We start from the raw sequence: 48,529 nt of genomic DNA on the forward strand, positions 1-48,529 counted from the left end.
TCAAGGGGCTGTACGTGACGGCCGCGACGCGACTGGTGAGCAGCCACCCGGTGCCCGGCGGCCGCTTCGGGGCGGCCGCCGCGCTGGCCGCCCGCCGGGCCGGTGCCCGGGTGCTGCTGCTGGACCGGTCCGACTTCCCGAGGGACAAGGCCTGCGGGGACGGCATCGCGGCGCACGCGCTGGACGTCCTCGCCGGGCTGGGGGTGACCGATGCGGTGGCCGGGTACGCCCCGCTGCCCGCGCTGCGCCTGGTCGGTCCGGGCGGCCCGGCGGTGGCCCGGGCGCTGCCCCGGCCCGCGTACACGGTGCCCCGCGAGGTGTTCGACGCCCGGCTGGTCGCGGCGGCGGTGGCCGCCGGCGCCGTGCTGTGCCGGCACACCGTCCGCCGGGTCGAGCCGCGCCACGACCGGGTGGTGCTGGACGGGGAACTGGCCGCGCGGGCGGTGGTCGGCGCGGACGGGGCCGGGTCGATCGTCCGCCGCGCGCTCGGCCACCCGCCGAACCCGGACCGCCACCTCGCACTCGCCATCCGGGGGTACGCCCCGGCGCTGCCCGGCCCGCCCGAACAGTTCATCGTCACCTCGGGGCCGCGCTGGCCGGCGTACGCCTGGTCCTTCCCGATCGGCGACGGTCGCGCGAACGTCGGGTACGGGGAGGTGCTGCGGGGCGAACCGCTGAGCCGCGCGCACCTGCTGGACCGGCTCGCCGCGTTGCTGCCGGCGACCGACCCGGCCACGGTCACCGGGCTGCGCGCCCACCACCTGCCGCTGTCGACGCACCGGCCGTCGCCCGGTCGGGGTCGGGTGGTGCTGGCCGGCGACGCGCTCTCCCTGATCAACCCGTTCACCGGCGAGGGGATCTTCTACGCGCTGCTCTCCGGGGCGCTGGCCGGCGCGGCCGCCGCGGCGGCACCGGACCGGGCGGCCGACCGGTACGCCCAGGCGCTGCGCCGACGGCTCGGTACGCACCTGCGGCACAGCTCGGTCGCCGCCTGGCTGGCCCGGCACCGGCGGGTGGTCGACGCCGCCGTCCGGGCGGCCCGCCGCGACGACCGGGTCTACCGCAGCGTCGTCGAGTTGGGGCTCGGTGACGGCCGGCTGGACGCCCGCACCCTCGCCATGATCGGCATCGGTCTCTCGGCGCGTAGTTAACCTCCGAGGTCACCATCGGCCGGGCGGGTCGCTACCCTGCAAGGTGATGACTCTGCGGAACCTTCTCTACTCCGTGTACGAGCGCCGGCTGACGGCGTCGCTCGCGGGCAAGCCGGTGCCCCGGCACGTCGGCGTCATGTGCGACGGCAACCGCAGGTGGGCGCGGGAGATGGGCCTCGTCGATCCCAACGACGGGCACCGGATGGGCGCCGAGCGGATCAAGGAGCTGCTGCGCTGGTGCGACGCCGCCGGTGTGGGCCACGTCACGCTCTGGCTGCTCTCCACCGACAACCTCTCCCGGCCGGCGGAGGAGCTGGATCCGCTGCTTCAGATCATCGAGGACCTGACCACCGAGCTGGCCGAGGAGGGCAACCCCTGGCGGCTGCGGATGGTCGGCGCGCTCGACGTGCTGCCTTCGCACCACGCGCAGGCCCTCAAGGCCGCCGAGGAGCGCACCCGGGACTGCGCCGGTGGCGCCCAGGTCAACATCGCCGTCGGGTACGGCGGCCGGCGCGAGATCGCCGACGCGGTGCGCTCCCTGCTGCTGGAGCACGCCGCCACCGGCGGCACCATCGAGGAGCTGGCCGGCGCGCTGGACGTCGACCACATCTCCGAGCACCTCTACACCAAGGGCCTGCCGGACCCGGATCTGATCATCCGGACCAGCGGTGAGCAGCGCCTCTCCGGCTTCATGCTCTGGCAGTCGGCCCATTCGGAGTTCTACTTCTGCGAACTCAACTGGCCCGACTTCCGCCGCGTCGACTTCCTCCGCGCCCTGCGCTCCTACGCCAACCGCCAGCGCCGCTTCGGCGCCTGACGGGCTCGCCCGCGCCCACGGCGGCGGTCGGTCAGGTCAGGTGGGGCAGCGCCCTGGTGAGGAAGTCGCCGAGGGCGGCCGGTGAGTCGAGGGTGAGGTCGGCGGCGTCGGCCACCTCGTGACCGGTCTCCGGGTTGGCCACGGCCACGCAGACGCCGAAGAAGTCCGGGTCGGCGGCGGCGCGGGCCCGCAGCGCGGCGAAGGCCTTGATGTCGGAGACGTCGTCGCCGAAGTACCAGGCGCCACCGGCGTCGCGAACGATCTCGCCGATGACCAGGCCCTTGTCCCGGTCGACCGGGGGCTTGAGCTCCAGCACCATCCGGCCGGCCTGCACCTTCAGCCCCAGCCGCTCGGCCTGCGCGCGTCCCCACTGCTCGACCTGCGGCCCCAGCCCCGGCGCGGTACGCCAGTGCAGGGCGACGCTCAACCGCTTGAACTCGACCAGCGTGCCGGCCGGCAGTTCGGCCCGGGCCAGGTCGGCCAGCTCCGCCATGGTCGGCACCCAGGGCAGGGCGGCCGGCTCGGTCACCGTCTCGCCCCCGGAATGGCTGTGCTCCAGCCCGTACAGCCCGTACAGGTCGATGCCGGCGAGGCCACCGAGGTGGTCGCGGAGGAAGTCGACCGGGCGGGCGGAGACGATCGCCACCCGCTGCACCACCGGGGCGAGCGCCTCCAGCGCGGCGAGGACCTTGGGCGCGGGCTGGACGGCGGTGGGGTCGTCGTCGACCGGCGCCAAGGTGCCGTCGAAGTCGAAGAAGAGCACCGTGTGGGCCGCCCGTGCGGCGGTGGCCCGCCAGGCGTGTTCGGCGTCCAACGGAGTCTTCGGCTGCTGGTTGCCCAGATTCAACGGCGGCACGCGCGACAGCGTACCCCGGCGGCGGCGGCTCATTCGTGGCCGCGAGATGACGCCTTCTCGCCTCCGGCGGTGGGCGATTTCGCAGGTGGTCGGTCAGCGTTCGGCGGCTCCCCGGCGCGGGCGCCCGAACGGCACCACGTCGGCCTGCTGGCCGTGGCTGAGCAGGTAACCCTCGACGAATCCGGTGTTCCGGTCGCCGGCCTGCGTCTCGATCTCGTTGAGTCGGGCGACCAGGAACTCGGTCAGTGCGCTGACCCGGTCGTTGAGCCGCTCGTGCAGCTCGGCGACCACGGCCAGCACCACCGCGGTGCCGGCGGTGGTGAGCGCGAGGAGGTTGACGACCAGTGGCATCTGCTCGCCCTCGACCGCGCCTATCGCGACGTTTGCGGTCACGAACGATGTCATCGACACCGCCGCGACCACGACTGCCCACCATTTCAGGGTCATGGACAGACCCCTCCTTCTGTCCCGCAGGGCTGGGTTCGGCCTTGTCCCGTCCCCCCGCCGATGACGAGCCCAAGCAGTACGAATACGGACGCTAGCGCGCCCGTTCCTGGCCCGTAGCGAAACGAAGAGGTCTGACCAGGCGTTCTTTCGCCATCTGAGGAACTACCCGGCCTGTTCGTCTCGTTTTCGGACGTCGGCCGGCAGCGTCGGGCGATAAGCGAGATAACGAATGGTTTCTCGAATGTGGAACTTCTCCGCTTCCGAGACGGCGGGATCGACCAGCCGGCGCAGCAGGGCCTCCACGTCCGGGTCCATCGGCGGTGGCGTCGCCGCGGTGCGGGGCGCGGCGGCCCGGTCCCAGCCCAGCGCGGCGAAGGCGGCGGCGGGGTTGAGCCCGAGCCCCTCGCAGAAGGCGACCACCCGCTCCACCTCCGGGTCGCTGGCCCAGTCGCCGCGGACCCACCGGTTGATGGTCTGCCGGGAGACGCCGGTGCGGCGGGAGACCTCGGTGCCCGTCCAGGCCCGCATCGCCCGGGCGTCGTCGAGCGCCCGGCGGACGAAACTGGCGAAGGCGATCTTCCGGGCGGGGGCGGTCTCGGTCACCCCGTGACGGTACGGCCGGACGGCCGTGGTGGGGAGTCCGTGGGTATGGGTGTCACGCGAACGGGACGACTCTCTCCGGGCGCGTGTTAACGATCCAGGGGCCTTTCCGAGGGGTGTCACCTGGGCAGAATAGAAGGACTTAGGTTCGGCGGTAACCGGACGAAAAGCTGATACTGTCACGCTCGTGGGACAATCTACGGTGTGTCACGTGCATGAGACGATCAGTGCTCACATGCGTCACGCCCCCAGCGCGCGGGAGGTGCGGTGACCGAGCTCGCGACCCGTGCCCAGGCCTTCGGCCTGATCGCGGAGGGGGTGGCCGCGGGACTGAGCGCGCCCTGGCGCCTCTACCTCGCCCGAGGGTGCCGCTACCTGTCCCTGAGCGTGGGGGACCGGGACGAGTGGGACGCCTGGCGTACCCATCTCGGTTGTCCGGAGCTCAGCGTCCGGGTCTACGACGCCGGCGGCGAGATCCGCCGCTCCTCGGTCGCCGAGATCCTCCTGGACGGGTGCCGGATCAGCGTCGAGCTGGTGGAGGAGGTCAGCACCGACGACCTGGAGCGGCTCCTGGTCGTCGACCCCACCACGATCGAGCCGGAGGACCGGTGACCGGGCCGGCGCGGCGCGGCGGAGCCGCCGGATGAGCCCGTTCCTCGCGGTCTTCCTCGTCCTCGTCCTCGGCGCCACCAGTTACGCGGCGGGCCGGCTGCACGGCCAGCTCAGCTACCGGATCGGCTATCGCTTCGGCTACCGGCAGGGCTACTTCGACGGCGACCGGGGGGCGTGGAACCGGCGACGCCGCGACGCCCAGGCCGCGATCGCCTCGGCCCTGGCCGGGCCGGTGAGCGGGCCACCGGCGGTGACCACCGCGACGGTCACCACCACCGCGGTCGCCCGCCAGGGCACCACGTACACCGGCTCCTCCTTTACCGCCCCGGTCCCCCCGGTCACCGGCCGGCACCCGACCGGGACCCTCGTCCGGCGGCAGGGCTGACGACCCACGCCGGCACCGACCCGGTGCGTCGTCCGCGGCGGGCACGCACCGTCGGGGCCACGTCAGACCGGTGACGGTGGCCCCACCGGCCGGGATGCGCGCAGGGGGCATGCATCCCGGCCGGTCCGCCGCCGACGTTCACGTCCCGGTCGAGGGAGATCCACCTCCACCTCTAGCCGAGGTGGCCCGGCGCCGCTAGCGTCTAGGCATGGCACGGGGTTCTCCCGGGCCAGCCGGTCCGCCCGGAACTGCGACCTCGCGCACGGGGTTCCGCATCCGACCCCGTGTCCCCGGGCACCGGAGGAGGCGGAACACGGGTGGCGGGTGCCCATCCGTCGGAGCAGGCCTGTGACGACTCGCCGTACGCCCGCCGGTGCCGACCAGACCCCGGCCGCGACTGCCACGACCCGCCGAGCCACCCGGAGCCGCCGTACGACGGCCGCCGCCCCGGCCGGCACCGAGGAGCCCCGACCAGCCGGCCAGGCGTTCGTCCTGGACACCTCGGTGCTCCTGTCCGACCCGGCGGCGTTCCACCGCTTCGCCGAGCACGAGGTGGTCCTGCCCCTGGTGGTCATCTCCGAACTGGAGGGCAAGCGCCACCACCCCGAACTGGGCTGGTTCGCCCGGCAGTCCCTGCGCATGCTGGACGAGCTGCGGGTGCGGCACGGGCGGCTGGACCGCCCGGTGCCCGCCAACGACGCCGGCGGCACGCTGCGGGTGGAGCTCAACCACTCGGACGACGGCGTGCTGCCGCCGGGCTTCCGCAGCGAGTCCAACGACGCCCGGATCCTCTCCGTGGCGTTGAACCTGGCCGCCGAGGGCCGGGAGGTGACCCTGGTCAGCAAGGACATGCCGCTGCGGGTCAAGGCCGCCTCGGTCGGGCTGCGGGCCGACGAGTACCGGCACGGCCAGGCCAGCGACCCCACCTGGACGGGCATGGCCGAGCTGGAGCTGGGCGAGGAGGAGATCGGCCGGCTCTACGCCGGTGAGACCCTCGACCTGGACGCCGCGGCGGGCCTGCCCTGCCACACCGGCCTGGTGCTGCACTCGGCCCGCGGCTCGGCGCTGGGCCGGGTGCTGCCCGACAAGACCGTCCGGCTGGTGCGGGGTGACCGGGAGGCGTTCGGCCTGCACGGTCGCTCGGCCGAGCAGCGCGTCGCGCTGGACCTGCTGCTGGACGAGTCGATCGGCATCGTCTCGATGGGCGGGCGGGCCGGCACCGGCAAGTCCGCGCTGGCGCTCTGCGCCGGCCTGGAGGCGGTAATGGAACGCCGCCGGCACAAGAAGGTGATCGTCTTCCGCCCGCTGTACGCCGTCGGCGGCCAGGAGCTGGGCTACCTGCCCGGCTCGGAGTCGGAGAAGATGTCGCCCTGGGCGCAGGCGGTCTTCGACACCCTCGGCGCGGTCGTGCACGAGAACGTGCTGGAGGAGGTCACCTCGCGGGGGATCCTGGAGGTCCTGCCGCTGACCCACATCCGGGGCCGGAGCCTGCACGACGCCTTCGTGATCGTCGACGAGGCGCAGTCGCTGGAGCGGGGCGTGCTGCTCACCGTGCTGTCCCGGATCGGTCAGGGGTCCCGGGTGGTGCTCACCCACGACGTCGCTCAGCGGGACAACCTGCGGGTGGGCCGGCACGACGGTGTGACGGCGGTGATCGAGGCGCTGAAGGGTCACCCGCTCTTCGCGCACGTCACGCTGAGCCGTTCGGAGCGGTCGCCGATCGCCGCGATGGTGACTGATCTGCTGGAGGACATCCCGCAGTAGTCGTCTCGGGCGTCCGTTGCGCTCACTTCCGTCCACATTCATCTTGTGGCGCAGGTCACAAATGGGTCTGTTGGTTTCCCATCAGTCTCACTGTGCGCGATGGTGTCCAACGAGCGCCCGCGCCCCGACAAGATCGTCGAGTATCGTTCGTCCCACCCCAAGGACGAGCCACGGCGAGAGTCGGTGCGTCGGATGCGACCGGCTCCGGTCGGGGCGCTCGCGGCACGACCGCGTCCGGAGACGGCCGGCCCGCGCCGCGTCCTTGCCCCCGACGAAGGGACCACTTCGTGAGTCGGCTGTGGAGCCGGTTCGGCGCCCGTACGGCCGCCGTCGCACTGCTCTCCGTGGGCGTTGCCGGCGGCTTCTACCTGGGCGAAGACCGGGAAACCCAGCAACAGGGCCTGACCGCGCAGGTCGGCCTCCAGGTCGACCAGGCCGAGTACGACTACCAGCGCGAGCGGCAGGCCGACCACCAGCGCAGCTCGGCCAAGCAGCGGGCCGCCGAGTACCAGGCGAAGCTGCGGGCCGCCGCGGCCGCCAAGGAGGCGGCCGAGCGGGCCCGCGAGGCCGAGGCCGCCGCGGCGTCCCGGAAGAAGGCGCGGGAGGCGGCGGCCAAGGAGGCCGAGGCCAAGACCCAGCCGTTCACCGGTCCGATCCCCGCGTCCTGCAACGAGTTCAGCGGCAACCGCGAGATCGGCTGCGCGCTGCTGCTCGACGCCGGCTTCAAGATCGACCAGATGCCGTGCCTGGACAAGCTCTGGACGAAGGAGAGCGGCTGGAACCACAAGGCCAGCAACCCCTCCTCCGGGGCGTACGGCATCCCGCAGGCCCTGCCGGGCAGCAAGATGGACAGCGTCGCCGACGACTGGCGGACCAACCCGGCCACCCAGATCAAGTGGGGCCTGGGCTACATCAAGGGCCGCTACGGCGACCCCTGCGGCGCCTGGGCGCACAGCCAGAGCGTCGGCTGGTACTGATCGTCGCGAACGAGGGCGGGGCGGGTGGGCGACCACCCGCCCCGCCCTCGTCGTGCTCTGGGCCGGCACGCCGCCCAGGTGGCGGTCGGCCACGAATGCTGATACCCCTGTCAGGGTGACCCTGCACCCACCGGGCGGCGACCCGACCCGGTTCGGCACCGACGCGTTCTACGCCGCCCTCGGCCGGGCCTTCGTCGCCATGTGCGCGGTCGTGCCGTTCCTCTTCCTCATCGAGGCCCTCGACCAGGGGCTCGACTTCGGCCTCGACGTGGCCGCGGGGATCATCCCGCACCGCATCCAGGGCCTGGACGGGGTCTTCTTCTCGCCGTTCCTGCACCACGGCTTCGAGCACCTCTACAGCAACAGCATCCCGCTGATCCTGCTCGGCACCTTCGTGCTCGCCGCCGGCACCCGGCGCTTCCTCTGGTCCACCCTGATCATCGTGCTGGTCAGCGGGCTCGGCGTCTGGTTCACCGGCGCGCCCAACTCGGTGGTCGTCGGCGCCAGCGGGGTGATCTTCGGCTACCTCGGCATCCTGCTGACCCGGGGCCTGGTGGAGCGCAGCTGGTGGAACCTGGCGGTGGTGCTGCTGGTCGGCCTGCTCTACGGCTGGCAGCTGCTCGGCATCCTCCCCACCGACGAGCGGATCTCCTGGCAGGGGCACCTGTTCGGGCTGCTCGGCGGGGTGGTCGCGGCGATCCTGTTCCGGCGCCGCCGGCCCGAGCCGGGCGGGCCGTACCACTCGGAGTCGACCCTCACCATGCCCTGAGCCGGGCGACCCGCCACCGCGCCGCCGGAGATCGGGACATGCTTGCCCGGCGGGGGCGGCGGGCCTACCGTCGGCAGCAGCACGCGTTGATCCGCCAGCGGAAAGCGACGGTACGCCCATGCGCGAGGTCGATGTCGCGGTGATCGGGGCCGGCCCGACGGGCCTGTTCGCCGCGTACTACGCCGGGTTCCGGGGGCTGTCCGTGGCGGTCGTCGACGCGCTGCCCGAGCCGGGCGGGCAGATCACCGCGATGTACCCGGAGAAGCTGATCCTGGACGTCGCCGGCTTCCCCGCCGTCAAGGGACGGGACCTGGTGGCGAACCTGGTCGCCCAGGTTGCGCCGTTCCACCCGGAGTACCTGCTCGGCACCCGGGCGGAGAAGCTCGCCCACGTCGACGGCCGGCCGGTGCTCGGGCTCGCGGGCGGTGACCAGCTGCGCTGCGGCGCGGTGGTGATCACCGGTGGACTGGGCAGTTTCACCCCGCGCCCGCTGCCGGTGGCGGAGAGCTTCGTGGGCGGCGGGATCGTCTACTTCGTACCCGAGCCGACGGCGCTGGCCGACCGGGACGTGCTGATCGTCGGCGGCGGCGACTCGGCCTTCGACTGGGCGTTGACCCTGCAACCGCTGGCCCGCTCGGTGACGCTGGTGCACCGGCGGGAGAAGTTCCGGGCGCACGCGTCGACGGTCTCCCGGGTGCTGGCCCTGCCGGTGCGGGTGATCGTCAACGCCGAGCTGACCAGGCTGCACGGGGACGCGACGGTGACCGCCGCCGAGATCACCGTGCGCGGCGGCGACGCGGAGACGCTGCCGGTCGACACGGTGGTGGCGGCGCTGGGCTTCACCGCCGATCTGGGACCGCTGGCCGAGTGGGGGCTGCGGCTGGACCGCCGGCACATCGTGGTGGACAGCGCGATGGCGACCAACCTGCCGCGCGTCTTCGCCGCCGGAGACATCACCGAGTACCCGGGCAAGGTGCGGCTGATCGCCACCGGCTTCGGCGAGGCGGCCACCGCGGTCAACAACGCCGCCGTCGCCATCGACCCGAGCGCCCACCTCTTCCCGGGCCACTCCTCCGACGCCGGCTGAGGCGACCGTCAGCGGGGCAGGCCGATGAGGTCGGCCATCAGCCCGGTCTGGTGGTCGAAGTACGCGTCCCGGTGCGGGAGCGTCCGGTTGATCCGGCCGAACAGCTCGAAGCTGATCAGGCCGAAGAGCTGGGTCCAGCCGGCCATGCCCCGGGACAGCAGCGACTCCGGCAGGCCGGGGAAGAGCCCGGCGGCGATCTCGGCCAGGTCGGCGCGCAGCGGTTCGGGCAGCTCGTCGTCGGGGGCGGCCAGCCGTCCGTCGACCAGCCCGTCGCGCAGGATGCCGACCAGGGTCACCGGCGGGCGCTGGGCCGGCAGGACGGTGTCGTCGGGTGCGGCGTATCCGGGCACCGGGCTGCCGTAGAGCAGGGCGTACTCGGCGGGGTGGGCGAGGGCCCAGTCCCGGGCCGCCCGGCACACCGCGTGCCAGCGGCCGCGCAGGTCCTGCCGGTCGACGCCGGCGTCGGCCGACTCCACCGCGTCGCCGAGCGCGTCGTACGCCTCCAGGATCAGCGCGGTGAGCAGGTCGTCGCGGCTCGGGAAGTAGCGGTAGATCGCGGAGGACACCATGCCCATGTCCCGGGCGACCGCCCGCAGCGAGAGGTTGGCGCCGTCGGTGGCGAGGTGGCGGCGGGCCACTGCCTTGATCTCGTCGAGCATCTCGGCGCGGACCCGGGCGCGGATCGAGGAAGCGGGCATGGGTCCACTCTGCCACGAACTGGAGCGGCAATCAAAAAAGAGAGCACTGCTCTTGACGACTCGGTGGGTGGGCGGGCATGCTGGTGTTGGCAAGTGAGAGCAGTGCTCTCGGTTCGTATCTCCGCTTCGAAAGGCGTTCCCATGTCCCTGCACGTGATCGTCGGCTCCGGTCCGGTCGGCACGGCCACCGCCCGTCTCCTCGCCGAGCGGGGTGAGCGCGTCCGGGTGGTGACCCGCCGGGGCAGCGGGCCGGAGCATCCCGCCGTCGAGCGGGTCGCCGCCGACGCCGCCGCCGCCGACCGCCTCACCGCGCTGACCGAGGGCGCGGACGCCCTGTACAACTGCGCGAACCCGGCGTACCACCGGTGGCCGACCGACTGGCCGCCGCTGGCCGGCGCGCTGCTCACCGCCGCCGAGCGGACCGGCGCGGTGCTCGCCACGGTCGGCAACCTCTACGGGTACGGGCCGGTCGACGGCCCGATGACCGAGCAGACCCCGCTCGCCGCCACCGGCACCAAGGGCCGGGTGCGCAACCGGATGTGGACCGAGGCGCTCGCCGCCCACCGGGCCGGCCGGGCCCGGGTCACCGAGGTGCGCGGCTCCGACTACCTCGGTGCCGGCGGCACGTCCCTGCCGATGCTGGTGCTGCCCCGGGTGCTCGACGGGCGGCGGGTCTTCCTCCCGGTTGACTGGGACGCCCCGCACACCTGGACGTACATCCCGGACGTCGCCCGTACCCTCGTCGTCGCCGCCGGCGACGCGCGGGCCTGGGGCCGGGCCTGGCACGTGCCCAGCGCACCCGCCGCCGGCATGCGCGAGCTGGCCACCCGCGCGGCGGCGCTGGTCGGCGCGCCCGCGCCGAAGCTGACCCGGATGCCCTACCCGGTGCTCTGGCTCGGCGGCCTGGCCGACCCGCTCGCGCGCGAGCTGCGCGAGACCGCCTACCAGTTCGACCGGCCGTATCTGATGGACTCCACCGCCACCACCGCCACCCTCGGCATCGACGCGACGCCGCTGGACCGGGCGATCGAGGAGACGGTCACGGCCCTGCGCCGCTGACCCGCCGGCACCCGCCGCGAGCCCGGCCCGGGCTCAGCGGCGGGGCGCCGGGCCGAGCGCGGCCACCAGCACCGCCACCAGGGTCAGCGCGGCGCCCGCCAGGGTCGCCGGCCCCGGGTGCGAGGCTGCGGTCGGCAGGACCAGGTCCAGCAGTACGGCCCCGACGATCTGCCCCGCGATGGTGGCCAGCCCGAGCAGCAGCACCCCGGTGAAGCGGACGATCGCCGCCGCGATCGCGATGAACACGATGCCGATCGGCCCGCCCAGGTAGAGCCACGGCTCGGCGGGCAGGGCGCCGGCCGGCCAGCCCCGGACCGCGCCGTCGACAGCGAAGGTGACCAGCAGGGCGATCGTGCCGACAGTGAAGTTGACCAGCGTGGCCGCCAGGGCGCTGCCCGAGGCGACCCGGACCCGACCGTTGACCGCCTGCTGCCAGGCGATGCCGACCCCGGCCAGCAGCGGCAACAGGGCCAGCATCAGGGCTCCCGGGTCGCCCAGCCGGTCGCCCACCGCCAGCAGGACGGCGAGCACGGTCAGCGCCGCACCGGCCCGCCGGCTCGGCGTCACCGGCTGCCGGCCGGCCGGGCCCACCCCGGCCCGGTCCACCGCCAGACTGCTCGCGGACTGGCCGGCGACCACCGCCACCGTGAAGACGGCCACCCCGAGCGTGCCGATGGTGAGCCCCTGGGTGGCGACCAGGAACGCCCCGCACAACCCGCCCAGGCACTGCCACGGGCGCAGCGAGCCGTCCCGCAGCGCCGCGCTCAGGTCGCGCAGTCCCCGCCGCCCACCCGAGGTGGCGGGGACCAGCACCAGCAGCACCAGCAGGCCCAGCCCGAACGAGACCACCGCGGCGGCGATCCCGTCGGCCAGGCGTACGCCCAGTTCGCCGTTGATCCGGGACTGCACGGCCACCGCGACCCCCGAGGCGGTCGCCAGCCCGGTCGCGACGATCCGCCGGGACGCCGGGACGGTCGGACGGACCGCCGTCCCGGCCGTACTCACTCCTGCTCGGCCAGCGGCCGGCCGTCGAAGTCGACCGCCGAGTAGAGGGCCAGCTTCTCCAGCCGGTGGTACGAGTCGATCACCCGGATCGTGCCGCTCTTGGAGCGCATCACGATCGACTGGGTGTACGCCCCGCCGGCCCGGTAGCGCACGCCGCGCAGCAGGTCGCCGGAGGTGACACCGGTGGCCACGAAGAAGCAGTTGTCGCCGGTGACCAGGTCGTCGGTGCTGAGCACCCGGTCCAGGTCGTGCCCGGCGGCCAGCGCCTTCTCCCGCTCCTCGGCGTCGCGCGGCCAGAGCTTGGCCTGCATCGCACCGCCCATGCACTTGAGCGCGCAGGCCGAGATGATCCCCTCCGGCGTGCCGCCGATGCCCATCAGCACGTCGACGTCGGACTCGCCCCGGGCGGCCGCGATCGAGCCCGCGATGTCGCCGTCGGAGATGAACCGGATGCCCGCCCCGGTACGCCGGATCTGCTTGACCAGGTCGTCGTGGCGGGAGCGGTCCAGCACGCAGACCGTCACCTCGGAGACGTCGGTGCCCTTGACCTTGGCGATCCGGCGCAGGTTGTCGGCCACCCCGGCGTTGATGTCCACCACGTCGGCGTACATCGGACCGACGGCGAGCTTCTCCATGTAGAAGACCGCGCTCGGGTCGAACATCGCGCCGCGCTCGGAGACCGCGAGCACCGCCAGCGCGTTCGGCATGCCCTTGCTCATCAGCGTGGTGCCGTCGACCGGGTCCACCGCGACGTCCACCTCGGGTCCGGTGCCGTCGCCCACCTCTTCCCCGTTGAAGAGCATCGGCGCGTTGTCCTTCTCGCCCTCGCCGATCACCACCACCCCGCGCATCGGGATCGAGTTGATCAGCTTGCGCATCGCGTCGACGGCTGCCCCGTCGCCGCCCTCCTTGTCGCCCCGGCCGACCCACCGGCCGGCGGCCATCGCCGCTGCCTCGGTGACCCGGACCAGGTCGAGGGCAAGGTTGCGGTCGAGATCCTGGGGGATCCGCGTCCTGGTGTTCGTCGTCATGACGGCTTCCTCCTCGCGACGTTGCGGGGTGGACCGGCAGAGTGCTGCGGTCGCCGCTGCCGGCTTTGTCGCTGATCCTCACACGATGACAGGTCCGGTGTCGGGGCGGGGCGGTGGTGGGCGGGATCGGTCACCCGCGCGGCTGCGAGAATGGACGGGTGGACCCCGCACAGCCTGCCGACCGCGTACCCGCCGACCAGACCCCGCCCGACGGCCAGCCGCCGGTGACCCCGACCGGGGCGACCGACGCGGTGGCCGGGTCCGGCCCGTCGAAGGGACCGGCCGGCGGCGGCTCGGCGACCGGGGCCGGCACCGAGGCGGCGCTGGTCGAGACGCCCGCCGGCGCCGGCGGCGGCGACCCGGCGCTGGTCGAGCCGACGCCCGACGCCGCCGCAGTGGACGCCGACGTGCCGCCGGCGCGGCCGGCCGCCGGCCGGCCCGCCAGCAAGGAGAAGTCCCGCTCCGAGCGGTCGCCGAAGGACATGGCGCTCTCGCTGCTGGTGCTCCTCGTCCCGATCGCCCTGCTGGTCGCCTTCTACCGGGGTTTCCTCGGCGGCGAGCAGCCGACCGTGATCGACGCCGCGCCCGCCTACGAGCAGGCCCGCGCGGCGAACGCCTTCCCGGTCAGCGAGCCGGCGGGGCTGGGCTCCGGCTGGCGTACGGTCAGCGCCAGCTACCGCACCGTCGAGGGTGGTGCCAACCTGCGTGTCGGCTATCTCACTCCGGAGGGGCGGGGCGTCCAGCTCGTGCAGAGCAACGTGCCGCCGGAGAAGCTGCTGCCCGCCGAGCTGACCGCCGAGGGGCAGCCCCAGGGGCCCACCGACCTGGGCGGGCGCAACTGGCAGCGGTACACCGGCCGGGGCAACGATCAGGCCCTGGTGCTGCTCGAACCGAACCGCACGATCCTGGTGATCGGCGACGCCCGGGAGAACGAGCTGCGGCAGCTCGCCGGCTCGTTGCGCTGACGCCGCCGGGCCTGGGCGGGCCGGTGCGGAAGCCCCCGGCGAAGCAGGTCGTCGAGGCGTCCGACCAGGTCTACGAGATGTTCAAGGACTGACGCCGCCGGGGTAAGGCGCGGCGTGGTCCGTCGCCCCCACCCGAGGAGTGGTGTTCCATCAGGTGGACCGGACAGGGATTGCCGAACGCGGCGTCAGGGAACAGAAGGTACGCGACCTCGCCGGCTCGCTCCGTCGGCCGGACGGGACTCGTGCGGCGGGGCAGGTGCAAGGCCTCGACGCCACGCCTCCGGCGCCCCCGCGGGCCGGACGACCCACTTGAGAGGTTCACGTGACCATTCGGCGCTTCAGCGCGGCGGTCTTCGCCGCGACGCTGCTCACTCCTGGGCTTGCCGCCTGCAACAGCACCGGGACCGGCGAGGCGGGGGCCTCCGCGTCCCCCACGGTCTCCGGCAGCGCCTCGCCGGGCGCCTCCGGCGCGGTCAACGGCGACGCCAGGCAGGCCCTGCTCAACTCCACCAACGAGATCAGGAACGGGAACTTCCGGTTCACCATGTCCGGTGCCGGTTCGAGCGCCGAGGGGCAGGTGCACGAGCCGAGCCAGAGCGCCGAGATGCGCGTCCTGATCGGTGACGCGTCCTCGGACCTGTCGATGAAGCTCGACCTGATCCACGCCAAGCCGGACAGCTGGGTGAAGCTGGAGCTGGGCGGCAAGTCCGCCAGCAGCATCCCGGGCGCGCAGAAGCTCAACCTCGGCAAGTACCAGCACCTCGACCAGACCCGGATTAAGGGCAACAAGGCGCTGGGCTTCGACTTCGACAAGATCGACCCGGCCGGCAGCGAGGTGCTGACCCAGGGCATCACCGAGGTACGGCAGACCGGCGAGGGCACCTACGCCGGCACGCTCGACGTGTCGAAGGCCGCCGAGGCCGGCTCGGTGGACCAGTCCGTGATCACCGCGCTCGGCCCGCAGGCCAAGTCGGTGCCGTTCACGGCGAAGCTGGACCCGCAGGGCCGGCTCAGCGAGATGGTGGTCCAGATCCCGGCCGCCGGCCAGAACGCCGCGCAGGACATCAAGGTCACCTACTCGGACTACGGCAACGCCGCCGCCGCGCAGAAGCCGCCGGCCGACCAGGTGGTCGAGGCGCCCAAGGAGTTCTACAACCTGTTCAACTGAGCCGTCGGCTGCGGTGGCGGGGCGGCTGTCGGCCGTCCCGCCGCTGCTGTCCACCGCCCGGGTCGGGCGGGCGTCAGGAGTCGGCGGCCTGCCGGGCGGCGTCGATGCGGGCCCGGGCGCCGTCCAGCCAGCGCTGGCAGACGTCGGCCAGCTTCTCGCCGCGCTCCCACAACGCCAGCGACTCCTCCAGCGAGGTGCCGCCGGCCTCCAGCTTCTCGACCACCTGGGCCAGCTCGGCGCGAGCCTGCTCGTAGCTGAGCCGCTCGTCCTTCGTCTCGTCGGTCATCGCACCCATCCCACCACACTCCTCAGCCGTCGACGGTCGCGGTCAGCTCGCCGTCGGCGAGGCGTACCCGCAGGGGGTCGCCCTTGGCCACCTCGGCGGCGGCGCGGACGACGTGGCCGTCGGCGCGCTGCACGATCGCGTACCCGCGATCGAGGGTGGCCGCGGGGGAGAGCGCGCGCAACCGGGCCAGGGTGTGCCGCAGGTCGTCGTCGGCGGCGCCGAGCCGGTGGTCCAGGCAGCGGCCGGTCCGGTCCCGCAGCGCGCTCACCTCGGCGGCCCGCTGGTCGACCATCACCTGCGGGCGGGCCAGCACCGGTCGGGAACGGAGCAGGGCGAGCCGGTGCGACTCCCGGTCGACCAGGTTGCGGACCGCGCGTTCCAGCCGGGACCGGGCCTGACCGATGAGGCGGACCTCCTCGGTGAGGTCGGGCACGACCCGCTTGGCCGCGTCGGTCGGCGTGGACGCGCGGACGTCGGCGACGTAGTCGACCAGCGGTGCGTCCGTCTCGTGGCCGATCGCGCTGACCACCGGGGTGCGGCAGGCGAAGACCGCCCGGCACAGCGCCTCGTCGGAGAAGGGCAGCAGGTCCTCGATGCCGCCGCCGCCCCGGGCCAGGATGATCACGTCGATGCTCGGGTCGGCGTCGAGCACCTTCAACGCGTCGACGATCTGCGGCACCGCGCTCGGCCCCTGCACCGCCACGTTGACCGTGCGGAACTCCACCGCCGGCCAGCGCCGCCGGGCGTTGGTCAGCACGTCCCGCTCGGCGGCCGAGGCGCGCCCGGTGATCAGCCCGACCCGCTGCGGCAGGAACGGCGGGCGGCGCTTGCGGGACCGGTCGAAGAGCCCCTCCGCCGCGAGCAGCTTCTTGAGCTTCTCCAGCCGGGCCAGCAGCTCGCCGAGCCCCACCTGGCGGATCTCGTCGGCGCGCAGGCTCAGCGTGCCGCGGGCCGCGTAGAACTCCGGCTTGGCGTGCAGCACCACCCGGGCGCCCTCGCGCAGCTCCGGCGCGCCGGAGTCGAGGACGTCCCGGTTGGTGGTGACGGTCAGACTGAGGTCGGCGGACGGGTCACGCAGGGTGAGGAAGACGGTGCTGGCGCCGGGGCGCCGGCTGATCTGCGCCACCTGGCCGTCCACCCAGACCCAGCCGAGCTTGGCGATCCAGGCGCCGACCTTCTGGCTGACCACCCGGACCGGCCAGGGCTCCTCGGGGGTGCTGCGCGGGGCGTCGGTCACCCGCCCACCCTACGGTCAGCCCCCGACGACCTGCGGCAGCCCCGACAGCGCGCGCCGCTCGCCGGGGCGGGCGGTGAGCACCCGGGAGTCCAGCTCGGCGGTGCTGACACCGGGGGGGAGACCACCTCCCGGAGCACCTCGTGCACCCCGGCCAGGATGGCGCCGGGCCGGGCCATCAGCGCGATCTCGTCGGGGGTCTTCTGGATCACCGTGGCGCGCGTCCTTTCGTACCCGAAATGTGGGTTTCGGACGGTGGCCGGTGGCCGCGCGCGCTGCCGGTCCGCCCATTCTGCCGGTCCCTGGCCACGGCTGTGGTGAGGGTCGCAGCCGCTGCCGGCGGAAAACCCGGCACGTACGATGGTCGGGTGACCCAGGCTGAGACGACCCCCCGGACCGGCAAGCGCGTGCTCCTGGCCAAGCCCCGCGGCTACTGCGCGGGCGTCGACCGGGCGGTGCAGACCGTGGAGGAGGCGCTCAAGCTCTACGGCGCCCCGATCTACGTGCGCAAGCAGATCGTGCACAACAAGCACGTGGTGCGGACGTTGGAGGCCCAGGGCGCGATCTTCGTCGAGGAGAACGAGGAGGTGCCGGAGGGCGCCACCGTCATCTTCTCCGCGCACGGCGTCGCCCCGGAGGTCTACGAGCAGGCGAAGGTGCGCTCGCTGAAGGCGATCGACGCGACCTGCCCGCTGGTGACCAAGGTGCACCAGGAGGCGAAGCGGTTCGCCGCCGAGGACTACGACATCCTGCTGATCGGCCACGAGGGGCACGAGGAGGTCATCGGCACCGCCGGCGAGGCCCCCGCGCACATCCAACTGGTGGACGGCCCCGAAGGCGTCGACAAGGTCACCGTGCGGGACCCGAACAAGGTCGTCTGGCTCTCCCAGACCACCCTGTCGGTGGACGAGACGCTGGAGACGGTCGCCCGGCTCAAGTCCCGGCTGCCGCTGCTCCAGTCGCCGCCCAGCGACGACATCTGCTACGCCACCTCCAACCGGCAGCACGTGGTCAAGGAGATCGCCCCCGAGTGCGACGTGGTGATCGTCGTCGGCTCGCGCAACTCCTCCAACTCGGTGCGCCTGGTCGAGGTCGCCCTGGACGCCGGCGCCCGCGCCGGGCACCTGGTCGACTTCGCGCACGAGATCGACGACGCCTGGCTGGCCGGTGCCGGCACGGTCGGCGTCACGTCCGGCGCGAGCGTGCCGGACGAGTTGGTGCAGGACGTGCTGACCCACCTCGCCGCGCGGGGCTTCACCGACGTCGAGGAGATCACCACCGCCAACGAGCGGCTGACCTTCTCGCTGCCGCAGGAGCTCAAGCGCGACATGAAGGCCGCCGCCGCGCGGGCCTGACCGGGAACGGATCGCCCGCCGGTCACGTCCCAGTGGGCATGAAGACTCCTCGGATGGTCCTCGCCGCCCTGGTCGCCTGCGCGGCGCTGACCGCCTGCGGCGGCCAGGACGGCGACGACCGGACGGGCACCCCCAGCCCCTCGGAAGGATTGCCGGTGACCAGCGCGCCCAGCAGCGGCCCGGCGCAGCCGGGCGACCCGACCGCCGTCCCGCCGACCGCTCCGCCCCCGACCGCGCTGCCGCCGACCAAGCGGCCGCCGGCCGGCCCCAGCGTGCCGCCCGGCCCCGGCGCCACCACCATCACCGGCACCGTCCAGGCCGGGGTGGAGCCGAACTGCCTGCTGGTCGAGGGGTACCAGCTCATCGGCGGCCCCCGGGACGTGCTCACCGTCGGCGCCCGGGTCACCGTCACCGGTCAGCCCAAGCCCGACATGATGACCACCTGCCAGCAGGGCACCCCCTTCGTCGTCGAGTCCGCCCGCCGCTCCTGAGACCAGCGCCGATCTCCACTGAGGTAAGACGGGTTACGCCCCTGTCCCGCGCGCTTTGCTCTGCTGCCTCCCGGCAACGGCGAAGCGCTCCCAGTGTTGCCCCCGCCGCAGCAGAGCAAAGGGGGGCGAAGGGAGGAGCCCGCCCCCGGGGATCGGGGACGGGCTCCTCTGGTGCTCGGCGGTCCGGGGACCGCCGTCAGGCGGTGCTCAGTTCACCGCGCCGATCGCGACCGAGCCACGGCCGACGACCGCGCCCTCGGTGGTGGTGACGGCCAGGTCGCCGTAGAGCTCCCGGCCGGCGGCCGGGGCGGACAGGGCGGTCACCGTACCGGTCAGGGTGGCGGTGTCGCCGTTGTCCAGCGGCAGCGGGGTGGCCGGGGCGGCCAGCGTGCCCAGCGACGGGGCCGAGAACGAGTCCCGGTAGTCGTAGGCGGTGCTGGTGCCCGGACCGTCGACGGCGTACCCGTCCACCACGACCCGGTAGGTGCCGGCGACCGGGTTGGTCAGGGTGACCGCCTCCTCCGAGTCACCGTCGGCCGAGATGCCCACCCGGGTGGCCCCCCGGAAGACCGACAGGTCCAGGTCGGCGCCGAGGTTGGCGGTGTTGCCGATCCGGGCGGTGAAGCTGCTCGCCCCGGCCGGCACCGTCACGGTGTACTCCTGCTGCGCGCCCTCGGCAATGGTCGGCCGCTCGGCGTGCACGCTGGACAGCGGGCCACCCTTGCCGGTCACCGCGACCGGGCCGAAGGTGTTGGTCAGGTCCCAGGTCACCTCGGTGGGGGTGCCGGCGGTGACCGACGGCAGCTCCACCACGGCCGGCTCGACCTTGACACCCTGCACCCGCGCCTGGAGCTGGTACGGGTTGTTCAGCGCCGGCGAGGTGCGCCGGGCCTCGACCTCGATCTCCCAGATGCCCGGGATCGGGTTCTGGTAGTCCCGCTCCTGCGGCTTGCAGACCGCGGCGTCGGAGAAGTTGGTGTAGCAGGCGGTGCTGGCGGTGCTCTCCACCGGGACGCCGTACGGGTTGATGGCGATGAACCGCGTCTGCGAGCCGGTGGCGATGCCGGAGAGGTTGACCTGGAGCGCGCCCGCCCCGGCCGGCACCGTCACGAAGTACGAGGTGAAGCTGTTCCGCTCGACCGAGCCCTCGGCCGACCAGGAGTACGCCGGCTTCTTCACGTCGTTGCCGACGACCACCACGGTGGAGACCTCGAAGTCGACCACCGAGGTGGCCGGGTCGTCGATGGTCATCAGCGCGCCGTGCGCCCCGTCGGTGCGGGGCTTGGCGACCACGTTGACGGTGACCGTCTTGTTCAGCGGCAGCACCACCGACCGCGGCGCGGTGAAGGTGCCGTCGTTGCCGCGCAGCGTGACGCCGTGCCGGATGCTGCCGGCCGGCCCGCTGGTGCGGGTGATCTTGACCTTGTACGTCCGGGTCTGGTCGACCTTCTGGCCGCCCTGGCCGGCGGCGCACCGGTTGTAGACGCCGGTGCCCCGGTTCGGGTTCGGCACGAAGCGCCCGGTGCCCGCGTCGTAGCGGGTCAGGTTCTTCGAGAGCTCGGTGCAGACCGGCGCGTCGGAGGCGTACGAGCGGGTCTCGACGCCGTCGGCGAGCAGGTCCCAGGCGCCGGGCACGTTGAGCATGCCGTAGCCCTGCGCGTAGGTGGCGACACCGGCGATCGGCTGGGCCGAGGTGAAGATGGCCCGGCGCAGCGCGGCCGGGGTGACGCCCTGGTCGTTCGCCTTGGCGGCGGAGAGCAGCAGCGCGGCGGCGCCGGCGGCCTGCGGGGAGGCCATCGAGGTGCCGTTGAGCATCTGGTAGCCCGGCGGCAGCGGGTAGCCGGCCTCGGGGACCGGGTTGCCCGCCTGCCAGGTCGGCGCGGTGGAGATCGCCGAGCCGGGGGCCGCGATGTTCGGCTTGAAGCCGCCGTCCTCACGCGGGCCGCGCGAGGAGAAGTTGAACAGCGCATTGTCCTTGCGGACCACCGAGCCGTAGTTGGCCAACCAGGTCTGCTTGCTGATGCTGGCCGCGACGCTGACCACGTTGGACGCCACCGACGGGTCGCCGATGGTGTTCAGGCCCGGACCGGAGTTGCCGGCCGAGATGAACAGCTGCACGCCGTAGGTGCTGATCAGGTCGTTGTAGAGCTGGGCGCGGGCGTTGGAGCCGTCGTTCAGCGCCGGCAGGCCGCCGATCGACATGTTGACCACGTCGACCTTGCGGTTGATCACCAGGTCGGCCATGCCGGTGGTGAGCGCCGCGGCGGTGCAGCCGCCGCCCCAGGAGCAAGCCCGGGCGGAGACCAGCTTGGCGCCGGGCGCCGCGCCGTCGAGGGCGGTGTTGCCGAGCATGTCGTTGGCGGCGGTGATGCCGGCGACGTGCGTGCCGTGGGTGGCCTCGATGATGCCGATGTTGACGTAGTCGACCAGGCCGGGGCCGCCCACCGGCGCGGTGTCGACGTCCTCGCGGTACTCGACCACGAACGGGATCTGCTCGCGGACCGCGGTGGCCGGGTTGTCGGTGCCGAAGTGCCCGACCTGGAACTTCTCCTTGTACGGGCGCATCAGCTCGTCGTCGGTGAAGTTGCGGTTCTGGTTGACGTCCACCCAGATGTCGTGGCTGGTGGTGTCGTAGAGGACACCCCACGAGTCGGTGGTGTCGCCGTCGCGGTTGACGTCGCCGGCCGGGTCGCTGCCCACCGTGATCGACTCCCGGAAGGTGGCGAACCGGTAGCTGCCGGCCGGGGCCGTCCAGGCGGTGGTGCCGATGGTGAAGGTCGGGCCGGTCACCTCGGTGATCATCGCCCGCCAGGTGGCGTCCTCGAGCGGGTCGGTCGAGGTGACCCAGTCGACGATCTTGCGCTCGCCGGTGGTGGTCTTCTGCAGCGCCGGCTGATCCAGGTCCACACCGGAGTCCATGATGCCGATGGTGACCCCGCGCCCGTCCCACTCGGGGTGGGCGGCCTTGAAGGCCTCCGCGCCGGTCTCGTTGGTCGGCATGTACGGGTTGACCGCGCCGGTGCCGGCGCCCGGCCCGGCCAGGGTCTCGCCCTGCTCGGCGGCGGTTGCGCCGTTCGGCGCGGACTCCGGGGTCGGGTCTGGGAGCTGGATGGTCTCGTCGAGGTCGACCGCGGCGACGCCCGGCAGCGTGGCGGCCTTCAGCACCTTTGCGGTGGGCACCTTGGCCAGCACGTAGCCGATCGAGTCGAAGCGCTGGCTGACCGTGCCGCCGAGGTCCTTCATCGCGGCGGCGACGTCCTTCGCCTCACCCTTCTCGGTGGCGACGATCAGGGTCACGGTCGGCGCGTGCTTCGCCTCGGCCTCGGCGAGCAGCTTGGCGTCGTGCGAGCCGAGCGCCTCGACGGCGTTGGCCGGGGCGTCCGGGGTGGTGGCGGGCGCGGCGCTCGCGGTGGCGGCGCCGCCCGCGCCGGCCATGGCGCCGGCGGCCACGACCGAGGCGAAGAGCCCGGCGGAGGTACGCCGGCTCAGGTTGCGGGGTTTGCTCACGTTCTCTTTCCTCCAGAGAACAGGGCCCTGAGATGACAGGGCACGCGTGAGCGAATCCTTTGTGCTGCGTTGTGGCGGTGTCACTACCGAACGCTGCCTTGTGACCTCTTCGTGACATGCACAGCTGCGCACTGTCACATCCAGGACGCTAGCTGGACCGGTCCAGGGTGGACGTGCCGTCCAACAGCTCCGGAGCCTGCGGCTGCCGGGGCGCGACCTCCACCTGGGCCGGGGCCGCCAACTCCTGGTCGGAGACGCCCAGCTCGGCCAGCTTGCGGGCGCTGACCAGCACCCGCGCCTCCAGCGAGCCCACCGCGCGGTTGTAGGCCGTGACCGCCCCACCCAACGAGGTGCCCAGCTTGCCGACGTGGTCGCCCAGGGTGGACAGTCGCCCGTAGAGCTCGCGGGCCAGCGAGTGGACGGCGACCGCGTTGCGGGCCAGCGCCTCCTGCCGCCAGGAGTAGGCGACCGTGCGCAGCAGGGCCACCAGGGTGGCCGGGGTCGCCAGCACCACGTCGCGGGCGAAGGCGTGCTCCAGCAGCGTCGGGTCGCGCTGCAACGCCACGTCCAGGAACGGGTCGGCCGGCACGAAGAGCACCACGAACTCCGGTGTCGAGTCGAACGCCGCCCAGTACGACTTCGCGGCCAGCGCGTCGACATGCGCCCGCAGGTGCCGCGCGTGCGCGTCGAGGTGGGTGTCCCGCCCCCGCTCGTCGCGCGCCTCCATCGCGGTGAGGTAGGCGTCGAAGGGCGCCTTGGCGTCCACCACCACCGTCCGCCCGCCGTGCAGCCGGACCACCAGGTCGGGGCGGACCCCCTGGTGGTCGGTGGCGGCGGTGACCTGCTCGTTGAAGTCGCAGTGCTCCAGCATGCCGGCGGCCTCGACGATCCGGCGCAGCTGGTGCTCGCCCCAGCGACCCCGCACCTGCGGCGCCCGCAGCGCCGCCACCAGCTGCTTGGTCTCGGTGCGCAGCTCGCCGGAGACCGTGCTCATGGCGCGGACCTGCTCGCGCAGCTCGGCGTAGGCGTCGACCCGGTCGCGCTCCAGCTCGCCCACCCGCTGCTCGTAGCGGCGCAGGGTGTCGTGCAGCGGGGCCACCGCCCGGGCCACCGCCTCCTGCGACTGGGCGGTCGCCTCGTAGCTCAGCGCCCGCATCGACTGCTCCAGCCGCCCCTCGCCCTCCCGGTTGGCCGCCAGGGTGGCCTCCAGGCGGGCGATCTCGGCGGCCGACCAGGCCCGGGCGGCGTACCAGCCCGCCGCGCCGCCCCCGGCCAGGCAGACGACCACCACGGCCAGCGTCGAGAAGTCCATCACCAGAGCTTGCCAAACGGGTACGACCCATCGTCTGCGGGTACGTTCAGCGGCATGGAACTTCTGCTCGTGGCGATTCTCGTGGCCCTCCTGGTCGGCGGGTTCGTCTGGTGGCGGCGGGAGCAGGCCGCCCGCGAGGCGCGCAGCCTCGCCGACGTGCGCGCCGACGCCCAGCGCTGGTACGAACGCCTCGGCGGCCAGGTGATGAACCTGCACGGCGACGCCCCGGCCGTCCGCCAGGCGCTGGTCGACGCGGCGGAGCGCTACAACGCCGCCGGCAGCCAGCTGGAGCAGGCCGGGACGGTCCAGCAGCACCGGCTGGCCCGGGAGACCGCGCTGGAGGGGCTGGCGTACGCCCGGGCGGCGCGGGTGGCGCTCGGCCTGGACCCGGGGCCGGAGCTGCCCCCGCTGGCCGCCGCGCAGGGTACCGGCGAGTTGACCAAGGAACGCCAGGTGCAGGTGCAGGGGCAGACGTTCAAGGCCGGCCCGCAGCCGGGCCAGGACACCCCCTACTACTACCCGGGCGGGCGCTACCAGGGGCGGCCGGTGCCGGCCGGCTGGTACTCCACTCCGTGGTGGAAGACCGCGCTGGGCGCGGGCGCCGGTGTGCTCGGCGGGCTGCTGATCGCCGACGCGCTCTTCTCGCCGGCCTTCGCCGACCCGGGCTACGGCTACGAGGCCGGCTACCAGGAGGGCTTCGGTGACGGCGCCGACCACGGCGACCAGGGCGCCGCCGGGGACCAGGGCGCGGACTACGGCGACCAGGGCGATGTCGGCGGCGCGGACCAGGCGGCCGACTTCGGCGGCGGGGACTTCGGTGGTGGTGACTTCGGGGGCGGGGACCTCGGCGGCGGCGGCGACTGGTGACCGCCGGCTGAACGGCACGCGAAAAGGCCCCGGTCGGCGTGACCGGGGCCTTTTCGTCGCATTCGTCAGCCGGTGTTGCGCACCCGTCAGCCGGTGTTGCGCATCCCGGCGGCGATGCCGTTGACCGTGGTGAGCAGGGCCCGCTCCAACGCCGTACCGTCGCTCGGTGCGCGGCGGCCGCCCGGCGCGGTCGCCACCGCGCGCCCGGCGGCCCCGGAGTCCCGGTACTGCCGCAGCAACGCCACCTGGAGGTGGTGCAGCGGCTCCAGGTAGGTGTCCCGGACCGCGAGGGTGCGCTGGAGCACCGGCGAGTTCTCCAGCAGCGCGGGTGCGGCGGTCACCGCCAGCACCTCCTGCTTGGTCAGCTCGTACTCCTGCTCGATCTTGTCGAAGATCGGGTGCAGCTTCTTCGGGACCAGGGTCTCCACGTAGCGGCGGGCGATACTCAGGTCGGTCTTGGTGAGCATCATCTCGACGTTCGACAGGAACGTGCGGAAGAAGTGCCAGTTGCGGTTCATCTCGGCGAGCACGTCCTCCAGCCCGGCCGCCCGCGCCGCCGCCAGCCCGGAGCCGACCCCGAACCAGCCCGGCACGATCTGCCGGGTCTGCGTCCAGCCGAACACCCACGGGATGGCCCGCAGCCCGCCCAGCCCCGCCCCGGTGTTCGGCCGCTTCGCCGGCCGTGAGCCGATGTTGAGCGCGCCGAGCAGCTCGGTGGGGGTGGAGGCCCAGAAGTACGCCGGCAGGTCCGGGTCCTCGACCAGCCCCCGGTACGAGCGGAACGCCGACTCGGAGACCACGTCCATCGTTGCGTCCCAGCGCTCCAGCATCTCGGCCGGCTGGCGGGGCGCGGTGTGCAGCAGCGTCGCCTGGAGCACCGCCGCCACGGTCAGCTCCAGGTTCTCCCGGGCCAGCGCCGGCAGCGTGTACTTGTCGGAGATGACCTCGCCCTGCTCGGTCACCTTGATCGCGCCGTCCAGGGTGCCGTACGGCTGGGCCAGGATCGCCTCGTGGGTCGGCCCGCCGCCGCGCCCGACCGTGCCGCCCCGGCCGTGGAAGAGCCGCAGGTGCACGCCGTGCCGGGCGGCCACGTCCCGCAGCGCCCGCTGCGCCCGGTGGATCGACCACTGGCTGGTGGTGATGCCGGCCTCCTTGTTGGAGTCGGAGTAGCCCAGCATCACCTCCTGCACGTCGCCGCGGGCCGCGACCAGCGCCCGGTACGCGGGCAGCGACAGCAGCTCGTCGAGCAGCTCACCGCCGGCGTTCAGCTCGGACGGGGTCTCCAGCAGCGGCACGAAGCCGATCCGGGCCCGGCCGCTGTGCACGTCGATCAGCCCGGCCTCGCGCCCCAGCACCACGGCGGCGAGCACGTCGTCGACGCCGAGGGTCATCGAGATGATGTACGACTCGATCACGTCGGCGCCGAACCGGTCCTGCGCCTCGCGGATCGCGCCGAACACGTCGAACGTCTTCTGCGCGTTCTCGGTCAGCGGGGTGTCCAGCGTCGACAGCGGCCGGCGGCCGGCCAGCTCGTCGGCGAGGAGCTTGGTCCGCTCCAGCCGGGTCAGCGACGGGTAGTCCGACACCTCGCCGACCGCCGCGTAGAGCTGGGCCAGCACCGCGTGGTGCGCCTCGGCGTGCTCGCGGACGTCCATGGTGGCCAGGTGCAGGCCGAACGCGGAGACCGTACGGATGGCGGAGGCGAGCCGGCCGACGGCGGTGAGCTGCCCGGAGTTGCGCGCCAGCGAGGCGCGCAGCAGCTCCAGGTCGGCGATCAGCTCGGCCGAGCCGCGGTAGTCCCGCCCCGGCACGTGCGGGGTGCCCCGGCGCAGCCGCTCGCGGGTGTTGGCCAGCTTCGCCTTCACGCACCGCGCCTTGAGCCGGTACGGCTCCTCGGCGTTGACCCGGCGGAACCGGGGCGCCACCTCGGGCAGCGCGTCCAGGTCGGCGGCGAGGCTGGCGGAGAGGTCCAGCGACACCGCCCGCAGCCGCCGGGAGACGGAGACCTCGTTGATGAGCTGGTCCATCGCCTTCTCGGTGGCGCTGATGCCGTGCTCGTGCTGGATGTGGAGCACCTCGCGGGTGACCGTCGGGGTGACGAACGGGTTGCCGTCCCGGTCGCCGCCGATCCAGGTGCCGAAGGTCAGCGGGCGGGCCGTCGGCGAGGTCTCCACGCCGAGGGTGCGCAGGGTGTCGGCGAGGTCGTCGAGCACCTGCGGGGCGGCCTCGGCGTACAGGTCGCGCAGGTAGTAGATGGCGTTGCGGGCCTCGTCGGTCGGATCCGGCCGGTCCAGCCGCAGCTCGTCGGTCTGCCACATCAGGTCCAGCAGCTCGGCCAGGCGCCGGTTGGCCGGGCCCTCGTCGCTGGCGCCGTAGAGGATGGCGTTGGTGGTCTCGGTGTCCAGTTCGTCGGCGATGGCGCGCAGCTTGGACAGGATCGAGCGGCGGGCCGCCTCGGTGGGGTGGGCGGTGAAGACCGGGCGTACCGCGAGCCGGCGGGCCGCCGCGGCGATCTCCTCGGCCGGCACGCCCCGCTCGGCGATCATCTTGGCCGCCTGGTCCAGCCACCCGCCGTGCGCCGCCCGGCGGCGGCGCAGGTCCCGGGCGCGGTGCACCTGTTCGGTGATGTTGGCCAGGTGGAAGTAGGTGGAGAAGGCGCGGGCCAGCTTGGTGCCGGTGGTGACGTCCAGCCCGCCGAGCCGCTGCGCGGCGGCGGGGGCGTCCGAGCGGACCTGGGCGCGGATCTCCTCGACCAGGTCGAGCAGGGGGCGGCCCTCCTGGCGGGCCAGGGTCTGGCCGAGCAGAGTGCCGAGGCGGCGGATGTCGGCCCGCAGGGCGGCGTCGGGGCCGTCGTGGTCGTGCTGGTCGGTCACCATGCGCTCCTTACGTGAGTACGAAGGACAGCGCTGTCCGACTCCGTCGATCGTATCCGTGGGGACCCGCCGGTAAGGAGGGGGCCCGCAATGTCACCTTCCCCACGATCTCCGCCGGGTTCACCCGTCCGGCCTGGTGTCCAGCTGCCGGCCCGGCCGTCGAGCGGCCCGGGCGCCGACCAGCAGGGCCGCCGTGCGGGGTAACCACTCGCGGGTCCGCAGCTCCGGCTCCACCTCCACGTCGCCAGCCTAGGGCCCCGCTTGCCGGGGTTCGCGGCGTTTCCCCCGTCCCTGCCTGGCGAGGGCCCGCCACCTGATCGGGGTCGGCCACACGACCGGAAAACCCGTTGGCCACGCTCGGTAGCGTCCGGACATGACCTTCCCGACCTACCCGCGCAAGCCCCGCCCCGGCGACCGGGTCGCGGTCGTCTCACCCTCCGCCGGCCTGCCGGGTCTCTTCCCCCACGTGTACGAGCTGGGCCTGCGCCGGCTGCGCGAGGAGTTCGGCCTGGAGCCGGTGGAGTATCCGACGACCCGGACGATGGGCGCCGACCCGAGGGACCGGGCCCGGGACCTCACCGCCGCCTTCGCCGACCCGACGATCACCGCCGTGCTGGCCACCGTGGGCGGCGACGACCTGATCACGGTCACCCCGCACCTGGACGACGCGGTGCTGCGGGCCAACCCGAAGCCGTACTTCGGCTACTCGGACAACACCAACATCCTCAACCACCTCTACCGGCTGGGCGTCGTGGCGTACCACGGCGGGTCGGTGCTGGTGCACCTCGGCCGGTCCGGCCGGCCGCACCCGCTCACCCTCGACTCGTTGCGCGCCGCCCTGTTCACCTCCGACTGGTACGACCTCACGCCCGCGCCGGAGTGGGGCGACGAGCCGCGCGACTGGCGCGACCCGGCCACCCTGGCGGAGGAGCCGGTGATGTTCCCCGGCACCGGCTGGCACTGGCAGGGCCCGTCGACCGTGGTCCAGGGGCGCACCTGGGGCGGCAACCTGGAGATCCTGCACTGGCTGATGGCCGCCGACCGGGTCCCCGCCGCCGCGGAACTGGCCGGCTCGGTGCTGGTGCTCGAAACCTCGGAGGAGCTGCCGAGCGCCCAGGAGGTGTTCCGGATCGTGCGGAACATGGGGGAGCGGGGGCTGCTCGCGGCCTTCCCCGCCGTCGTCGTCGGCCGCCCCAAGGCGTGGGACTTCGACAGCCCCCGGTCGGTCGCGGATCGGCTGGCGTGGGCCGAGGCGCAGCGGGAGGCGGTCAGCCGGGCGCTGGCCCCGTACCGCCCCGACGCGGTGGCGGTCTTCGACGTCGACCTGGGCCACACCGACCCGCAGCTGATCATCCCGTACGGCGGGGAGATCCGGGTGGACGCCGTCGAGCGCCGGATCTCGGTCCGGTACTGAGCAGCGGTGGGCCGCCCGGTCCCAGCCCTGCTCGCTGTTCCTCGGTGCCCGCGTCCGGTGGGCGCCGAGGAGTCGGGTCAGCCGACGACGGCGAAGGCGCGGACCGGGAAGGTGCCCATGCCGGCCACCATGGGCGGAGCGGCGGTGAAGCGGAACCCGTCCGGGGGCAGGGCGTCCAGGCCGGTCAGGTGCTCCACGATCGGGATGCCGGCGGCCAGCAGCGCGCTGTGCGCCGGGCGCTCGCCCCCGGAGGTCGGGCTCATGTCGTCGATGTTGACCGAGTCGACGCCGACCAGCGCGGCGCCCGCCTCGACCAGAGCGCGGGCCCCGTCGCCGGTGAGGTACGGGGCGTCCGGCGCGCCGTACCGGTCGGTGCCGAAGTGCGCGGACCAGCCGGTGTGCAGCAGCACCGCGCGCCCGGCGACGTCGTACGGCGCCACCAGCAGCCGGTCCACCGCGCGCGTGCCGGCCGGCACCCGGACCACCAGGCCGGGCAGGTCGGCGAGCCGGTCCAGCGGGACGCCGGTGAGGTCGGCGCCCTCGGACCAGCGGTGCGCGGGAGTGTCCAGGTACGTCCCGGTGTTGGCGATCATGTCGATCCGGCCCACCTGGAACTCGGTGCCGGGGGCGTAGGTCGCCCGGGACGCCTCGCGGGTCAGCCACTCGCTGATCCGGGGGGCCGGCCAGCCGGGCAGGGTGGTCATGCCGTCGGCGATCACGTGACTCAGCTCGACCAGGCGTCGACCCGGGTCACCGGGATCGGCGGTGACGCCCCGGCCGCCCTTGTGCGGCTCCTCGATGATCGTCCGGCCGGTGATCCGTACGTCGGCGACCATCAGCAGCCCGAGGTGCCGGACGAAGAGTGCGGCCAGCGCCTCGTCGTCGATCTCCCGCCCCGGGATGTCCAGCCGGAACCCGTCGGTCCGCAGCCCGCCCCCGTTGGCGAAGGTTACCTCCGCGTCGAACTGCGCCCGATACTGCTCTCCCATCCACCCACCCGACCACGCCCACCCACCCCAGTCAAGATCCACCGACCCCGCCGCCCGTGCAAGATCCGCGCACTTTCGGAGAACTCGTGGCCTCCGGCGCGGAAACAGCCCCGCTTTCCGTGAATCTGCGCCCGTGAATCTGCGGGTGGAGGGGCGCGGGTGGTGGAGGTGCCGCGCCTGGGGGGTCGCGGCACCTCCACGTCGGGCGGGTCCCTGCGGGGCCGCCCGTTCCCGGCGGGGGCTGCGGGCCTCCCCGAACAGGTCCGCGCACCCCCTCCGGCCGCCTCGTCGGGCGGCTCGGTCCGGGTTGACGTGGTCCATCCTCGGGGCGGGGCAGGTCCGCGGTCTTGAAGATTCTTGCTCGAATGGCCCGCCGGGGTCGGTCAGGCCGCCTCGGCGGCGGTGAGCAGCCGGCGCAGCCGGGCCGGCGGGTGGCCCACCTGTTCCCGGACCACCCGGGTCAGGTGCGCCTGGTCGGCGAAGCCGTGGTCGGCGGCGACCGTGCCCAGCGGCTGCCCGTCGTCGTCGGCCAGCACGTCGAGCACCGCGCGGACCCGCAGCCGGTTGCGGTACGCGGTGAGGCTCTGCCCGGTGACCCGCTGGAACACCCGGCTCAGGTGGTGCGGCGAGCAGCCCACCCGCTCGGCCACCTCGGTCAGCCCCAGCCGGAAGTCGGAGCCGGCGAGCACCTCCCGGGCCCGGTCGGCCAGCCGGCGGTGCGCGGCCAGGGTGGCGGGACGCCGGCCGATGGCCCGTTCGATCTCCGCGCCGGGCTCGCCGGCGCCGATCGGGCTGACGCTGAGCAGCCGGCCGACGAAGCGGTGCATCCGCTCGGTGAACTCGAACCGGTCCATGCCCCGCGCGCAGCGGGCCACCAGCATCCGGTGTTCCAGGTCGAGGCGTTCGTCCACGCTGCCGTCCCAGCCGCGCCGGTCCAGCCACTGCGCGGCGTCCGGCCGGTCGGCCAGCAGCTCCGGTGACAGCTCCAGGCAGGTGTAGACGTCGCCGTCGCCGAGCGGGTGGCTGACGTGCATCTCGTCGCCGGGCCGGCTGAACAGCACCGAGGTGGCGTCGGCGAAGGTGAGCTGGCCGTTGAGCCGGCGCAGCGAGGCCCCGGAGCGGCCGAGGAACACCCGGTGGCCCAGGTTGGGCAGCGGCCCGTGCCAGCCGGGATCGTCGACGAGGCAGCGCACCTGGTAGAGCAGGGCACCCCCGGTGACGCCCAGCACCCGCCACCGGCCCGAGGTGGTCCGTGCCCGGGGATCACCGCCGACCTGGTCCGGCATCGTTCCTCCCGTCGCCCGCGGCCGCCGCGGATCCGGTACCGGCCCGGCCGCCACGGCTCCAGCCCGGATTGTCTCCCGAGCGGGATAGTCTCGACAGGTGCACCCCCCGTCCGGCTGGACGCGGGGCCGTCGTCGTGCGTCGATTTCCTGGAAGTGATCACAGATGCTCACCGGACTCTTCTCCGCCGCCCTGGCCGACCCCGGGCTGGCCCGGGCGCGTGACCTGGCGCGCTCCGGTGCCGCCCAGGTCGACGGCCTCGACCTCACCGCCCCGGCGGCGCTGCGCCCGTTCGCCGTCGCCGCCGTCGCGGCCGATCCGGTCGACGCCGGCGCCGGCCGGCCCGTGCTCGCCGTGACCGCCACCACCCGGGAGGCCGACGACCTGGCCTCGGCGCTGGGCAGTCTGCTCCCGCCCGAGCAGGTGGCGGTCTTCCCGTCCTGGGAGACGCTGCCGCACGAGCGGCTCTCGCCCCGCTCCGACACTGTCGGCCGCCGCCTGGCCGTGCTGCGCCGGCTGGCGCACCCGCAGTCGGCCGACGCGCACGGCCGTACCGGCCCGCTGCGGGTGGTCGTGGCGCCGGTGCGGTCGCTGCTGCAACCGCAGCTCAAGGGGCTCGGCGATCTCGAACCGGTGCAGCTCACCGCCGGCGACGAGGCCGACCTGGAGGAGGTGGCCCGCCGGCTCACCGACATGGCGTACGCGCGGGTCGACCTGGTCACCAAGCGCGGCGAGTTCGCGGTGCGCGGCGGCATCCTGGACGTCTTCCCGCCCACCGACGAGCACCCCTCCCGGGTCGAGTTCTGGGGCGACGAGGTGGAGGAGATCCGCACCTTCGCCGTCGCCGACCAGCGCACGATCGAGCAGGTTCCGCAGCTCTGGGCGCCGCCCTGCCGGGAGCTGCTGCTCACCCCGTCGGTGCGGGAGCGGGCCGCCGCCCTGGCCCAGGAGCACCCGGAGCTGGCCGAGATCCTCGACAAGCTGGCCGAGGGCATCCCGGTCGAGGGGATGGAGTCGCTGGCGCCCGCGCTGATCGGCGCCGACTCGATGGAACTGCTGCTGGACTGCATGCCGGCCGGCACCCACGTACTGCTCTGCGATCCGGAGCGGATCCGCACCCGGGCGCACGACCTGGTCCGTACCTCCGACGAGTTCCTCCAGGCCAGTTGGGCCGCGGCCGCCGTCGGCGGCCAGGCCCCGGTCGACCTCGGCGCCGCCGCCTTCCGGACCCTGGCCGAGGTACGCGCGGCGGCCCGCACGCTGCGCCAGCCCTGGTGGACCCTCGCCCCGTTCGGCCTGGTCGACGACCTTCATTCGGTCCGGAGCGCCGGCTACCGGCGCGGAGGCCGAATTATGGTCGAGGCGGAGGCCGCCCCGGCCCGGCAGCCCTGGGAGGACGAGCCGACCGAGGTCGACGTCACGCCCGACGACGCGATCGCGGTGAGCCTGGCGGCGCAGCCCGCCCCGCTCTACCACGGCGAGACCTCCCGGGTGGTCGACGACCTCAAGCGCTGGGCCGGCGAGGGCTGGTCGATCGCGCTGGTCTTCGAGGGGCACGGCCCCGCCCAGCGGGCCGTCGAGGTGCTCCGCGACGCCGGTCTGGGCGCCCGGCTGGTCGAGGAGGTGCCGGCCGCGCCCGCCCCCGGCGAGGTGCTGGTGAGCTGTGGCTGCCTGACCGCCGGCTTCGTCGACGAGGCGTCCCGGTTCGTGCTGCTCACCGGTAACGACGTCACCGGCGGCCGGGGCGCCTCGACGCGCGACATGCGCAAGATGCCGAGCCGCCGCCGCAACACCATCGACCCGCTGGAGCTCAAGGCCGGCGACCACGTGGTGCACGAGCAGCACGGCATCGGCCGGTACGTCGAGCTGGTGCAGCGCACCGTCAACGGCGCCTCCCGGGAATACCTGGTCATCGAGTACGCGCCGAGCAAGCGCGGCCAGCCCGGCGACCGGCTCTTCGTCCCCACCGACCAGCTCGACCAGCTCAGCCGCTACGTCGGCGGCGAGCAGCCCACCCTGCACAAGATGGGCGGCTCGGACTGGCAGAAGTCCAAGGCCCGCGCCCGTAAGGCGGTCAAGGAGATCGCCGCGCAGCTGATCCAGCTCTACGCCGCGCGCAAGGCGTCCAAGGGGCACCAGTTCGCCCCCGACACCCCGTGGCAGCGGGAGCTGGAGGACGCCTTCCCCTGGCAGGAGACGCCGGACCAGCTCGCCGCGATCGAAGAGGTCAAGCGGGACATGGAGCAGACCGTCCCGATGGACCGGCTGATCTGCGGCGACGTCGGCTACGGCAAGACCGAGATCGCCGTCCGGGCCGCCTTCAAGGCGGTGCAGGACGGCAAGCAGGTGGCCGTGCTGGTGCCCACCACGCTGCTGGTGCAGCAGCACTACAACACCTTCGCCGAGCGGATGAGCCAGTTCCCGGTGACCATCCGGCAGCTGTCCCGCTTCCAGACGCCGAAGGAGTCCGAGCGGACGTTGGAGATGATCGCCGACGGCACCGTCGACATCGTCATCGGCACCCACCGGCTGCTCCAGACGGCGACCCGGTTCAAGCAGCTCGGCATGGTGATCATCGACGAGGAGCAGCGGTTCGGCGTCGAGCACAAGGAGCACCTGAAGACGCTGCGCGCCTCGGTGGACGTGCTCAGCATGTCGGCCACCCCGATCCCGCGGACGCTGGAGATGGCGATCACCGGCATCCGGGAGATGTCCACCATCGCCACCCCGCCGGAGGAGCGGCACCCGGTGCTCACCTTCGTCGGGGCGTACGACGACCGGCAGGTGGCCGCCTCCATCCACCGTGAGCTGCTCCGCGACGGGCAGGTCTTCTACCTGCACAACCGGGTCGAGTCGATCGACAAGGCGGCCCGGCGCATCCGCGAGCTGGTGCCCGAGGCGCGGGTCGCGGTGGCGCACGGCCAGATGGGCGAGGACGCCCTGGAGAAGGTGATGGTCGGCTTCTGGGAGAAGGAGTTCGACGTCCTGGTCTGCACCACGATCGTGGAGTCCGGCATCGACATCCCGAACGCCAACACCCTGATCGTGGAGCGGGCCGACCTGCTCGGCCTGGCCCAGCTGCACCAGATCCGGGGCCGGGTCGGCCGCGGCCGGGAGCGGGCGTACGCGTACTTCCTCTACCCTCCGGAGAAGCCGCTGACCGAGCACGCCCACGAGCGGCTGGCCACCATCGCCCAGCACACCGAGCTGGGCGCCGGCATGTACGTGGCGATGAAGGACCTGGAGATCCGGGGCGCCGGCAACCTGCTCGGCGGCGAGCAGTCCGGCCACATCGAGGGCGTCGGCTTCGACCTGTACGTCCGGATGGTCGGCGAGGCGGTGTCGGCGTTCAAGGGCGAGCGCCAGGAGGAGGAGGCCGACGTCAAGATCGACCTTCCGATCGACGCGCACCTGCCGCACGACTACGTCGGGGTGGAGCGGCTGCGGCTGGAGATGTACCGCAAGCTGGCCGAGGCCCGCGACGAGGAGCGGCTGCGCGAGGTGGTCGCCGAGATGACCGACCGGTACGGCGAGCCGCCCGTCCCGGTGCAGAACCTGGTCGCGGTGGCCCGGTTCCGCCTGCTGGCCCGCCGGTACGGCCTGACCGACGTGTCGATGCAGGGCAAGCACCTCCGGTTCGGCCCGTTGCCGCTGCCGGACTCCAAGCAGCTGCGGCTCAAGCGCTACCACCCGGACTCGGTCTACAAGCAGGCCACCGACCAGGTCAGCGTGCCTCGGCCGAGCACCCGCCGGATCGGCGGCGAACCGCTGCGCGACCAGGCGCTGCTGGAGTGGTGCGCGCAGCTCCTCTCCGACGTCCTGGGCGAGCCGGCGGCGCTGGCCGGGGCGTCGGCGTGAGGGGGCGCGCCCGCGGTGGGCGGCGTCACACCGTCGTAACGGGCATGAGAGAGTGACCGGCATGCGTGCACGCCGTCTCATCGCCGCCGCCAGCGTCGCGGCTCTCGGTGTCCTCTCCCTCGCCGCCTGCGGGAAGTCCTCGCCCGACGTGGCCGCGTACGTCGGTGACCGGACCTACTCCGTCGACCGGGTGGACGCGATCTACGACGACGCCCAGGCGAAGTACGCGGAGGCGATCCGCCAGAGCGCGACGCAGGCCGGCGCCACCCCCGACGCCGAGCAGCTCCGCTCCCGGGTGACCCGGCAGGACGTGGTGAACCTGCTGGTCAGCATCGACCTGGGCAAGCGGGTCGTGGCCGAGCAGGGCCTCCAGGTGCCGGACCAGGTCACCCCGGAGCAGCTCGCGCAGCAGCTCCAGATGCCGCCGCAGGCCGAGTTCGCCAAGCTCTGGGGCGAGTGGGCCGACATCTCCATGGTGCTCAGCCAGAAGCTGCCGCCGGCCGAGCTCAGCGACGCCTCGGTGATGGCCGTCTACCACGCGATCGAGGAGACCGGCGGGATCCAGGCCGGGCTCTCGGTGGGCGAGGTGCGGCAGCTCTTCGGCGAGGGCGGCTTCGTCCGTACCGCGTCGGCGCTCGGCGCGGCGCTGGAGGAGCAGGCCGACAAGGTGGACCTGTCGGTCAACCCGCGCTTCCGGCCGCTCGGCGTCCCGTCCTGGGTCAACAAGGGCCAGGAGCTCGTCTTCTACGCCCTGCCGTACGTCGACGCCAGCGGCCCGGTGACCGACATCTCGACCCCCGAGCCGGTCACCACCCCGGCGGAGCAGGCCGGGTCGGCGTCGGTGGCCCCCTGAGCATGTCCACACGGATCGTCCTGCTGGTCACCTCGCCCCGGCTGCCGGCCGGCCTGCTGACCTCGGCCGCCTGGGACGTCGTACGCTCCGCGCCGGTGCTGACCGGCGGGGAGAGCGCGCTGACCACGGCGGTGCGGGCGGCGGGTGCAGAGGTGACGGTGGTCGAGGCCGGCGCGACGCAGGCGCTGCTCGACGCGGTGGCGGCGCACGGCACGGCGGTCTGGCTGGCCGGTCCCGCCGGTGACGAGGCGCTCGCCCGGGAGCTGGGCCTGCGGCTGGCCCGCCAGCCGGGGCTGGCCGAGCTGGAGCTGATGTACGGCTCGTGGGACCCGCCCGGCGCGCGGCTGCTCGACGCGGTCGAGGTGATGGACCGGCTCGCCTCGCCCGGCGGTGACCCGTGGAAGCGCTCGCAGACCCATCGCAGCCTCGCCGGCTTCCTGCTGGAGGAGTGCTACGAGGCGTACGACGCGATCAGCGCCGACGACACCGACGCGCTCCGCGAGGAGCTGGGCGACGTGCTGCTCCAGGTGCTGCTGCACGCCCGGCTGGCCGAGGAACTGCCCGAGGGTGAGCGGTGGAGCGTCGACGACGTGGCCGGCGGCCTGGTGGACAAGATGGTCCGCCGCAACCCGCACGTCTTCGCCGGCGCGGAGGCGGGCACGCTGGAGGAGATCGAGGCGAGCTGGGAGCGGATCAAGCAGGCGGAGAAGGCCCGCGCCTCGGTGCTGGACGGCATCGCGCTGAGCCAACCCGCCCTCGCGCTGGCCGCCAAGATCCTGGACCGCGCCGGCCGGATCGGTCTCGCCGTTCCGCCCCCGCTGGCCGACACCCAGGTCGACCCGGAGGCGCGACTCGGTGCGAGCCTCCTGGCCACCGTGGCGGCGGCCCGCGAGGCCGGCATCGACCCCGAGGCGGCGCTGCGCCGCGCCACCTTGGCCTATGCGGACGCCGTCCGCGCGGCCGAACGTGCCACTCGCGACTGACCCCGCACGTCGCCGCTGCACGATAGAAGCCGGGTAAGCCGAGAGGCCTCCGCACGGTTTCTGTGAGCGGCGGGGGGTGCAATTCCCCCGCCGACTCTCCCAATCATTCGCTGCGTGCGGTCTCCGGGCCGGTGATGCGCTCCAGCAACGGCAGGGTGGAGGCGATGATGCCGAGGCAGGCCACCAGGCCGATGATCACGATCGCGTAGAATCCGACGCCTGGAGCGGTGAGCGTGTAGTCCATCTGCGCCTTGAGGAACAGCTGTGCGGCGAGGAAGCCCATGCCGATCGCGACTACGGCGACGGCGAGCATCGGTACGGCGCTTTCCAGGAGGACCACGCGACGCAGGATCCGCACCGGCGCGCCACTGAGGCGGAGCAGGCTGAACGGGCGCTTTCGCTCGCTGAGGCCGCCGACCACGCTGACCGCGAGGCTGCAGCCGGCGAGTGCGAGGCTGGCGACGATGATGACGTTGGCCAGCTGTTTCCAGCCGCGCAGCGTGTTGGCGAAGTCCGACTCGAAGTCGCCGGGCACGTTGGGGGCCACCCAGAATTCCGTCGGGTAGGCAACCTCGAGGACGGTGCGCGAGCGTTCCAGCGCGGCGACCGAAGCGTCGGTGCCGACGACGATCGACGCCACCGGCAACCGCTGGAGTTCGCCGACTGTGACGGATGCGGCGGGCCAGACCCTCGTGGACGATGCCGGTTGCTTGAAGGGCATGAGGCTCATCGGCACCTCGGCAACGGTGGCGCCGTCGGCGCACCGGCCGTACGCCGCCGGCAGATCGGTGCACGCGACCACCCACCCATCGTGGTCGTTGCCGCGGACCGGGTTCTCGCGGACCACCGTCGCGCTGCGCACGCCAGGGATCGCGCGCAGGTCGGTCAGCACCGTGTCGGGCACCGACGGCGGGTTCTCGGTGAAGACGGTGGACATCGTGCCGGCGCCGGTCGATCCGATCGGCGCCGGGCCGCGGTTGGCGACGATCGTGTTGATCACGCCGACGGCCACGCTCGTGACGAAGAGGGCGAGCATGATGCCGCTGATCGCCCGGAAGCCGGCCTTCGGGTTGTCGGCGAGGCGCCGCGCGGCGATGAGCGTGGCGGGCCGGCTGGCGCGCCGCGCCATGACCCGGGCGCCGATCATGGTCAGCCAGGGACCGGCGAGGATCAGGCCGGCCATGATCAGCAGCAACCCGGGCAGGAAGATGGCGGTCTGGCCGTCCGACGTGGGGGGCCGGTAGACGAGGGCGAATACCAGCACGGCGACGCCGAGCACGAGCGGGATCAGCCGGTACGCGCGAGGCGGACGCGGGGTGACCCGCCGGGTGACGCCGAGCGGGGAGATCCGGACGCGCCGGAGCGAGACCCGCGCCGCCAGCGCCGCGCTGGCCGGAACGCCGAGCGCGACCACCAGGATGTCCAGCACTCCCAGCGACATGTCATTGGTGAAGAACCGCATGCCGGTGAACGGAATCGCGGCGAGCTGGCCGCGGAACGCGAAGAACAGCACGAAGCCGAGGGCGGTGCCGGCGACGGCCGCCGAGGCCGCCTCGACCGCCGCGATCAGCGAGATCTGTTTCGGTGTCGCGCCGACCAGGCGCATCGCGGCGAACCGCTCCTCCCGGCGGGCGGCGCTGAGCCGGGTGGCGGTGCCGATGAAGATCAGCACCGGAAACAGCAGTCCACCGGCTATCACGCCCATGATGAGGTTCACCATGGTCTCGGGGAGCGCGGGAGTGTTGTCGCCGACGCTGGAGATCTGCCGTGCCTGAGGCAGCTTCGCGACCGTGTCGGGGGTGCTGCCGACGATGACGAGCAGGGTGTCCGGCGATGCCAGCGCCGCCCGACCGATCGTGCCGAGGTTCCGTCCGGGGTAGCGGTCGCTGAGCTGGTCGGCGGGGTTGGCGGCGAGCAGTTGCTGCATCGACGGCGAGGCGTAGTACTCGCCCGGCCCGGGCGTCTTCGGAATGCCGATCGGGGTGAGCGCGCTGGGTCCGGTCGCGGCGACGTCGATGCGGATGATCTGCTCGCCGTGGAAGTAGTCGTCCCGTGTCGACCACCACAGCGGATCTGCGGTGCCGCCCGTGGACGCGGTGGGGTACAGCGATGCGTACCGCGTGAGCTGCGCGTTGACGGCGTTGACGCCGGCGAGGGTGGCCAGCAGCAGCCCGGCGCCCACGGCGACCGCGGCGGCGATGATGACGAGGCGGGTGAGCGCCTCCCGGCCGCCGGCCACAGCGAGGCGAAGCCCGAAGCCGATCATGACGCGATCCGATCCGGCGCGTTCACGCGCCCGTCGCGGACGATGACCTCGCGGTCGGCGTACGCGGCGACCCGTGGTTCGTGGGTCACCAGGATGACCGTGGTGCCCTGCTCGCGGGCCGCGGCGACCAGCAGGTCCATGACCTGCTCACCGGTGAGCGAGTCGAGCGCACCGGTCGGCTCGTCGGCGAAGAGGACCTTCGGCCCGGCGACCAGGCCGCGGGCGAGGGCGACGCGCTGCGCCTGGCCACCGGACAGTTCCCCCGACCGGCGCTGTTCCATGCCGTCCAGGCCGAGCCGCTCGAACCAGCCGTACGCCTTCCGCAGCGCCTCCGTCCGGCGGACCCCGCTGAGCAGCAACGGCAGGGCGACGTTCTCCGCTGCGGTGAGCTCCGGGACGAGTTGACCGAACTGGAACACGAACCCGAAGCGGTCCCGGCGCAGCCCGCTGCGCTCGGCCTCGGTCATGGAGTCGACCCGGGCCCCATCGAACAGGACCTCGCCGGAGTCGGGAACGAGGATGCCGGCCAGGCAATGCAGCAGCGTCGACTTGCCCGAGCCGCTGGGCCCCATGATGGCGAGGATCTCGCCCGAGTCCACGGCGATGCTGGCGCCCCGCAGCGCGGGAGTCCTGCCGAACGAGAACACCACGTTCCGCGCTTCGACCGCGATGGTCATGGCCGTACCTCCTTCTTGAGGGCGTCCAGCCGGGCGGCGGTCATCTCGATCCACCGCAGGTCCGCCTCCAGGTGGTACAGGCCGTGATCGGCCAGCAGCGCGTCGACGAGGCTGCCGTTGCGCTTGATTTCGGTGAGCTCGCGCATCCGCTGCAGGTGTGCGCTGCGCTGGGTGTCGAGGTATTCGCCGGCGGGGCGGTCCAGCATCAGCGCGAGCACGACCTTGGCGAACAGCACCGTCTGCAGATGCGGCTCCGGCTCGACCGGCTGGGTAAGCCACTGCTCGACCTCAGTCGCGCCCAGGTCGGTGATGACGTAGCGCTTGCGGTCGGGCCCGTCGCCCGGGCCAACCTCGCTGATCACCACCTTGCCGTCGCGGGCCAGTCGGCTGAGTGTCGAATAGACCTGGCCGAACGGCAGCGGCTTACCGCGGCCGAAGTACGCGTCGTATTCGCGCTTCAGGTCGTAACCATGGCTGGGCTCCCGTTCGAGCAGGCCGAGGAGGGTGATGGGAACGCTCATGCCAGCAGACTACACCGAGGGTATACACCGCGTATATAGCCTCGAATCGTTCATGGTCGTGCACCGCCTGACGACGCCCGGCAACGTCGGAACCAACGTTGGAGCGCACCGGCAGAGGGAACAGGTCCTTGCGTGCGGGGATACCCCCGGACCGGGCCACCTGCTTCGGCGGGGGTAACGGACGGGCAGGCGTCGGTAGGGTCGGGGGATGGAATCCTTTGTGCCGCTGGCCGAGCGGATCGTCGAGGCCGTGCTGGAGAGCCGTCCCGGGCTCGCCACGTCCACCGGTGACCACCGGTACGACGACCGGCTCCCGGATCTGTCGGCGGACGCGGTCGCGGCCGACCAGGGGATGCTCAAGGAGGCAGCGGACGCGCTCTCCGAACTCGACCCGGATTCGCTGGACGTCGAGGAGCAGGTCGACCACGCGCTGCTCAGCGCCCTGGTCGACCGGGAGCTGTTCGAGCTGGGCGAGATCCGCGGGTACGAGTGGGACCCGCTGCGGCACAACCCGGGGCCGCTGCTGCACGCGGTGCTCGCCCGCCCGTACGCCCCGGTCGAGGAGCGCCTCACTTACCTGGCCGGGCGGCTGTCGGCCGTACCCGATGCCCTGGCGACCGCGCGCGCGACGCTGCGCGACATGCCCCGGATCCACGCCGAGACGGCGGTCGGGCAGTTCACCGGCACGGCAGCGCTGATCCGCGACGAGGTGCCGCTGCTGCTGGGGCAGGCGCCCGCCATGTTCGACCGGGTGGAGCCGGCCGCCACCGGAGCGATCGCGGCGCTGGAGGAGTTCGTGGCGTGGCTGCGCATCGGCCTCGAGGCCGACGCCGGGCCGGGGCGCGACCCCCGGCTGGGGCGGCGGCGCTGGGAGGCGCGGCTGTGGCACACCCTCGACACCGAGCTGGGCGCCGCCGAGGTGCAGCGCCGCGCCTGGGCCAACCTGGACCGGGTCACCGAGGAGATCCGCGCCGCGGCCGTCGAGCTGGTCGGCGGCCCGGCCGACGACGACACGGTACGCCGGGCGCTGGACCTGCTCGCCGCCGAGCACCCCGACAACCACTCCATCGTGGACCTCGCCTCGACCACCCTGGACGAGGCGGTCGACTTCGTCCGGGGCCGTGACCTGGTCACCCTGGTCGACGACCCGTGCGTGATCCAGGAGATGCCCGAGTTCGCCCGGGGCGTGGCCGTCGCCTACTGCGACTCGCCCGGCCCGCTGGAGACGGCGGCGCTGCCCACCTTCTACTGCATCTCGCCCACCCCGGCGGACTGGCCCGCGCACCGGGTGGAGTCGTTCTACCGCGAGTACAACGACCACATGATCCGCAACCTGACCGTGCACGAGGCGATGCCCGGCCACTTCCTCCAGCTCGCGCACGCCCGCCGGTACGCCGGCCCGACCCGGGTCCGCCCGCTGACCGAGTCCGGCGTGTTCATCGAAGGCTGGGCGGTCTACACCGAGGAGCTGATGGCCGGCCTCGGCTTCGGTGGCCTGCCGGTGCGGTTGCAGCAGCTCAAGATGCAGCTGCGGATGACCATCAACGCGCTGCTGGACCAGTTGGTGCACTGCGAGGACCTGCCCGAGGCGGAGGCGATGGCGCTGATGACCGGGCGCGGCTTCCAGGAGGAGGGCGAGGCGGCCGGCAAGTGGCGGCGGGCGCTGCTGACCTCCACCCAGCTCTCCACGTACTTCGTGGGCTACAGCGAGATCGCCGACATCGCCGCGGCGCGCCCCGCCGGGGTGTCGGTGCGCGACTGGCACGACGCGATGCTCGCGCACGACTGCCCGCCGCCGCGCCACCTGCGCACCCTGCTCGGCGTCTGACCCGGCTCAGCGCCGCCCGACGGTCACCGCCGCGTCGATCAGCCAGCGCGAGATGGAGTACGCCGGTGGCAGCTCCGCCGGCAGCGCGTCCACCGGGAACCAGCGCGCCTCGGTCAGCTCCCGCCCGTCCACCACCGGTTCGGCGGACGGGTCGGCAACGGTGGCGGTGAACCCGGTCAGCAGCGTCCCCGGCCCGGACATCGCCCACGGCTGGCTGCCGAAGTAGGCCACCCGGTCGACGGCCAGCCCGACCTCCTCGTCGACCTCCCGGCGTACCGCCGCCTCCAGCGTCTCGCCGGCCTCGACGAACCCGGCGACCAGCGCCCACAGCTCCGTCGGCCCGTACGCGTGCCGCACCAGCAGCAGCTCGTCGGGGCCGCCGGCCGGGCCGGGGCGGGTGATCGCGGTGAGCACGGCCGCGGAGAGCCGCATCGGCACGTACAGGTCGCAGCCGGGGCACCGGCGGGCCGTCTCGCCGGGCACGTCGGCCAGTTCGGCCCGGCACGCCCCGCACCACCGGTGGGTACGCCGCCAGGTGACCACCGCCAGCGCCCGCCCGGCCGCCGTGGCGAACGGCTCCGGCAGCTCGGCGGCGAGCGACCGCCAGCTGCGCCAGCGTCCCCACGCCTCCGCGGCCTCGGCCACGTCGGTCGCCCAGGCCGGTACGCCGTCCAGCGTGCCGACCGGTACCCAGTCGGTGTCGGCCGGCAGCTCGCCGACGTGGGCGAACCGCCCGTCGGCGCGGGTGAGCACCCGGCGACCGGAGACCGGCAGGGCCAGGTCGTCCGGCGCCGGCGCGGCGGTGCGGTCCGCCCCGGGGAGGAACCCGCCGCGAACGGGCGTCGCCGACGCGGCGGGTGGCACCGGTTCCCCGGCTGCGGACGCCCCGAGGGCGGTTGGGTCGGCGTTCCGGGCGGGCGCTCCGGCCGCGGACGCCCGTTCGGCGGGGAGGCCGGGGGGCGGCTCGGTCACGAGGTGGCCGGTCGGCGGTCCACCACACCCGCACCCGGCGGCACGGCGAAGGCGGCTGCCTCGACCGTCTCGGTGTAGCGGGTCAACGTCAGCTCGGTCGGGGTGCCGTCGAGGGTGCCGGTGAAGCTGCCCAGCAGCCCCTCGGTGGTGACGCAGGTGGTGAAGTCGCCGGCCGAGCGCCGCACGTCGACGCAGGTGGCGTGGTGGCCGGCGACCGTGGTGTCGCTCTGGGTGACCTGGGCGTCCGGGTCGAGGGCGGCCTCGGTGAGCAGCGCCATCACGGCCGGCGGGGTGACCAGGCCCCGCTTGTCCGCCTCGGTGTAGACGACCACCGACGGCTTCCCGGCGGTCAGCTCGGGCGGCAGCACGGTGCAGGCGGTCCGGCCGGCGGAGTTCTCGCACCGGGTGACCGCCTCCTGGGTCACCGTGATCTTGCCGTCCGGCCAGGTGTAGGCGGAGCGCAGCGGTTCCTGCGTCTGCGCGATCGAGGCCGTCCGTCCGCCGGCGAACCGGTAGTCCGCGGCCCAGGTGCCGGTCAGCGCGCCGTCCATCCGGGCGGCCAGGTCGTTGACCAGGTCGGCCCGGCCCAGCGCCCGGCCGGCGTCGTCCAGGGTCTGGCATCCGGTCACCGTGAGCGACGCGGCGACCGACACGGCCAGCACGCGGAGGGTGGTCGATACGGCGGGCATGGCGACCAGCGTGGTCGATCGGGTCCACCCGACGCAAACCCGTTGCCGGTTGACGCCCGAGAATCCGGGAATGTCCGTCTCACCCCGCGTGCCGGTGGGGATCCGGGGCGCGGTACGAACGGCGGGCGACGACGTGCGGCCGGCCGTCGCCCGATACGCTGCGTTCAACAGCTGCCCCAGCCGCACCGTCGCGGCCCATACCGGATTCGCACACACGAACGAGGAGCGACTCAGTGGCAACCATCGAGGGAATCGTCGCCCGGGAGATTCTCGACTCGCGGGGCAACCCGACGGTCGAGGTCGAGGTCGGGCTCGACGACGGCACGATCGCCCGCGCCGCGGTGCCCTCCGGCGCCTCCACCGGCGCCTTCGAGGCGATCGAGCTGCGCGACGGTGACTCCGACCGCTACCAGGGCAAGGGCGTCGAGAACGCGGTCGCCAACATCGAGGACAAGATCGTCGACCAGCTCATCGGCTACGAGGCGAGCGAGCAGCGGCTGATCGACCAGAAGATGCTCGACCTCGACGGCACGGACAACAAGGCCGAGCTGGGCGCCAACGCCATCCTGGGCGTCTCCCTGGCGGTGGCGAAGGCCGCCGCCGGCAGCGCCGAGCTGAGCCTCTTCCGCTACCTGGGCGGTCCGAACGCCCACCTGCTGCCGGTGCCGATGATGAACATCCTCAACGGTGGGGCGCACGCCGACTCCAACGTCGACATCCAGGAGTTCATGATCGCGCCGATCGGCGCGCCCAGCTTCCGCGAGGCGCTGCGCTCCGGCACCGAGGTCTACCACGCGCTGAAGTCGGTGCTGAAGAAGAAGGACCTCTCCACCGGCCTCGGCGACGAGGGCGGCTTCGCCCCGAACCTGCCGACCAACGCCGCCGCGCTGGACCTGATCGCCGAGGCGGTGGAGAAGGCCGGCTACCGGCTCGGCACCGACATCGTCTTCGCGCTCGACGTGGCCGCCACCGAGTTCTTCGACAACGGCACCTACACCTTCGAGGGCAGCGCGAAGTCCGCCGAGGAGATGAGCAACTACTACACCAAGCTCATCGGCGACTACCCGATCGTCTCCATCGAGGACCCGCTGTCGGAGGACGACTGGAGCGGCTGGGCGACCCTGACCGCGGCGATCGGCGACCGGATCCAGATCGTCGGCGACGACCTCTTCGTGACCAACCCGCAGCGCATCGCCCGGGGCATCGCCGAGAACGCCGCCAACGCGGTGCTGGTCAAGGTCAACCAGATCGGTTCGCTGACCGAGACCCTGGACGCGGTGGACCTGGCCCACCGGGCCGGCTTCAAGTGCATGATGAGCCACCGCTCCGGCGAGACCGAGGACACCACCATCGCCGACCTGGCCGTCGCCACCGGCTGCGGCCAGATCAAGACCGGCGCCCCGGCCCGCTCCGACCGGGTGGCCAAGTACAACCAGCTCCTGCGGATCGAGGAGGAACTGGCCGACGCGGCGCGGTACGCCGGCGCGGGCGCGTTCCCGCGTTACCGTTCGGCCTGACCCGCTGAGCCTCGGGGAGGGGTGTGACGATGCAGCAGCGCCGCACACCGGGCGGTCAGCGCCCCGCCCGTCGACCGACCGGTCGGCCGGGCGGGGCCCGTGGCGCCCGGCCGACCGTGCGCGACGGCGGGGTCCGTGCCGAGCCGCGGGCGGCCGCCGGCCGGACGCGGGGCGCCGAGGGCGTACGCTCCGCGAGCCGTCCCGCCGCCGCCCGGCGGACGGCGGCCGGCGGCACCATCAAGCGGCTCACCGCACCCCACCCCCGACGCTTCACCGGGCGGGCCACCGTGCTCTTCGCGGTGCTGATCGCGCTCGCCCTGGCCTACACCTATCCGGTCCGGGTCTACCTCGACCAGCAGGTGGACATCGAGCGGTTGGAACGCTCGCAGGCCGCCCAGCGGCAGGAGATCTCGAAGCTGTCGGCCGAGGCGGCGAAGTGGCAGGACCCGGCGTACATCGAGATCAAGGCCAGGGAACGGTTCTACATGGTCCGGCCGGGCGAGACGCCGGTGATCGTGCTGAACGACCCGGAGGGCGCGGCCCGGGACGCCAACTCCGGCCGGCCGCCGGTCCCGCCGAAGACCCCCGACCCCTGGTACGACACGCTCTGGTCGAGCGTGCGGGCGGCGAACGGCGAGCGCCCCGCTCAGTGAGCACCACCCGAGCACCGAACGAGAGATGGGCACCGTGACTGTCGTACCACCGCAGGAGCCGGCGGCGGACTCCGTACCCCTGCCGCAGCGGGAACCGGCCACCGAGGCCGACCTGGCCGCGGTGGCCGCGCAGCTCGGACGCCCGCCGCGCGGCACCCGGGCGGTGGCCCACCGGTGCCCGTGCGGGCTGCCCGACGTGGTGGAGACGACGCCGCGGCTGGCCGACGGCACGCCCTTCCCGACGCTGTTCTACCTGACCTGCCCCCGCGCGACGGCGGCGTGCAGCCGGCTGGAGTCGGCCGGGCTGATGAAGGAGATGGCCGACCGCCTCGCCGAGGACCCGGAGTTGGCCGCCCACTACCGCGCGGCGCACGAGGACTACCTCGCCCGGCGGGAGGCGATCGGCCAGGTGCCGGAGATCGCCGGCATCTCCGCCGGCGGGATGCCGGGCCGGGTGAAGTGCCTGCACGTGCACCTGGGGCACGCGCTCGGCGCCGGGCCGGGGGTCAACCCGTTCGGCGACGAGACGCTGGCGCTGGTGGAGAAGTGGTGGGCGGCCGGGCCGTGCGTGGACGTGCCGGCGGAGTGAGATGAGCGCCGCCGACGAGATCGTCGTACGCCGGGCGCGCACCGGTGACGTGCGGGGCATCCGGCGGCTGGTCGACACGTACACCGACGACCGGCGGCTGTTGAGCAAGGCCACGGTCACCCTCTACGAGGACGTGCAGGAGTTCCGGGTCGCGGTGACCGGCGACGGCACCCTGGTCGGCTGCGGCGCGCTGCACGTGATGTGGGAGGACCTGGCCGAGATCCGGACGGTGGCGGTGGACCCGGTGTGCCGGGGCCGCAAGATCGGTCATCGGATCGTGGGCGAGCTGATCGACGCCGCCCGGGAGCTGGGCGTCGCGCGGATCTTCGTGCTCACCTTCGAGACCCGGTTCTTCGGCGCGTTCGGCTTCACCGAGATCGACGGGGCGCCGGTGCCGCAGCCGGTCTACGAGCAGCTGCTGCGCTCGTACGACGAGGGTGTCGCGGAGTTCCTGGACCTGGAGCGGGTCAAGCCGAACACGCTCGGCAACACCCGGATGCTGCTGCGGCTGTAGCCCCTTGATCGTCTGCGGCACGCTGTGCCCGTGATGATCGTGCGGCGGACGGCCGCGGTCGTGGCGGCGCTGGTGAGCCTCGCCGCTCTGCTCGGGGTGGTACGCCTCGTCGCCCCCGCCACCGCCGGCATCGCCGCCGAACCGCCCGGGGTGGCCCGGCAGCTGACCTTCCTGCGCGCCGCGCTGGACGACGGCGCGGGGGAGGACGCCCAGGCGCTCTTCCCCGAGGGGTGGTACTTCGCGCACGTGCTGTACGGCCTGGCCCGGGTCGAGAGTGGTCTGCGGCAGCCGCCGGACCGGCGGGACGAGGCGCTGCGGGAGGCCCGCTGGGTTCAGCGGCTGGAGTCGCCGGCCGGCCGCGCCCCGTTCAGCCCCGACCTGACCCCCGGGTACGGAGTCTTCTACCAGGGTTGGACGAACTGGCTGCGCGGCGGCGTGCTCGCCCTGCAACCGGCGCAGCGCCGCGGCCCGGCCGAGGTCGCCCGCTTCGCCGACGCCTCGACCGTCCTCGCCGACGCCTTCGACGCGTCGGCCTCCCCGTACCTGGCCGCGTATCCGGGGCAGGCGTGGCCGGTCGACTCGACGGTGGCGGTCGCCTCGCTGCGCCTGCACGACACGCTGCTGCCGGCCCGCTTCGACCCGACGGTCCGGCGCTGGCTGGACGGCGTACGCCAGCGGCTGGATCCGCGGACCGGCCTGCTGCCGCACCGCGTGGATCTGGTCAGCGGAGCTCCGGCCGAGGTGGCCCGGGGGACCTCGCAGAGCGTCATCCAGCGCTTCCTGGCGGAGATCGACCCGGCCTTCGCCCGCGCGCAGTACCTACGGTTCCGGGAGCTGTTCGTTGTGTCGCCGCTGGGGCTCGGCCCGGCCGTCCGCGAGTACCCGCGCGGACTCGACGGGCCGGCCGACGTCGACTCAGGCCCGCTGCTGCTCGGGGTGAGCCTGTCGGTCACCGTGGTCACCCTGGGTGCCGCGCAGGCGCAGGGTGATACGCGCTGGCCGGATCGCTCGCCAACTACGGCGAACTGGTCGGCCTGCCCCTGAACACCCCGCACACCAAGCGGTACGCCTTCGGTGTCCTGCCGGTCGGGGATGCCTTCCTGGCCTGGTCGAAGACGGCCCGGCCGTGGGTGTCCGCGCCGCCGGACCCGCCCCCGGCCACGGTCTGGCGATGGTGGCGGCTGCCGCTGCTCTCGCTGCTGGTGCTGGTCGGCGTCCTGCCGTGGCTGCCGTGGCTGCTGCGTCGGCACCGCCGGTCGACCGCTCCGGTCGTGCCGCGTGGTGCGACGCCCGGGCCGTTCGCGCCCTCCTCGCCGGCCTCGGCGCCCGCCGGGCAGCCCGACACCACGGCGCTGCCCCGGCGTGTCGCGCCGCCCGAGGCATGACCCTTCTCAGCGGTATGCCTGGGAGTCATAAATATGCCTGACAGGCATGTCGCTCGATCAGGTCCATGCCCCCTGTCGCCGTCCGTCCGCTCGCCGCTCGCCCGCGCGCCGCCCGCCGCCCGCCCGCCGCCCGCGCCCTGCCGGCCGTCGTGCCGCCCGCCGCCCGCGCCCTGCCGGCCGTCGTGCCGCCCGCCGCCCGCGCCCTGCCGGCCGTCGTGCCG

The 48,529-nt window shown here is 73.4% G+C and carries 43 protein-coding genes; 25 read left to right on the forward strand and 18 right to left on the reverse strand.

Annotation, left to right across the window (positions count from 1 at the left end):
* The first annotated feature begins 8 nt into the window (after positions 1–8).
* Positions 9–1,151 carry a geranylgeranyl reductase family protein gene (locus tag KBX37_RS15175; protein WP_210776636.1) on the forward strand — a complete coding sequence of 381 codons (1,143 nt, stop codon included), beginning with the start codon at positions 9–11 and terminating at the stop codon, positions 1,149–1,151.
* A gap of 46 nt (positions 1,152–1,197) precedes the next feature.
* Positions 1,198–1,968 (forward strand): isoprenyl transferase, encoded by a 771-nt coding sequence (locus tag KBX37_RS15180; protein WP_210776570.1) that lies wholly within the window; start codon positions 1,198–1,200, stop codon positions 1,966–1,968.
* Positions 1,969–1,999: 31 nt separating this feature from the next.
* Here the strand turns inward: KBX37_RS15180 and otsB are convergent, their stop codons facing one another.
* From otsB to KBX37_RS15195, 3 genes are all read right to left on the reverse strand, one after another.
* Positions 2,000–2,824 carry a trehalose-phosphatase gene (gene otsB / locus KBX37_RS15185; RefSeq protein WP_210776572.1) on the reverse strand — a complete coding sequence of 275 codons (825 nt, stop codon included), beginning with the start codon at positions 2,822–2,824 and terminating at the stop codon, positions 2,000–2,002.
* A 93-nt stretch (positions 2,825–2,917) separates the two neighbouring features.
* Positions 2,918–3,271 (reverse strand): hypothetical protein, encoded by a 354-nt coding sequence (locus tag KBX37_RS15190; RefSeq protein WP_210776573.1) that lies wholly within the window; start codon positions 3,269–3,271, stop codon positions 2,918–2,920.
* Between the two features lie 162 nt (positions 3,272–3,433).
* Entirely contained in the window at positions 3,434–3,874 is a 441-nt protein-coding gene (locus tag KBX37_RS15195; protein ID WP_210776574.1) for a helix-turn-helix transcriptional regulator, read from the reverse strand.
* 264 nt (positions 3,875–4,138) lie between these two features.
* Here KBX37_RS15195 and KBX37_RS15200 point away from each other — a divergent pair, with 264 nt between their 5' ends.
* The 6 genes from KBX37_RS15200 (at position 4,139) to KBX37_RS15225 (ending at position 9,465) form a co-directional block, all read left to right on the forward strand.
* Positions 4,139–4,483: a hypothetical protein gene (locus KBX37_RS15200; protein WP_210776576.1), complete on the forward strand. Its 345-nt coding sequence runs from the start codon at positions 4,139–4,141 to the stop codon at positions 4,481–4,483.
* Between the two features lie 31 nt (positions 4,484–4,514).
* Positions 4,515–4,868, forward strand: coding sequence for a hypothetical protein (locus KBX37_RS15205; RefSeq protein ID WP_210776578.1), 354 nt, complete (start codon positions 4,515–4,517; stop codon positions 4,866–4,868).
* A 348-nt stretch (positions 4,869–5,216) separates the two neighbouring features.
* Positions 5,217–6,632, forward strand: coding sequence for a PhoH family protein (locus tag KBX37_RS15210; RefSeq protein ID WP_210776580.1), 1,416 nt, complete (start codon positions 5,217–5,219; stop codon positions 6,630–6,632).
* A gap of 287 nt (positions 6,633–6,919) precedes the next feature.
* Positions 6,920–7,609: a lytic transglycosylase domain-containing protein gene (locus KBX37_RS15215; protein ID WP_210776582.1), complete on the forward strand. Its 690-nt coding sequence runs from the start codon at positions 6,920–6,922 to the stop codon at positions 7,607–7,609.
* Between the two features lie 115 nt (positions 7,610–7,724).
* Positions 7,725–8,378: a rhomboid family intramembrane serine protease gene (locus KBX37_RS15220; protein WP_210776583.1), complete on the forward strand. Its 654-nt coding sequence runs from the start codon at positions 7,725–7,727 to the stop codon at positions 8,376–8,378.
* A 118-nt stretch (positions 8,379–8,496) separates the two neighbouring features.
* The gene (locus KBX37_RS15225) at positions 8,497–9,465 is read left to right on the forward strand and encodes an NAD(P)/FAD-dependent oxidoreductase (protein ID WP_210776584.1); all 969 of its coding nucleotides are present in this window, start codon (positions 8,497–8,499) and stop codon (positions 9,463–9,465) included.
* 8 nt (positions 9,466–9,473) lie between these two features.
* On the opposite strand, the gene KBX37_RS15230 is transcribed toward KBX37_RS15225, so the two are convergent.
* Positions 9,474–10,163 carry a TetR/AcrR family transcriptional regulator gene (locus KBX37_RS15230; RefSeq protein ID WP_210776586.1) on the reverse strand — a complete coding sequence of 230 codons (690 nt, stop codon included), beginning with the start codon at positions 10,161–10,163 and terminating at the stop codon, positions 9,474–9,476.
* Positions 10,164–10,304: 141 nt separating this feature from the next.
* Between KBX37_RS15230 and KBX37_RS15235 the strand changes: the two genes are divergently transcribed.
* Positions 10,305–11,222, forward strand: coding sequence for an NAD-dependent epimerase/dehydratase family protein (locus KBX37_RS15235; RefSeq protein ID WP_210776588.1), 918 nt, complete (start codon positions 10,305–10,307; stop codon positions 11,220–11,222).
* A 33-nt stretch (positions 11,223–11,255) separates the two neighbouring features.
* On the opposite strand, the gene KBX37_RS15240 is transcribed toward KBX37_RS15235, so the two are convergent.
* Together KBX37_RS15240 and glpX are read right to left on the reverse strand one after the other, a co-directional pair.
* A complete protein-coding gene (locus KBX37_RS15240) occupies positions 11,256–12,227 on the reverse strand; it encodes a DMT family transporter (RefSeq protein WP_210776590.1) in 972 nt (323 codons plus the stop codon).
* Entirely contained in the window at positions 12,224–13,258 is a 1,035-nt protein-coding gene (gene glpX / locus KBX37_RS15245; RefSeq protein ID WP_088963962.1) for a class II fructose-bisphosphatase, read from the reverse strand. Before glpX ends, KBX37_RS15240 begins: the two co-directional genes overlap by 4 nt.
* Positions 13,259–13,416: 158 nt before the next feature.
* Here glpX and KBX37_RS15250 point away from each other — a divergent pair, with 158 nt between their 5' ends.
* Both KBX37_RS15250 and KBX37_RS15255 read left to right on the forward strand, forming a co-directional pair.
* The gene (locus KBX37_RS15250; protein ID WP_210776592.1) at positions 13,417–14,223 is read left to right on the forward strand and encodes a DUF4245 domain-containing protein; all 807 of its coding nucleotides are present in this window, start codon (positions 13,417–13,419) and stop codon (positions 14,221–14,223) included.
* A 322-nt stretch (positions 14,224–14,545) separates the two neighbouring features.
* A complete protein-coding gene (locus KBX37_RS15255; RefSeq protein ID WP_210776593.1) occupies positions 14,546–15,391 on the forward strand; it encodes a hypothetical protein in 846 nt (281 codons plus the stop codon).
* 73 nt (positions 15,392–15,464) lie between these two features.
* On the opposite strand, the gene KBX37_RS15260 is transcribed toward KBX37_RS15255, so the two are convergent.
* Together KBX37_RS15260 and xseA are read right to left on the reverse strand one after the other, a co-directional pair.
* On the reverse strand, positions 15,465–15,677 hold the full coding sequence (locus tag KBX37_RS15260; protein WP_210776595.1) for an exodeoxyribonuclease VII small subunit: 213 nt from the start codon (positions 15,675–15,677) through the stop codon (positions 15,465–15,467).
* A gap of 22 nt (positions 15,678–15,699) precedes the next feature.
* The gene (xseA, locus tag KBX37_RS15265; RefSeq protein ID WP_210776597.1) at positions 15,700–16,914 is read right to left on the reverse strand and encodes an exodeoxyribonuclease VII large subunit; all 1,215 of its coding nucleotides are present in this window, start codon (positions 16,912–16,914) and stop codon (positions 15,700–15,702) included.
* A 365-nt stretch (positions 16,915–17,279) separates the two neighbouring features.
* Between xseA and KBX37_RS15270 the strand changes: the two genes are divergently transcribed.
* Positions 17,280–18,266: a 4-hydroxy-3-methylbut-2-enyl diphosphate reductase gene (locus tag KBX37_RS15270; protein WP_210776598.1), complete on the forward strand. Its 987-nt coding sequence runs from the start codon at positions 17,280–17,282 to the stop codon at positions 18,264–18,266.
* A 38-nt stretch (positions 18,267–18,304) separates the two neighbouring features.
* Entirely contained in the window at positions 18,305–18,757 is a 453-nt protein-coding gene (locus KBX37_RS15275) for a hypothetical protein (protein WP_210776600.1), read from the forward strand.
* A 207-nt stretch (positions 18,758–18,964) separates the two neighbouring features.
* Here KBX37_RS15275 and KBX37_RS15280 read toward each other — a convergent pair whose 3' ends face one another.
* Both KBX37_RS15280 and KBX37_RS15285 read right to left on the reverse strand, forming a co-directional pair.
* On the reverse strand, positions 18,965–22,264 hold the full coding sequence (locus tag KBX37_RS15280) for a S8 family serine peptidase (protein WP_210776602.1): 3,300 nt from the start codon (positions 22,262–22,264) through the stop codon (positions 18,965–18,967).
* Between the two features lie 148 nt (positions 22,265–22,412).
* Entirely contained in the window at positions 22,413–23,576 is a 1,164-nt protein-coding gene (locus KBX37_RS15285; RefSeq protein ID WP_210776604.1) for a DNA recombination protein RmuC, read from the reverse strand.
* 54 nt (positions 23,577–23,630) lie between these two features.
* Here KBX37_RS15285 and KBX37_RS15290 point away from each other — a divergent pair, with 54 nt between their 5' ends.
* A complete protein-coding gene (locus KBX37_RS15290) occupies positions 23,631–24,443 on the forward strand; it encodes a hypothetical protein (protein ID WP_210776606.1) in 813 nt (270 codons plus the stop codon).
* 86 nt (positions 24,444–24,529) lie between these two features.
* Here KBX37_RS15290 and ppc read toward each other — a convergent pair whose 3' ends face one another.
* A complete protein-coding gene (gene ppc / locus KBX37_RS15295) occupies positions 24,530–27,316 on the reverse strand; it encodes a phosphoenolpyruvate carboxylase (RefSeq protein ID WP_210776608.1) in 2,787 nt (928 codons plus the stop codon).
* Positions 27,317–27,689: 373 nt separating this feature from the next.
* Between ppc and KBX37_RS15300 the strand changes: the two genes are divergently transcribed.
* Positions 27,690–28,730 carry a S66 peptidase family protein gene (locus KBX37_RS15300; protein ID WP_210776609.1) on the forward strand — a complete coding sequence of 347 codons (1,041 nt, stop codon included), beginning with the start codon at positions 27,690–27,692 and terminating at the stop codon, positions 28,728–28,730.
* A 77-nt stretch (positions 28,731–28,807) separates the two neighbouring features.
* Here the strand turns inward: KBX37_RS15300 and KBX37_RS15305 are convergent, their stop codons facing one another.
* Entirely contained in the window at positions 28,808–29,719 is a 912-nt protein-coding gene (locus tag KBX37_RS15305; RefSeq protein ID WP_210776611.1) for a cyclase family protein, read from the reverse strand.
* Between the two features lie 383 nt (positions 29,720–30,102).
* Positions 30,103–31,005: an AraC family transcriptional regulator gene (locus tag KBX37_RS15310; protein WP_210776613.1), complete on the reverse strand. Its 903-nt coding sequence runs from the start codon at positions 31,003–31,005 to the stop codon at positions 30,103–30,105.
* Between the two features lie 163 nt (positions 31,006–31,168).
* Between KBX37_RS15310 and mfd the strand changes: the two genes are divergently transcribed.
* The 3 genes from mfd to KBX37_RS15325 all read left to right on the forward strand — a co-directional run bounded on the left by mfd (position 31,169) and on the right by KBX37_RS15325 (position 36,697).
* The gene (gene mfd, locus KBX37_RS15315) at positions 31,169–34,861 is read left to right on the forward strand and encodes a transcription-repair coupling factor (RefSeq protein ID WP_210776615.1); all 3,693 of its coding nucleotides are present in this window, start codon (positions 31,169–31,171) and stop codon (positions 34,859–34,861) included.
* 61 nt (positions 34,862–34,922) lie between these two features.
* On the forward strand, positions 34,923–35,714 hold the full coding sequence (locus KBX37_RS15320; RefSeq protein ID WP_210776617.1) for a hypothetical protein: 792 nt from the start codon (positions 34,923–34,925) through the stop codon (positions 35,712–35,714).
* A 2-nt stretch (positions 35,715–35,716) separates the two neighbouring features.
* Complete coding sequence (locus tag KBX37_RS15325) at positions 35,717–36,697, forward strand: nucleoside triphosphate pyrophosphohydrolase (protein ID WP_210776619.1); 981 nt, start codon at positions 35,717–35,719, stop codon at positions 36,695–36,697.
* A gap of 103 nt (positions 36,698–36,800) precedes the next feature.
* Here KBX37_RS15325 and KBX37_RS15330 read toward each other — a convergent pair whose 3' ends face one another.
* The 3 genes from KBX37_RS15330 to KBX37_RS15340 are packed head-to-tail and all read right to left on the reverse strand — an operon-like array spanning position 36,801 to position 40,161.
* Positions 36,801–38,963 carry an ABC transporter permease gene (locus KBX37_RS15330; protein WP_210776621.1) on the reverse strand — a complete coding sequence of 721 codons (2,163 nt, stop codon included), beginning with the start codon at positions 38,961–38,963 and terminating at the stop codon, positions 36,801–36,803.
* The gene (locus tag KBX37_RS15335; RefSeq protein ID WP_210776623.1) at positions 38,960–39,640 is read right to left on the reverse strand and encodes an ABC transporter ATP-binding protein; all 681 of its coding nucleotides are present in this window, start codon (positions 39,638–39,640) and stop codon (positions 38,960–38,962) included. The genes KBX37_RS15330 and KBX37_RS15335 overlap by 4 nt, the downstream gene beginning before the upstream one ends.
* Entirely contained in the window at positions 39,637–40,161 is a 525-nt protein-coding gene (locus tag KBX37_RS15340) for a PadR family transcriptional regulator (protein ID WP_210776625.1), read from the reverse strand. The genes KBX37_RS15335 and KBX37_RS15340 overlap by 4 nt, the downstream gene beginning before the upstream one ends.
* Positions 40,162–40,369: 208 nt before the next feature.
* Between KBX37_RS15340 and KBX37_RS15345 the strand changes: the two genes are divergently transcribed.
* A complete protein-coding gene (locus KBX37_RS15345) occupies positions 40,370–41,989 on the forward strand; it encodes a DUF885 domain-containing protein (protein WP_210776627.1) in 1,620 nt (539 codons plus the stop codon).
* Positions 41,990–41,995: 6 nt separating this feature from the next.
* On the opposite strand, the gene nudC is transcribed toward KBX37_RS15345, so the two are convergent.
* Both nudC and KBX37_RS15355 read right to left on the reverse strand, forming a co-directional pair.
* Entirely contained in the window at positions 41,996–42,961 is a 966-nt protein-coding gene (gene nudC, locus KBX37_RS15350) for an NAD(+) diphosphatase (RefSeq protein ID WP_307849082.1), read from the reverse strand.
* Entirely contained in the window at positions 42,958–43,650 is a 693-nt protein-coding gene (locus KBX37_RS15355; RefSeq protein WP_210776629.1) for a hypothetical protein, read from the reverse strand. The genes nudC and KBX37_RS15355 overlap by 4 nt, the downstream gene beginning before the upstream one ends.
* Positions 43,651–43,883: 233 nt before the next feature.
* Between KBX37_RS15355 and eno the strand changes: the two genes are divergently transcribed.
* From eno to KBX37_RS15385, 6 genes are all read left to right on the forward strand, one after another.
* Positions 43,884–45,167: a phosphopyruvate hydratase gene (eno, locus tag KBX37_RS15360; RefSeq protein ID WP_210776630.1), complete on the forward strand. Its 1,284-nt coding sequence runs from the start codon at positions 43,884–43,886 to the stop codon at positions 45,165–45,167.
* Between the two features lie 29 nt (positions 45,168–45,196).
* Complete coding sequence (locus KBX37_RS15365) at positions 45,197–45,820, forward strand: septum formation initiator family protein (protein WP_210776631.1); 624 nt, start codon at positions 45,197–45,199, stop codon at positions 45,818–45,820.
* 34 nt (positions 45,821–45,854) lie between these two features.
* Positions 45,855–46,409 (forward strand): DUF501 domain-containing protein, encoded by a 555-nt coding sequence (locus KBX37_RS15370; RefSeq protein WP_210776632.1) that lies wholly within the window; start codon positions 45,855–45,857, stop codon positions 46,407–46,409.
* A 1-nt stretch (position 46,410) separates the two neighbouring features.
* Positions 46,411–46,923: an amino-acid N-acetyltransferase gene (locus KBX37_RS15375; RefSeq protein ID WP_210776633.1), complete on the forward strand. Its 513-nt coding sequence runs from the start codon at positions 46,411–46,413 to the stop codon at positions 46,921–46,923.
* Between the two features lie 30 nt (positions 46,924–46,953).
* A complete protein-coding gene (locus KBX37_RS15380) occupies positions 46,954–47,967 on the forward strand; it encodes a hypothetical protein (protein WP_210776634.1) in 1,014 nt (337 codons plus the stop codon).
* A gap of 86 nt (positions 47,968–48,053) precedes the next feature.
* Complete coding sequence (locus KBX37_RS15385) at positions 48,054–48,308, forward strand: hypothetical protein (RefSeq protein ID WP_210776635.1); 255 nt, start codon at positions 48,054–48,056, stop codon at positions 48,306–48,308.
* The last annotated feature ends 221 nt before the right edge of the window (positions 48,309–48,529 follow it).

The organism is Micromonospora sp. U56 (assembly GCF_018070095.1).
GTDB classification, from domain to species: Bacteria; Actinomycetota; Actinomycetes; order Mycobacteriales; family Micromonosporaceae; genus Micromonospora; species Micromonospora purpureochromogenes.

Coding starts and splice junctions, on each gene's coding strand:
- KBX37_RS15365 (WP_210776631.1), top strand. CDS start 45,197: ATGCAGCAGCGCCGCACACCGGGCGGTCAGCGCCCCGCCCGTCGACCG.
- KBX37_RS15275 (WP_210776600.1), top strand. CDS start 18,305: ATGAAGACTCCTCGGATGGTCCTCGCCGCCCTGGTCGCCTGCGCGGCG.
- glpX (WP_088963962.1), bottom strand. CDS start 13,258: ATGACGACGAACACCAGGACGCGGATCCCCCAGGATCTCGACCGCAAC.
- KBX37_RS15190 (WP_210776573.1), bottom strand. CDS start 3,271: ATGACCCTGAAATGGTGGGCAGTCGTGGTCGCGGCGGTGTCGATGACA.
- KBX37_RS15235 (WP_210776588.1), top strand. CDS start 10,305: ATGTCCCTGCACGTGATCGTCGGCTCCGGTCCGGTCGGCACGGCCACC.
- KBX37_RS15330 (WP_210776621.1), bottom strand. CDS start 38,963: ATGATCGGCTTCGGGCTTCGCCTCGCTGTGGCCGGCGGCCGGGAGGCG.
- KBX37_RS15355 (WP_210776629.1), bottom strand. CDS start 43,650: ATGCCCGCCGTATCGACCACCCTCCGCGTGCTGGCCGTGTCGGTCGCC.
- KBX37_RS15345 (WP_210776627.1), top strand. CDS start 40,370: ATGGAATCCTTTGTGCCGCTGGCCGAGCGGATCGTCGAGGCCGTGCTG.
- KBX37_RS15290 (WP_210776606.1), top strand. CDS start 23,631: ATGGAACTTCTGCTCGTGGCGATTCTCGTGGCCCTCCTGGTCGGCGGG.
- KBX37_RS15325 (WP_210776619.1), top strand. CDS start 35,717: ATGTCCACACGGATCGTCCTGCTGGTCACCTCGCCCCGGCTGCCGGCC.
- KBX37_RS15375 (WP_210776633.1), top strand. CDS start 46,411: ATGAGCGCCGCCGACGAGATCGTCGTACGCCGGGCGCGCACCGGTGAC.
- KBX37_RS15320 (WP_210776617.1), top strand. CDS start 34,923: ATGCGTGCACGCCGTCTCATCGCCGCCGCCAGCGTCGCGGCTCTCGGT.
- KBX37_RS15230 (WP_210776586.1), bottom strand. CDS start 10,163: ATGCCCGCTTCCTCGATCCGCGCCCGGGTCCGCGCCGAGATGCTCGAC.
- KBX37_RS15225 (WP_210776584.1), top strand. CDS start 8,497: ATGCGCGAGGTCGATGTCGCGGTGATCGGGGCCGGCCCGACGGGCCTG.
- KBX37_RS15310 (WP_210776613.1), bottom strand. CDS start 31,005: ATGCCGGACCAGGTCGGCGGTGATCCCCGGGCACGGACCACCTCGGGC.
- mfd (WP_210776615.1), top strand. CDS start 31,169: ATGCTCACCGGACTCTTCTCCGCCGCCCTGGCCGACCCCGGGCTGGCC.
- KBX37_RS15205 (WP_210776578.1), top strand. CDS start 4,515: ATGAGCCCGTTCCTCGCGGTCTTCCTCGTCCTCGTCCTCGGCGCCACC.
- KBX37_RS15340 (WP_210776625.1), bottom strand. CDS start 40,161: ATGAGCGTTCCCATCACCCTCCTCGGCCTGCTCGAACGGGAGCCCAGC.
- KBX37_RS15305 (WP_210776611.1), bottom strand. CDS start 29,719: ATGGGAGAGCAGTATCGGGCGCAGTTCGACGCGGAGGTAACCTTCGCC.
- KBX37_RS15180 (WP_210776570.1), top strand. CDS start 1,198: ATGACTCTGCGGAACCTTCTCTACTCCGTGTACGAGCGCCGGCTGACG.
- KBX37_RS15300 (WP_210776609.1), top strand. CDS start 27,690: ATGACCTTCCCGACCTACCCGCGCAAGCCCCGCCCCGGCGACCGGGTC.
- KBX37_RS15285 (WP_210776604.1), bottom strand. CDS start 23,576: ATGGACTTCTCGACGCTGGCCGTGGTGGTCGTCTGCCTGGCCGGGGGC.
- KBX37_RS15335 (WP_210776623.1), bottom strand. CDS start 39,640: ATGACCATCGCGGTCGAAGCGCGGAACGTGGTGTTCTCGTTCGGCAGG.
- KBX37_RS15260 (WP_210776595.1), bottom strand. CDS start 15,677: ATGACCGACGAGACGAAGGACGAGCGGCTCAGCTACGAGCAGGCTCGC.